The organism is Micromonospora sp. NPDC047644 (assembly GCF_040704315.1).
Lineage (GTDB): Bacteria > Actinomycetota > Actinomycetes > Mycobacteriales > Micromonosporaceae > Micromonospora.
This window is the reverse complement of sequence record NZ_JBEYSY010000023.1, coordinates 1-57,005: the sequence shown is the minus strand read 5'-3', so window position 1 is coordinate 57,005 and position 57,005 is coordinate 1. Positions and strand designations below refer to the sequence as shown.

The window sequence follows — 57,005 nt, the reverse complement described above, 5'->3', positions numbered from 1 at the left end:
TTTTTTTTTTTTTTTTTTTTTTTTTTTTTTTTTTTTTTTTTTTTTTTTTTTTTTTCTTTTTTTTTTTTTTTTTTTTTTTTTTTTTTTGTGGTGGGGGGGGGGGGGGGCCCCCCCCCCCCCCCCCCCCGACCGCTCACCTCAGACCTCTTCGACCGAGCTCGGCTCGCGCCGGGACAGGTCGATGCCCAGCTCCTCAGCGGCCCGGAACACCTCGTCGTCGGTCTCGCGCATTTCCAGGGCCACACCGTCGCTGGAGAGCACCTCAACGTTGAGGCACAGCGACTGCAGCTCCTTGAGCAGCACCTTGAACGACTCCGGGATGCCCGGCTCCGGGATGTTCTCGCCCTTGACGATGGCCTCGTAGACCTTCACCCGGCCGAGCACGTCGTCGGACTTGATCGTGAGCAGCTCCTGCAGGGCGTAGGCAGCGCCGTACGCCTGCATCGCCCAGCACTCCATCTCACCGAAACGCTGACCACCGAACTGCGCCTTACCACCCAGCGGCTGCTGCGTGATCATCGAGTACGGGCCGGTCGAGCGAGCGTGGATCTTGTCGTCGACCAGGTGGTTGAGCTTCAGGATGTAGACGTAGCCGACCGCGATCGGGTCCGGCAGAGGCTCACCGGAACGACCGTCGAAGAGCTGCGCCTTGCCGGTACGACCGATCAGCTGCTTGCCGTCCCGGTTGGGCAGGGTCGACTCGAGCAGACCGGAGATCTCCTCTTCGCGGGCACCGTCGAAGACCGGGGTGGCCACGTTGGTGTCGCCCTCGGACTCGTGCGCGTCGATCGAGCGGAGCTGGCGCTTCCACTCGGCGTCGTCGCCCTCGACCTTCCAACCGGTCTTGGCGACCCAACCGAGGTGGGTCTCCAGCACCTGGCCGATGTTCATCCGGCTCGGCACACCGAGCGGGTTGAGCACGATGTCGACCGGGGTGCCGTCCTCGAGGAACGGCATGTCCTCGACCGGCAGGATCTTCGAGATGACGCCCTTGTTGCCGTGCCGGCCGGCGAGCTTGTCGCCGTCCTGGATCTTGCGCTTCTGGGCGACGTAGACCCGGACCAGCTCGTTGACACCCGGCGGCAACTCGTCGCCGTCCTCGCGGGAGAACGTGCGCACACCGATGACCGTGCCGGTCTCGCCGTGCGGCACCTTCAGCGAGGTGTCCCGAACCTCACGCGCCTTCTCACCGAAGATCGCGCGGAGCAGGCGCTCCTCCGGGGTCAGCTCGGTCTCACCCTTGGGCGTGACCTTGCCGACCAGGATGTCACCGGGGACGACCTCGGCGCCGATCCGGATGATGCCGCGCTCGTCGAGGTCGGCGAGCATTTCCTCGCTGACGTTCGGGATGTCGCGGGTGATCTCCTCCGGACCGAGCTTGGTGTCCCGGGCGTCGACCTCGTGCTCCTCGATGTGGATCGAGGTGAGCACGTCCTGCTGCACGAGGCGCTGCGACAGGATGATCGCGTCCTCGTAGTTGTGACCCTCCCAGCACATGAACGCCACCAGCAGGTTGCGTCCTAGTGCCATCTCGCCCTCGTCGGTGCACGGACCGTCGGCGATGACCTGACCGGCCTCGACGCGGTCGCCCTCGAAGACGACCGGCTTCTGGTTGACGCAGGAGCCGGCGTTGGAGCGGCGGAACTTGTGCAGCAGGTACGTCCGGCGGTGGCCGTCATCCTGGTGGATGGTGACGTAGTCGGCGCAGAGGTCCTCGATCACACCGCCGACCTCGGCGACCACCACGTCGCCAGCGTCGACGGCGGCCCGGTACTCCATGCCCGTGCCGACCAGCGGCGCCTCGGCCTTGACCAGCGGCACCGCCTGGCGCTGCATGTTCGCGCCCATCAGTGCCCGGTTGGCGTCGTCGTGCTCGAGGAACGGGATCATGGCGGTCGCGACCGAGGTCATCTGCCGGGGCGAGACGTCCATGTAGTCGACGGCGCCGGGGACGACGTCCTCGGTCTCGCCGCCCTTACGACGGCAGAGCACCCGGTCCTCGGCGAACGTGCCGTCAGCCTTCAGGCGCGCGTTGGCCTGGGCCTTGACGAACCGGTCCTCCTCGTCCGCGGTCAGGTAGTCGATCTGGTCGGTGACCCGACCCTCGACGACCTTCCGGTACGGCGTCTCGATGAAGCCGAACGGGTTGACCCGGGCGAAGGTGGACAGCGCGCCGATCAGGCCGATGTTCGGGCCTTCCGGCGTCTCGATCGGGCACATCCGGCCGTAGTGGGACGGGTGCACGTCGCGGACCTCGAAGCCGGCCCGCTCCCGGGACAGACCACCCGGGCCGAGCGCGCTCAGCCGACGCCGGTGGGTCAGGCCCGCCAGCGGGTTGGTCTGGTCCATGAACTGGGACAGCTGGGACGTCCCGAAGAACTCCTTGATCGCCGCCACCACCGGGCGGATGTTGATCAGGGTCTGCGGGGTGATCGCCTCGACGTCCTGCGTGGTCATCCGCTCGCGGACGACCCGCTCCATCCGGGACAGGCCGACCCGAACCTGGTTCTGGATCAGCTCACCCACGGTACGGAGGCGACGGTTGCCGAAGTGGTCGATGTCGTCGGCCTCGTAGCCCTCCTCACCGGCGTGCAGCCGGCAGAGGTATTCCACGGTGGCGACGATGTCGTCCTCGGTCAGCGTGCCGGTGGTGATCGGCACGTCGACTTCCAGCTTCTTGTTGAACTTGTAGCGCCCGACCTTGGCGACGTCGTACCTCTTCGGGTTGAAGAAGAGGTTGTCGAGCAGGGTCTGGGCGTTCTCGCGCGTCGGCGGCTCGCCAGGGCGCAGCTTGCGGTAGATGTCGAGCAGAGCCTCGTCGGCGCCGGCGATGTGGTCCTTCTCGAGCGTGGTCATCATCAGCTCGGACCAGCCGAACTTCTCACGAATGCGCTCGGCCGACCATCCGATGGCCTTGAGCAGGACGGTGACGGCCTGCCGACGCTTACGGTCGATACGTACACCGACCGTGTCGCGCTTATCGATGTCGAACTCCAGCCAGGCACCCCGACTCGGGATGACCTTGACGCTGGAGAGGTCGCGGTCGGAGGTCTTGTCCGGCTGCTTGTCGAAGTACACGCCCGGAGACCGGACGAGCTGGCTGACCACGACGCGCTCGGTGCCGTTGATGACGAAGGTGCCCTTGGGCGTCATCATCGGGAAGTCACCCATGAACACCGTCTGGCTCTTGATCTCGCCAGTGGTGTTGTTGGTGAACTCCGCGGTCACGAAGAGCGGAGCGCAGTAGGTCAGGTCCTTCTCCTTGCACTCCTCGATCGAGGCCTTGACCTCGTCGAAGCGCGGCGCTGAGAAGGAGAGCGACATGGTGCCGGAGAAGTCCTCAATGGGACTGATCTCTTCAAGGATCTCCGCGAGACCCGATCGTGCGTGCGGGTCGTCCGCCGACCGGCCCTGCCAAGCCTCGTTGCCGACGAGCCAGTCGAAGGACTCGTTCTGAATGGCAAGGAGGTTGGGGACCTCGAGGTGTTCGGTGATCCTGCCGAATGAAACTCGGCGGGGAGCGAATGCGCTCGACGTACGACTGGTCTTCGCAGGGCGGGAAGCTGCCAAGATGCGTCCTTCCGAGGACCGGTGCTGCAGAACGGCTGGTACGCGTGCACTCCAATGACCCCACCAGAAATATCCGTAAACGGACATTTCCGAGCAGGGGTCAAGTCGGAAGGCAGCGCAAACTAGCAGTGTAGCCGAGAGGCTAACCGCTGTCCAGCCCACCCCGCAGGTTGTTTGCGGAGCGCACCTCGGCCCCCGTCAACCGGGGTCTGCCGGGCCGCTCAGAACGCAACTCCCCACTGGGCCGCTCGGGTCGCAGCGACCGATGGTGCCGCCGCTGTCATACCCACGTCGTGGCCGTCGCAAGCGCGGTGTCTTGCTGGTGTCAGCGTGCCTGGCGGCCCCGGGCCGCGTCAAGGGCCGGTATCCGGGATGCCCCCTGTTTCCCACTGGAGGACGACCCGCCACGCTCGTTCGGGTCAAGCGTACCCATGGTCCGAGCCCAGCTCAGGACCGGTCGCCGCCAGATCCACCAAAACGGCGGGCGGTGATCCGTGTCGGATCACCGCCCGCCGCGACGCGATGGTGTCCCAGCTCACGAGCCGGGTACGCGTTGGTGGAACGTCAGGTCACTTGAGGGTGACCTTGGCGCCCTCACCCTCGAGCTTGGCCTTCGCCTTGTCGGCGGTCTCCTTGTTGACCTTCTCCAGGATGGCCTTCGGCGCGGACTCGACCGCGTCCTTGGCCTCCTTGAGGCCCAGGCCGGTCAGCTCACGCACGACCTTGATGACCTGGATCTTCTTGCCGCCGTCAGCCTCGAGGATGACGTCGAACTCGTCCTGCTCCGGCTCGGCCTCGGCAGCAGCGCCGCCGCCACCGCCACCCGGGCCCGCGATCGCGACCGGGGCGGCAGCGGTGACCTCGAAGGTCGTCTCGAACTGCTTCACGAACTCAGAGAGCTCGATCAGCGTCATCTCCTTGAACGCGTCGAGCAGCTCGTCGGTGCTGAGCTTCGCCATGTCTGGCGTCCTTTCCTGGTTCTGTTAAGTAAAGAACTGGTGCGCCGTGGGGGCCTCAGGCCGCCTCGGCGCCCTCCTTCTCGCGCTTGTCCTGCAGTGCAGCCGCCAGACGGGCGGTCTTCGACAGCGGGGCCTGGAACAGGGCCGCGGCCTTGCTCAGGTTGCCCTTCATCGCGCCGGCCAGCTTGGCCAGCAGCACCTCGCGGGACTCCAGGTCGGCAAGCTTCGTGACCTCGGCCGCGGTGATGGCCTTGCCCTCGAAGACACCGCCCTTGATGACGAGCTTCGGGTTGGCCTTCGCGAAGTCGCGAAGCCCCTTCGCCGCCTCGACGACGTCGCCCGAAACGAAAGTCAGCGCGGTAGGACCGGTGAACAGCTCGTCGAGGCCGGTGATGCCCGCGTCCGTCGCAGCACGCTTGGCCAGCGTGTTCTTCGCGACCGTGTAGCTGGTGTCGGCGCCGAGCGAGCGCCGAAGCTGGGTGAGCTGGGAAACCGTCAGACCGCGGTACTCGGTCAGCACGGTGGCGCCCGAGCTGCGGAAGCTCTCGGTCAGCTCAGCGACGGCCGTGGCCTTGTCGGCCCGGATCGGCTTGTCCGCCATGTCCCTCCTCTCTCGTTACTCGAGGCTGGTCCCCGTCTCGGCCGAAGCCGGAACGGGGGCGGAGGCAGCGCGACAACGAAAAAGCCCCGGCGCAGGGCGCACGGGGCGAGGGCCGGCGGATCGTCACGGTCGGCGGACCATGCTCACTGCCGAATTACGCTTGCCGCCCTACGCGGGTCGCCCGTTGTCGCGGGACCTTCGACCGTGCCGAAGCACGATGACCAGCGGTCTCTGGGTGGTTCCTCATCCATGAGAACACGGATGACGGTGTGAAGAGTACGCGCCCAGCTCACCAGCGCCAAATCGCCCCTGGTGAGCTGGGTCACCGACGGGTCAGCCCTGGGCCCGCCGACGCCACAGGTAACCGCCGACGACCGCGGCGCTCCACGCCAGCGCCCAGCCGCTCAGCCCCAGCAGGGTCAGTGCGGCGGCGTCGCCGGCCGTGGTGCGAGCGGCCGCCATGATCGGCGGTGCCAGCCAGGGGGCCACCGAGCCGGTCAGGCCGAACACCACAGCGCCGACCCCGCCGAGGGCCAGCACCGCGACGCCGTACCCGGCGCCGCCCACCGACGCCCGGCTGGCCAGCGCCCCGAGAGCAACCGCAGCGGGTACGACCAGCGCGTGCGCCCACAACCCCAGCGCCAGCCCGACCGGAATCGACCGGTCCCCCGGGTCGACCGGGCCGGACACCCCGCCGACCAGCCACGGAAAGAGCAGCGCGACGGCCACCGTCACCAGCGCCGCCACCGCCGCGGCGAGCAGTCCGGCCAACCGCTCCCGGGCCACCCCGACCGTCACCTGCGCCAGCCGACGCTGCACGTCCGGCTCGACGTCCAGAAGGATCTTGGTCTGCCAGGCGAGCACCGGAAAGAGCACCACCGCGGAGACCCCGTACGCCTCCGCCGGCTGAGCCCGGCCACCGCCGTAGAGGGTGCCGAGCGTGATCAGGCCGGCGAGCAACGGCGCCAACGCCCGGCCGGTCCGCAGAAAACCAGCCAACCGCATCCGGACCAGGGCGATCACCGGGTCTCCCCCACTGCCGACTCGACGGTGGCGTCGGTGGCCTCCGGCCGCCCCGCTGCCGGCTCCCCGGCCATCCCGGGCGACGGCTCGGCGGGTCGGGCGGCACCGGCCGACCGGGGCGGCTCGACCGGCAGGGCCTGGGACGCCGCGGTCGAGGCGTCGGAGCGTACCCGCAGCACCTGATGGCCCTCGGCGCGCAACCGGGCGACGGTCCCGGCGACCCGCGCGGCCGGCACCGCGACCTCGACCACCGCGATCGTCTCGTCCGTCGACGACGTCTCCTCGGAGAGCGAGCCGTCGGCCACCAACCAGCGGCGCGCGGCCGGAAGCCGGACCGTCTCGCCGCGATGGTCGCTGACCAGGACGGACCCGTCGGCGGCCAGCACCTCGGCGATCAGCTCGGGCACCAGCTCACGGGTGGCGGCGTCCAGCCCCTCCCACGGCTCGTCGAGCACCAGCAGGCCCGGTGGGCGCAGCAGCGCCTGAGCGAGACCGACCTTCTGCGCGGTGCCCTTGGACAGCTCCGGCAACCGGACCGAGCGGAAGGCGGACAGCCCGAGCCGGTCCGTCCAGGAGCTCACCGCCTCGTCGGCCGCGGCCCGGTCCAGCCCCGCCACCCGGGCCATGCCGGTCAGATAGCGGGTCACCGTGAACGGTTGGTCTGCGGGGAAACGCTCCGGCACCCAGCCCACCCGCGCCGGCCGGTCGGTGACCCGGCCCCGACCCGGGCGGAGGACCCCTGCGGCCACCTGGAGCAGTGTCGACTTGCCCACCCCGTTGCGACCCAACACGATCGCCACCTCGCCGGGACCGATCCGCACGTCGATGCCGTGCAGCACCCACGGCCCCCGCCGGTGGTACCGCAACCAGACGTTCTCCAGCCGCATGGCGTCGAGCCTGCCACACCTCGAACGCGCCGGGGCGCCGCCACGGTCGTGGCGGCGCCCCGGCGGAGCGAACTGTCGACTCAGGCGTCGGCCTGGTCCTCCCGAAGGTTCTTCACCAGGTTCGGGTCGACCGGAACGCCCGGGCCCATCGTGGTGGTCAGGATGACCTTGCGGAGGTACTTGCCCTTGGCCGCGGACGGCTTGGCACGCAGCACCTCGTCGAGCACCGCGGCGTAGTTGTCCACCAGCTGGCCCTCGGTGAAGGAGGCCTTGCCGATGATCAGGTGCAGGTTGGAGTGCTTGTCCACCCGGAAGGTGATCTTGCCGCCCTTGATGTCCTGCACCGCCTTGGTGACGTCCATGGTCACCGTGCCGGTCTTCGGGTTCGGCATGAGACCGCGCGGGCCCAGGATCCGCGCGATCCGGCCGATCTTGGCCATCTGGTCCGGCGTGGCGATCGCCGCGTCGAAGTCGAGCCAACCACCCTGGATGCGGGCGACCAGCTCATCGGTGCCCACCTCGTCCGCACCCGCGGCGGCGGCCTCTTCGGCCTTCGCGCCGCTGGCGAACACGATCACGCGGGCGGTCTTACCGGTGCCGTGCGGCAGGTTGACCGTGCCGCGGACCATCTGGTCCGCCTTGCGGGGGTCGACGCCGAGGCGCATGGCGACCTCGACCGTGGCGTCGAACTTGACGTTGGTGGTCTCCTTGGCCAGTTTCACGGCCTCGGTGGGGGTGTAGAGCTTCGACCGGTCGATGACGTCGGCGGCCTTGCGGTAGCTCTTGCTGCGCTGCATTGCTGATTACTCCTGTGGTCTCTGGCGGGCCGCTCGGCGCGAGCCCTCCCACGGTCGGAACGAAGGTCGGGACCGACGTCAGTCGTTGACGGTGATGCCCATCGACCGGGCGGTGCCGGCGATGATCTTCTCGGCCTGGGCGATGTCGTTGGCGTTCAGGTCGGCCATCTTCTTCTCGGCGATCTCACGCAGCTGGGCGCGGCTGACCGAGCCGACCTTCTCGGACTGCGGAACACCCGAACCCTTCTGCACCCCAGCGGCCTTGATCAGCAGCCGGGCGGCGGGCGGGGTCTTCAGCACGAACGTGAAGGACCGGTCCTCGTACACGCTGATCTCGGCGGGGACGATGTCGCCCCGCTGAGACTCGGTCTGCGCGTTGTAGGACTTGCAGAACTCCATGATGTTCACGCCGTGCTGGCCCAGCGCGGGGCCGACCGGCGGCGCCGGCGTGGCCTGGCCCGCCGGCAACTGAAGCGTGAACGTCTTGACGAGCTTCTTCTTCGGAGGCATGTCACTTCCTGGGGCTTGGAGCTGGGAAAATGCGGCTGTCGCCGCCCTCGGGCGCGCACGGTCAGCGCGGTGCGACAGCGGCGACATTCAAGAGTAGCGCAGGCCGCAGCCCACTCGTCCGCCGAGGTCGAGCGAGAGCGCGTACGCCGACGTCGGCGGCGGGCCGGGCCCGCCGCCGACGACCAATCAGATCTTGGCGACCTGGTTGAAGTTGAGCTCCACCGGAGTCTCACGACCGAAGATCGACACCAGCACCTTGAGCTTCTGCTGGTCGGCGTTGATCTCGCTGATCGTGGCCGGCAGCGACGCGAACGCGCCGTCGGTGACGGTGACGGAATCGCCCACCTCGAAGTCGAGGACCTTGATCTCGGGCTTCGCCTTCTTCTGCTCGGTCTCGACGGCCGGCGCCAGCCACTTCAGCACCTCGTCGAGCGAGAGCGGAGCGGGCCGGTCGGCCCGGTCGGTCGCGCCGACGAAGCCGGTCACACCCGGGGTGTTCCGGACACACGAGTAGGACTCGGCGGTCAGCTCCATCCGGACCAGGATGTAACCCGGGAAGACCTTGGCCTGGATCTGCGAACGCTTACCGTTCTTGACCTCGACCTCTTCCCGGGTCGGCACCTCGACCTGGTAGATGAAGTCCTCCATGTCGAGGCTCGTGATCCGGGTCTCGAGGTTGGTCTTGACCTTGTTCTCGTAGCCGGCGTACGAGTGCACCACGTACCAGTCACCCGGTGCGTAGCGAAGCTTCTGCCTCAGCTCCGCGACGGGGTCGTAGTCCTCGTCCGGTGCGGGCTCGGTCGTAGGGAACTCCGGCTCGCTGGCGGCCTCGACCGACTCGTCACCAGCCGCCGTCGCGACCGTGGACTGATCGTCCACCGGTCCGGCGGTCTCGTCGTACTCAGGCACGCTCGCTCACTTCCGTCACTATGGCTGGAGGCAGCCGGTCAGTCCGAGTTGCCAAAGACAAACAACACGACCTTGGCGAAGCCGAAGTCCAGCACACCCACGATCGTCAGCATCACCGCGACGAACGCCACCACCACGGCGGTGTAGGTCAGCAACTCCTTGCGGGTCGGCCAGATGACCTTACGCAGTTCAGCTACGACCTCGCGGAAGAACCGGGCGATGCGGCCGAAGACGCCCACCCGACCCTTTTCCGAACGCGTGGTCGGCACGCTGTCCGCCGACTCCGCCCGGGCACGGGACCGCGTGGCGGTGCCTCCCCGGGAAACCGGCTCGTCCGCGCCGGAGGCGTCGTCGTCGGCCACGTCGTCGACGATCTCGTCGTCCAGACGATCGTCGCCGTCGTCGTCGCGCCGCTTGTTGTCGGCCACTTCGCCCTCCGTCGCGGAATCTGGGGTCGCACGCCGAGTGGCGTACGCGGCGCTGGTCACGCCGGCCGGACCCAACCGTCCCGCGACGGGCCGCGGCCGGTGGATCACCGGAGGGCCCCGATTGCCTCGGAGCCACCCCGCCGATGCCACCACCACGGGCCGGACGCCGCCAGGTGGCGGCGCGGCCCACGGGAACGGTCAGGCCTGAGGCGCAGGGGTGACAGGACTTGAACCTGCAGCCTGCGGTTTTGGAGACCGCTGCTCTGCCAATTGAGCTACACCCCTATGTGGCAACACTCGCCCCACGCGGCCACAGACGACCGAGCAGGGGTCACTTGCCCCACGGCGGACCAGTGTACGGGTAGCCGCCCGACTTTCCCAACCGGTCTCTCCGCCACGCGTGGCGGGCTCGGTTCAACCTGCCGTCCGGATGGTTGCCCGCGCCTGGGACAGCACCTTCTCACCCAGGCAGGTGGCGGTGACCTCGAGCCGGGTGAGACCGTCCTCGGTCACCTCACGGACCCGCGCCGTCACCTCGATCTCGGTCCCCTGGTCATCGTCGGGGACCACCACCGGCCTGGTGAAACGCACGCCGTACTCGACCACCGCGTCCGGCGACCCGGCCCACTCGGTGACCGCACGCCCGACCAGGGCCATGGTGAACATGCCGTGGGCGATCACCCCGGGCAGGCCCACCTTGGTGGCGACCCGCTCGCTCCAGTGGATCGGGTTGAAGTCGCCCGAGGCGCCGGCGTAGCGGACCAGGTCCGCGCGGGTCACCCGAAACGTCTGTGCTGGCAGCTCCATGTCACGCCTCCCCGCGAATGACATACCTGGCCCACACCGCGACCACGGGTTCCCCGCCGACGGTGCTCACGTCGGTGCGCGTGGTCAGGAACCCGTGCCCACCCCTGGTGCTGACGTCCTCGATGGTGTTGGTGCAGACCAGCTCGTCGCCGGCGACCACCGGCCGGGTGTACGCGAACCGCTGGTCACCGTGCACCAGGCGGCTGTAGTCGACACCCAGGGCCGGGTCCTCGATGATCTGGCTGCTCGCGGCCATCGTCACGATCACCGGAAAGGTCGGCGGGGCCACCACGTCAGGGTGGCCCAACGCCCGCGCGGCCTCCGGGTCGTGGTGGGCCGGGTCGGTGGCGCCGATGGCGCTGGCGAACTCGCGGATCTTTTCTCGGCCCACCTGGTAGGGGGCGGTCGGCGGATACGTCCGGCCGACGAAGGAAGGGTCCAGAGGCATGCCGCGAACCTACACGGAAAGCCCAATCGCCGACCTGATCGGTAGGCGGCGGCGGAGCCGCACCAAACCGGTCAGATCGGCGATCGGAAAGCTTCGACAACGGCCGGCCGCGGGGCCGGCCAGCAGTCAGCGGGTCTCGCGGTGGACCGTGTGCCGACCGTCACGCGGGCAGAACTTCTTCAGCTCGATGCGGTCGGGGTCGTTGCGCCGGTTCTTGCGCGTGATGTAGTTGCGCTCCTTGCACTCCACACACGCCAAAGTGATCTTCGGCCGGACATCGGTAGCCTTCGCCACGGCGGAGTGCCTTCCTCGCTAACGGAAACAACTACGACGCGCCAGCCTAGACGCTGACAGCGCGGACATGCAAAGTGGGCGCCAGAAGCGCCCATTCTTACGACCACCGGCAACGAGCCCGGAAGACGAGAGTAGCGGTGGCCGGACTTGAACCGGCGACACAGCGATTATGAGCCGCTTGCTCTACCATCTGAGCTACACCGCTGCGATGGGTCCAGCTGAACCCTCGAGCCCCCTTACGGAATCGAACCGTAGACCTTCTCCTTACCATGGAGACGCTCTGCCGACTGAGCTAAGGGGGCCTGCGCGATCTCCCCGTGGGGCGCGCAGGAGTAAGAGTACACGGCCCGGCTCGACAGGTGAAATCGGATCCCCGGTGATCGTCCGCGCCCTGCTCAGGGCACGACACGCAGGCGCGGAAGCTCCCCGTTCGAGGTCGTCTCCGGCTCGACCTGGGCGCCGAACCAGGCAGCCAACCGCTCGTACGGCAGCGGCCGGCTGAACAGGAAGCCCTGCCCGATCTCGCAGCCGATGTCCTGGAGAAGCTCCAGGGTCAACTCGCTCTCCACCCCCTCGGCCACCACCGTCAGGCCGAACTGCTGGGAGAGGGTGACCACCGCGTTGACGATCGCCAGGTCCCCCGGGTCGGTCGCCATGCCCTGCACAAAGGAGCGGTCCACCTTCACCTCGTGCACCGGCAGCCGGCGCAGGTGCGCCAGAGACGAGTCACCGGTGCCGAAGTCGTCCACCGACAGCCGTACGCCCAGATCCCGCAGCCGTTGCAGAGTGGGGATGGGCCGGTCCGTGCCGTCCAGCACCCCCGACTCGGTGATCTCCAGGGTGAGGCGCTGCGCCGGCACCTTGTACTCGGTCAACAGCTCCTGGACCCGGTCCGGGAAGTGCCGGTCGATGAGCGTACGGGCCGACAGGTTGACCGCGATGGGCAACGGCTGGTCGGCCAGCGCCCAGTCCCGGCTGCGCCGAAGGCCCTCCCGGAGCACCACCTCGGTGAGCCGACTCAACTGGCCGGTGTGCTCGGCCACCGCCACGAAGTCCTCGGGCGCGACAGTGCCGTGCGCCGGGTGCTCCCAGCGGGCCAGACACTCCACACCCACCAGGCGCCGGTCCCGCAGAGTCACCTTGGGCTGGAAGTAGACCTCCAGCTCGTCCTGGTCCAGTGCTCGACGCAGATCGCCGGCCAGACCCAACCGGCGCAGTGAACGGGACTCCAGCGCGGGATTGAACAGCTGCACGCTGCCCGGCACCGACTTGGCCGCGGTGGCGGCGAGGTCGACCCGAAGCAGCAGGGTCGCCGCGTCGCTGCCATGATCCGGGTGTACGGCCACCCCGACGGCAGTGTCCACGTCGAGGGTGAGCGCGTCGAAGACCATCTCGTCGCGGATCTGGTCGCGCAGTTGGGCCGCCAACTCGACCGCCGCGTCGGCGCTCTCCAACCGCAGCGTCACCAGGAACTCGTCCCCACCGGCGCGGCCAACCAGAGCCGACGACGGCGCGCTGGCCCGCAACCGATCGGCAACCTCGGTGAGGACCTTGTCCCCGGCCGCGTGCCCCAGGGACTCGTTCACCTGGCGCAGCCCGTCGACGTCGAAGAGCAGCAGCGCCACCACCTCGTCCGGCGCGCCGATCTTGACCGATTCGTCAAGGGCTCCGGTGATGCGCCGCCGGTTCGGCAGCCGGGTCAACGTGTCGTGGTGCGCGTCGTGGCGGAGCCGGTCGACCAGCCGCGAATTCTCCAGAGCCACGGCCGCGTGCGCCGCCACGGTCTCGAAGATGGGGATGTCACCCGGGGTGAAGTGGCCGACGTCGCTGAGCCGGTTGGCGACCTCCAGGGTGCCGATGACCGCCTGGCCGGACCGCAGCGGCACCACGATGACGTCCTTGATCTTGCCCTCACTCAGGGCTTGCCGCTCGTTCGACTCCTCGTCGAAGGCCCGCCCCACCGCGATGGTCCGCCCCTCGTCCGCGGCGCGCTGACGAAGAGAAGCCGGCGTCCGTACGACGTCCAACAGACCCGGATCATCGACCCGGGCAGTGAGCAGCACCTCGGGATGACGACCCAGCGCCGGCAGCCACAGAGTCGCGTACTCGGCCTGCATCAGGGCCCGCACCCGACCCAGGAGAGCATCGACGAGCGCGCCGTCCTGGCCCCGCTCCCCGATCGCGCGGGTCAGGTCGTACATGGCGGCCAGTGTCCGGTGTTGCCGGAAGAACTCCGCGTAGGAGCGGTAGACCAGAACAAGTGCCGCACCGAGGGCGGCCAGCAGCACCAACGACCACCAGGTGGTGGTGACGGCGATCAGGATGATCAGACCGAGCGAGACGTTGATCGCCGCGGTGAGCAGAGCCGGACGTGCGGTGCGGAGAGAGTCCCGTCCCGCCTGCCAACCCTGTAGGAGGGTGTGCACGCCGACGATGCCCGCGAGGCTGACGAGGATCACCGCGGTCACGGCCGCGAAGAGATTCAGCCAGGTGCCGGGGTCGTCCACCTCGTTCGAGGGCGGTAACGCCTGAAGGAGGAGGACGGCGAGAGAGGTGCCGGCGGCCGCCTTGGCCACGTTGAACCAGAACTTGACGGGCGCGAACCGGTGCCGTGTCTGCGTGAGCATGGACGCCACCGTGTAGATCACGACGACGGTCAGCGGTGGCAGCAGAAACAGCGCCAGAACCAGCGGAATCTCGGTCAATGTCATGCCGAACGACTGCCGCCGGACGACGAAGTTGAGCACCGGCATACCCACGCCGGCCATGGCGACCAACAGCAGGAGCGCGAGAAGCCAGTCACCGAAGGGCTGGGATGACACCAGCCCGGTGACCATGGAACAGATCGCTGCGAAGAACACCAGCGGCGCGGTGATGAACCAGGCGCGATCCGCCGAACGGCGTCGCGATCGATCACGCGGAGCCATACCGCTCCCTACGGCGCCTGCGGTTTACCGCCCTTGGATGGGGATGAGCTGAGCCAGTCAGCGACCACTGCCGACGGTAGCGCCTTCCGGAACGACGGTCCAGATGAGATCGATGGCCTGAGCCCCGCCTGTGTTGCTGTCAAAGAGGCCGGCGGGGAAGGCCACGATGGCGGCGGCGGCGAGAACAAGGAGGAGAGACCCACCGAGTCGGCCTAGCCTTCGACCAGACATGATCGCTCCTGTCGGGAGATGTACAGCGTTGATGGAGGTTCCACGATCGTGCCACAGCGCGGGCAGCCAGAGAAGTGGCGGTAGCCCGACTGGCCCCACCGTCTGTTACTTCCCGCCGTTCGGCCTACCGCCCCCAACGCACCGGGCCAGACCAGAAGCCTGTAGGGCGCTTAACCGCTTCACGCAGCGTCGAATACGACCTTCAACACAATTCGGGTCCAGCCGGAGGGACTCGCCACATCCGGTTCGACAGTCACCGTCAGCAACGCCTCCACAGCCCCCGGCACCCGTGCGCCTCCGATCCGGCCATCGACCACCATACCGCCTCCTCGCCATCCCGCTAGTACCTCGTCGGGTTCATTTCAGTTGGGTGGAGAGCAGGACAAGCACCGGCCGCAGTCAGTATCTGCGCAGCTAGGATCGCGTATCGTATCGATGGATCCTTATAGGAAGTGCCGCGTGGTGCCAAGTTCGCCACCAACGAGGCCACCGGTGGGTGTCACCGCGATGCCCGGAACACGGCACGCACCTCGGCACCGACGAGCTCCGGCTCCTCGCTGGCCGGGCCGGAGGTGACCGACGCTGAACCAACCGCGCCATCGACCAGCCGTTTGGCCCGTCCACGTTGCGGCCTCCCGTCTTCGGAGGCCACGGATCCGGCCACCCTGGCGGACATGCGGCCGTACATCAGCGCGACGAGCGCGGACCTCATCGGCGAGGCTTGGCCTTTCGTCGGCGGCACCACAGTCAGGAGCAGCATGCGGAAGAGGGACAGTCGACGACTGCGCTCATGTCGTTAGCGTCGCCGCCCAACATCTGCCCACTGCTGGCGGTTGCTCCGCGTCTCGTCATCGGACCATGTCTAGCTCACCCGTCTCTGGGTCCACCGCCATACCGAGCTTGCGGTAGCCCTGGAGCTCGGCGTCACCCTGAGGAACGAAGTCGACGACGAGGTAGGGCTTCTTACCAGTGAGTCCTCGCAGCTCTTCCTCGTACGGCTCGCCGACATGCCAGTCCTCGATCCGGAACCCACCCCTGGGTTTCCCTGCTCGCATCCGTCTGACGAACTCAGCCGTAGCCAACTCCCGAGCCTCATCCCGATCCATAGTCCCCACTGTCGGGCAACTCAACCGAGGGCGCCACTGATCTTGTCGTTCATGGTGTCGTCGCCGCCGTGCTGTGCGCTGTGCTGAGTTGCCGAAAGGTCTGGAGATCGCCGCGCGGCCCGGTCCTTGGCGGCGAACAGATCGGAGCGCCAGCGGGCGCGTTCGCTGATCGATCGCATGTGCCGGTTCGGACTTGGCTAGATCAACGACAGCGGCCCCTGATCAGCATCTCTGCTGGCCAGGGGCCGTATCTGCACCTGGTGGCGGGTAGAGGATTCGAACCTCTGAAGCTTTCGCGACGGATTTACAGTCCGCTCCCATTGGCCGCTCGGGCAACCCGCCAGGGCACCCCACCGCGTCGTAACGCGGCGGCGGAAGCAAGGATAGCGGCTCGCCCCGGCACCTTCGCAACCGGGTACGGTCAGGGGGTCGTGCCGCTGGTCGGCGGCCGACGGCAGGCCCAGACCGCCGGACAGCAGGAGCAGAAGCATGGCAGCGAACCCGTCGTTCGACATCGTGAGCAAGGTTGACCGTCAGGAGGTCGACAACGCCCTTCGGCAGGCGGAGAAGGAGCTTGCGACGCGGTTCGACTTCCGCGGCACCGGCGCTGAGATCTCCTGGTCCGGCGAGGAGGCGATCGGCCTTCAGGCGGAGACCGAGGAGCGCGTCCGCGCCGCGCTGGATGTGTTCAAGGAGAAGCTCGTCAAGCGGAACATTTCGCTGAAGTCGCTGGATGCTGGGGAGCCGCGCCCGTCGGGCAAGAACTTCAAGATCGACTGCAAGGTGATCCAGGGCATCGAGACGGACAAGGCCAAGGCCATCAGCAAGAAGATCCGCGACGAGGGCCCCAAGGGTGTGCAGGCGCAGATCCAGGGTGACCAACTGCGCGTGACCGGCAAGAAGCGGGACGACCTTCAGGCCGTCATCTCGCTGCTCAAGGGCGAGGACTTCGGCGTCGCTCTCCAGTTCAACAACTACCGCTGAGGATCGGACACCGCGAGCCGCCACCGCTCCCGGACGGAGCGCGTCCGGGAGAGATCGACTCGGGTTCCTGAAAGCCGGGGTGTCCGGGCGACTGGAACACCGCGACTTCCAGGAATCCGAGTGGATCAAAAGCAAGGGTCACCCGAGGCGGCCAGCGAGCGAAAAGGCCGAGGCGTAAGGCCGTCCACGCGGTCAGGCGGGGACGGGGTGTTCGGCGCGTACCGCGGTGGTCTCCGCGCGGGCGATGGGCCCGGCGGGCAGTGCGGCGACCGCGGCCCCGACGGCGACCGCCGCCCCGGCGAACAGGAACGCCCAACGGACGCCGCCGGCGTGGTCGACGATCACGCCGGCCACCGAGCCGCCGGCGGCGCTCGACGCCACCGCGACGGTGACCACCCAGGTGTACGCCTCGTTCAACATCCCGGTCGGGGCGATCCGGCCGACCAGGGTGTTCTCCAGGGTCAGCGCGGGCGCGATGGTGGCCCCGCCGGCGATCAGCGCGACACCCAGGGCGAGCGGGTTGGGCATCACCGCGAAGACGGCGAAGGTGGCGGCCAGCGCGGCGAGCAGCAGGGCGAACTGTCGGGTCATGTTCGGTGCTGGCTTGCGGACGCCGAACCAGAGCCCGCCGATGGCGCTGCCGATCCCCCAGACGGCGAGCAGGACGCCGGCGAGGCTCTCCGGGTCGCCGGTGGCGTGGTCGCTCGCGAACGCCGGCACGATCACCCCGGCGGCCCCGAACGCGATGCCCAGGCCGGCGACGCAGATCAGCAGGGCCGGGAAGCCGGCGACCCGTAGCGGGCCGAGGCCGCGCGCGTGGTGTTCCTGCGGGTGCGGACGCCAGCCGCGCATGACCCGCCCGAGGGCCACGGCGGTCGTGCCGACCAGGGTGACCACTGCCGCACCGATCAGCGCGGCCGCCGCGTCGGCGACGAGGACGAAGCCGGCGACGAGCAGTGGGCCGAGGACGAAGACGATTTCGAACAGTGTGGTCTCGGCGGCCAGCGCGGTGTTGCGGAGGTGGTATCGGCCGGAGTTGGGGCCGGTCAGGTCGTTCCAGGCGCCTCGGATGGCGGCGCTCAGCGGTGGGTAGGTGGCGCCGGCCACGCCTGCGGCGAGGTAGATGACGGGGAGCGCGTCGTCGCCGGAGCGGCTGGCCAGCAGCAGCCCGATGAGTGCCAGCGGGTGGGCCACGGCGGTGAGCAGCAGGACGGGGCTGGGGCCGACCCGGTCGGCGATGCGGCCGGCCACCGGGCTGAGCGCGGCGCCGGCGAGGGCGTAGATGCCGCCGGCGATGGCGGCCAGCGAGTAGCGCCCGGTCACCTGCTCGACGACCAGGAGCAGCGCCAGCGGGGTCATGCCGATTCCGAGCCGCCCGATGATGCCGGTGATCAGCAGCATGGGCGCGCCGGGGATCCGCCAGACACCCAGGTACTGACGCAGCGCGGTCACCGTGAACCTCCCGAGGATGTAACGAGCGTGAGCCGTTATGACCCTAACGCCATCACTCGGCCGGTAGACAACGGAAATGCAGCACTCCGCCCGTAACCGGCGTGGCCGGGTACGGGCGGAGGCGGTGTTTCAGCGGGTCAGCGCTGGAACTGCACCGGCCCCGAGTTGCGGGCCATCTGCTCCAGTCGGGCGACGCGGTCCTCCATCTTGGGGTGGGTGGAGAAGAGCGCCGCCATGCCGCCACCCCGGAACGGGTTGGCGATCATGAGGTGGGCGGTGCTGGTGAGCTGCCCCTGGGCCGGCAACGGCCGACGTCGGGCCACCGCGTCGATCTTGCGAAGCGCGCTGGCCAGGGCCAGCGGATCGCGGCTCAGCTCGGCACCCGAGGCGTCCGCCTGGAACTCGCGGCTCCGGCTGATCGCCAACTGGATCACCGTGGCCGCGATCGGGCCCAGGATCAGGGTGAGCAGCAGCACAGCCGGGTTGGGCCGATCCTCGTCGTCCCCGCCGCCCAGCGGGATGAAGAAGGCGAGGTTCGCCAGCAGGGTGATGATGCTGGCCAGGCCGGCCGCCACGCTGGAGATCAGGATGTCCCGGTTGTAGACGTGGGACAGCTCGTGCCCGATCACGCCGCGCAACTCACGGTAGTCGAGGATCTCGGTGATGCCCTGGGTCACGCAGACGGCCGCGTGCTGCGGGTTCCGACCGGTGGCGAACGCGTTGGGCTGCGCGGTGGGGCTGACGTAGAGCCGCGGCATCGGCTGCCGGGCGTCGGTGGCCAACTCCCGGACCATCCGGTACAGCTCGGGGAACTGCGCCTCGGTGACCGGTTGCGCCCCCATCGAGCGCAGTGCGAGTTTGTCGGAGTAGAAGTAGGTGACGCCGTTCATGACCAGAGACACGACGACGGCGATGACCAGGCCACCGCTGCCGCCGAACCAGTAGCCCACCGCCAGGATCAGGGCGCTGAGCAGGCCAAGCAGCGCTGCGGTCTTCAGACGGTTGTGGTGCACGATGTCTCCTTCGGTGCACGGATCGCCGGGATCCGCTGACCGGTTCAACAACCCGGTACCCGCCAACCATCCGTTACAACGCTGAGAGTTCACTGAGACCGAAGTCGCAGGTCAGGTCAACGTCCGGCCAGGTCGAGCACCAGTTGCGGGGCGACACCCAGCACCACGGCGGCCACCGTCGCCACCGCCAGCACCACCCCCACCACACCCATCACGGGTACGGCCGCGGCACCGCCGACGTTCGGGGCGGCGAGGGGCGTCGGCGCCCAGAGCGCGGCGGTCACCCGCAGGTAGTAGGCGAGCCCGATCACGGCGTTCAGCGCCACCACCAGCGCCAGCCAGGCGGCACCACCGTCCAGCAGCGCCCGGACCACCGTCACCTTCGCGAACAGGCCAGCCAGCCCCGGCGGCAGACCGGCCAGACCCACCAGCGCGAGACCCAACGCCGCGGCTCGCCACGGGTGCCGCCGGGCTGCCCCGCGCAGGTCGTCCAGCGTGCCGCCGTCCGCACCCGCCGGCCGCAGCGCGGTCACTGCGGCGAACGCGGCCAGCTCCAACACCACGAAGAAGACGGCGTACGCGAGGGCGGCCGCGTACGCGGCGGACCGTGCCTCGTCCGTGCGTCCGGCGGCCAGCGCCAACGCCCCCAACGGGGCGAGGATGTACCCGGCCTGCGCGACGGACGACCAGGCGAGCAGCCGGACGGTCCGCCGCTGACGCAGGGCGACCAGGTTGCCGACGGTCATGGTGAGCACGGCCAGCAGGGCGAGCACCGGACCGGTCTGGTCCGCCGGCAGCGCCCGTTGCACCACGGCGAGCAGGGCGACCAGGCCGCCCAGCTTCGACGCTGTGGACAGGTACGCGGCCACCGGCAGCGGCGCGCCGTCGTAGGTGGCCGGGGCCCAGGCGTGGAACGGCACCGCCGCCACCTTGAAGGCCAGGCCGACCAGCAGCACCGCCACCGCGGCCGTGGTCAACGGCAGGTCCCGCAACTGCGGCTGTTCGGCGATCAACGCGCCGAGCCGGTCCAGGTGCAGCCCACCGGTCACCGCGTACAGCAGCGCCGCGCCGAGCAGGGTCAGCGTGGTCGCCACCACGCTGACCACGAAGAAGGTCACCGCCGCCTCGGCGCTCGCCAGGCTGCCCCGGCGCAGGCCGACCAGCACGTACAGCGGCAGGGTCAGCGTCTCCAGCGCGACGATCAGCGTGATCAGGTCGCCGGCCGCGCCGAGCACCACGCCGCCGGTCATCGAGCAGGCCAACAGGAAGGCGTACTCCCCGACCGGTGACCGCCCGGCCCGTAGCGCGGGCACCGACAGCCCGAGCACGCCCGCGGTGAGCAGCGCGACCACCACGGCGATCAGGGCCGCCCGACCGCCGAAGATCCAGGAGCAGTCGGCGCCCACGCAGAACGTCCGCCGCTCGGCACCCGCCCCGACCAGCGCGGAGCCGACGGCGGTGCCGAGCGCGCCGAGCGCGGCCACGGCGATGGTGGCCCGTGGCCGGGCCACGAGCAGATCGGTGATGAGCACGAGCACGGCCGTGCCGGCGGCCAGGTAGGCCGGCAGCAGCGCGACGCTGTCCACACTCTGCACGACGTTCATGGTTTGACCACCCCGATCAGGGCGTCGACGGGAGCCTCGGCGACGCCGAGGACCAGCGTCGGTGCCAGGCCGATGGCCAACGCGAGCAGCACCAGCGGCACCCAGGCGGTCAGCTCCGCCCCGGCCAGGGCGGGGCCGACAGACGCGACGGCGGGGCTCGGCCGGTTGTGGGTGACCTGGCGCAGCAACCGCAGGAAGTACGCGGCGGTGAGCGCCCCACCGACCGCCGCCAGCACCCCGAGGGTGGTCCAGAGCGGGCCGCCCACCTGCACGGCGGCGATCACCGCGAACGCCTCACCCCAGAAACCGGCCAGGCCGGGCAGGCCCAGCGACGCGATCGCCGCGAACGCGAGCAGACCCGCCAACCGGGGCGAGGTCTCCCGCAGCCCGGACAGCTCACTGAGGGTGCCGGTGCCGGTACGGTCCTTCACCGCCCCGGCCAGGAAGAACAACAGGCCGGTGATCACCCCGTGCGCGACGTTGCCGATCAACGCCGCCTGGATGCCGACGGTGGTCAGCGTGGCGACGCCCAGCAGCACGAAGCCCATGTGCCCCACGCTGGAGTACGCGATGAGCCGTTTCACGTCCGACTGGGCCAGGCAGACGAGCGAGCCGATCAGGATGGCGGCGACGGCGAGCACGCCGAGCACCGGCGCCGCCCAACGGGCGCCCTCCGGCGCCACCCCCACCGCGACCCTGATCAGGCCGTACGTGCCCATCTTGAGCAGCACACCGGCCAACACGACGCTGCCCACGGTGGGTGCCTGGGTGTGCGCGTCGGGCAGCCAGGAGTGCAACGGCCACAGCGGGCTCTTCACCGCGAACGCCAACGCGAGCAGTGTGAACGCGGCCAACTGGGTGCCCCGGGACATCCCCGCGCCGCCGGTCAGCGTCACCAGGTCGGCGGTGCCGGCGGCGGCGACCACGACGTACACGCCGACCAGCAGCAGCACCGAGCCGAACAGCGTGTAGAGGGCGAACTTCCGGGCCGCCCGACGCCGGTCCGCGCCGCCCCAGCCGGCGATGATCGCGTACATCGGCAGCAGGACGACCTCGAAGAACAGGAAGAACAACACCAGGTCCAGGGCGAGGAAGGTGCCCAGGATTCCCACCTCGACCACCAGCAGCAGCGCGACGAGCGCCCGGCCGCTGCCGCCGTCCGGGACCCGCCACATCGTGTACGCGCAGCAGAGCAACGTGAGCAGCGCGGTCAACACCACCAGCGGCCAGGAGATGCCGTCGACGCCGAGGTGGAAGCGCAACTCCAGACCGGGCACCCAGGGCAGGTCCAGTTGGTGCCACGGGCGCACCGCCGGCTCGTCCGCCGACCAGGCGACCCAGCCCCGCCCGCCGAACACCAGCGGCACCGCCGCCAGCAGGGTCAACGCCGCCGCGACAGTACCGACCAGCCGGGCCGCCCGGTCCCGGGGCGTCGCCGCCACCGCGACCGTGCCCAGCGCCGGCAGCGCCAGCACCGCGACCAGCAACCCCTGCCCCACCATCATCGGTTAACTCCAACCAGAGCGGCGGCCAGGCCGATCAGCAGAGCACCGGCCAGTACGCCGGCGGCGGCCCGGGGCAGTGCCGCGCGGTGCAGCGCGGCAAGCCCCGCGCCCAGACCGGACGCGGCCCGCCCACTGCCCTCGACCGCGCCGTCCACCACCACCTCGTCACCCGTGCGCGCGGCGCGGGCCAGCGCGCGGACGGGACGTACCACGAGAGTGTGCTGGACGTCGTCGAGCCGGAACGCGCGGGCGAAGACCGGCCGCAACGGACCCAGCGCGGCGGCCGGGTCGGCGGCCGGGTCGCGCCGCCAGCCCAGCGTCACCAGCGCGGCGCCGAACAGCAGGAACGCCAGCGGCAGCAGCACCCCCGGCCCCAGGTGGACCAGGCCGTCCTCGGAGCCCGCCACCGGAACGGTGGGGAACCGCAGGCGGTCGGCGAACGCCCCGACGAACCCGGCCAGACCGAGCAGCGCGGCCGGTACGGCCAGCAGCAGCACCGGCCAGCGCAGCACGGCCGGCGGGTCGTGCGGCTGGACCAGGGGCAGGCGCGGGGCGCCGAAGAAGGCGCGCAGCAGCAGCCGACCCGCGTACCAGGCGGTGACCGCCACGCCGACCAGCCCGGCGATCCAGACGATCCAGCCCACCCAGGACGGGGCCGGCCCGGTGCCCTCCAGCGCGGCCGACTCGGCGACCGTCAGTACGCCGTCCTTGCTCCAGAAACCGGCCAACGGCGGCACCCCGGCCAACGCGCCCAGGCCCACCACGGTGCACCAGAACATCACCGGCATGCTGCGCCGCAGCCCGCCCATCTCCGACATCAGCGTGGTGCCGACGGCGTGGATCACGGCACCGGCGGCGAGGAACAGCAGCGCCTTGAAGGCGGCATGGGTGAGCAGGTGGAACAGCGCGGCCGACGGCGAACCGACCGCCAGCGCGCCGGTCAGGTAACCCAGTTGGGAGACCGTCGACCAGGCCAGCACGCGTTTGATGTCGTCCTGGGCGGTGGCGGCGAGCGCGCCGAGCAGCAGCGTGATCGCGCCGAGCACCCCCAGCACTGTCAACGTCACCGGCGCGGCCGTGAACAGCGGGTAGAGCCGGGCCACCGCGTAAACCCCGGCGGCGACCATCGTCGCGGCGTGGATCAGCGCGGAGATCGGGGTCGGGCCGGCCATCGCGTCCGGCAACCAGGTGTGCAGCGGGAACTGCGCGCTCTTGCCGGCCACACCGGCGAGCAGCAGCAGGCCGGCAGCGGTCAACGTCGCGCCGGAATGCTCGTGGGCGAGCACGTCGGCGATCCGGAAGCTGCCCGTCGACACACCCAGCAGCGCGATGCCGAGCAGGAACCCGACGTCACCGACCCGGGTCACCAGGAACGCCTTCATGGCGGCGGCGGGGGCGGCGGCCAGTCGGCGGTCATGGGCGATCAGGAGGTACGAGCAGAGGCCCATCACCTCCCAGCCGACCAACAGCATGATCAGGTCGCCGGCGACCACCACCAGCAGCATGGCACCGGTGAAGAGGCTGATCTGGGCGGCGTAGGGCGGGTAGCGGTGGTCCACGTCGACGTCGTCGTGTGGACCGCGCCGCAGGTAGCCGATCGAGTAGACCTGCACGGCCAGGGCGACAGCGGTGACCGCCACGGCCACCAGCGCGGCGGCGCCGTCCAGCCGTACGCCGAGGGTCACCGCCAGCCCGCCGAAGTCGACCCAGGTGGTCGACGTCTCCGTCGGCCCGCCGATGGTGAACAGCAGAGCGACGGCCAACGCCAGCGCGCCGGCCGCACCGATGACGCCGAGCGTCACGGCGGCCGACCGGGCCCGGTCGCCGCCGGTCGCGCTGTCGCGCCGAGGGGCCGGTGGCAGCAGCAGACCGAGCAGCCCGGCCACCAGGGGTACGGCGGGCAGCAGCGCCCCGAGCAGCCCGGTCACCGGCCGGCCTCCGAGTCCGCGACGACCGGCTCACGCCCAGCGGAGGGATCCGCCGACTCGGTGAGCGGCACGTCATCCACCGCGACGGTCGCCCGCAACCGGTAGAGCTGAAGGACGATCGCCAGCCCCACCCCGATCTCGGCGGCGGCGAGGACGATGACGAACAACGCGAAGACCTGCCCCGAGTGCGGAAGCACGGCGCGGGCGGTGGTGTCCGCGGTGACCAGGATCAGATTGACGGCGTTGAGCATCAACTCGACCGACATCAGCACCAGCACCGCGTTGCGGCGGCGCAGTACGCCGTACACGCCGAGGCCGAACAGCAGCGCGGCGGTGACGTACGGGATGACCGGCCTCACCGGCGCCCCCCGGGCTCGCTGTCGACCAGGTCGCCTGCGTCGCGTCGCGGGGCGGCACGGCCGATGTCCGGCCGGGACAGCACGATCGCGCCCACCAGCGCGGAGAGCAGCAGGACCGACAGCACCTCGAACGGCAGTACCCAGGACTGGAAGATCTGCTCGCCCAGCCGCTCGGCGGTGCCGGCGTCAGGCAACGTGACCGTGCTCCAGCGGTACGCGTCGACCAGCAGCGCGGCCAGCCCCAGCCCGGCGCCGCCGCCGATCAGCGCGGCCGGCCAGCCCGGCCGGTCCAGGTCGTCGGAAGCGCCGATCGGGGCCCGGGTCAGCATCACCGCGAACAGCAGCAGGACCACCACCGCGCCCACGTAGATCAGCACCTGCACCCAGGCCACCAGCTCGGCGCTGAGCACCAGGAAGTCACCGGCCAACGCGCCCAGGCACACCACCAGGTACAGCCCGGCCCGGACCAGGTGTTTCGTGGTCACCACCAGCACGCCGGCACCGACCGCCACCGCGCCGAGGGCGAGCAGCAGCACGTCCGCGCCGGTCACCGGAGCGCCCTTGCGGCTGGGGCGCTCACGACGCCGGGTCCTGGTCGGCGTCGGAGCGTACCGCCGGAGGAGCGGGACGTGCGGCGGCCGCCTTGCGCGCGGCGGAGGTCTCCTCCTTGGCCGGCTCGCCGTTCGGGTCGTGCGCGGGCGGCGGCGGAACGGTGGCCATCCACTGACCGAGGTGGTCCTTGTCGTGCAGCAGGTCCTTGATGTCGTACTCGGCGTACTCGAACTCCGGTGACCAGTAGAGCGCGTCGAACGGGCAGACCTCGATGCAGATGCCGCAGTACATGCAGAGCGAGAAGTCGATGTCGAACTTGTCGAGCACGTTGCGCTGGCGGGGGCGGGCGGCGCCGGGCACCACCACCTCCTCCTTGTGCGAGTCGATGTAGATGCACCAGTCCGGACACTCCCGGGCGCAGAGCATGCAGACCGTGCAGTTCTCCTCCGACAACGCGATCACGCCACGCGAACGGGGCGGCAGCTCGGGGGCCACATCGGGGTACTGCTGGGTGGTCGACCGGCTGGTCATCGTCTTGAGGGTGACCGCCAGCCCCTTCACCAGGCCCGCGCCGGGGAGGCCGCGCCCGCTGGTGTCGCCGTGCTCGCTGGGGTCGCTCATGTGGACCATCCTGCCCTGTGGCCACTGCGCGCGCGACCACCACCCACAGGTAGACGACCTCAGGGCCTACCTGTCACCCACCGATTAGCCCGCTCACGCCCCAGGTCCGCCGTCGACGGCCGGTGGGAGCATCTCGACACCCAGTTGTTGCAGCAACTGGAACAACTCGGTGCAGCTCCACACCTCGACGATCCGGCCCGCGGGGTCGAAGCGCAGGAACGTCGCCCCCGAATAGCTGACCACCTGCCCGGTCGCCGGCACCGGCCCGAACTGCCCGGCGTGAGTGCCCGCCGCCCGCCAGTGCACCGCCACCCGCTCGCCGGCCGCGACCACGTCGACGATCTTGTAGCGGAGGTCCGGGAAGGCCGCCCGACGCTCGCGGTGCCAGGCCAATGTCGCCTCCGGCCCGGTGCCGCCCAGCCCCGGGCACTCCTCGGCGACCAACTCGTACGCCGACTCCTCCTGGCGGGCATTCCACACATCGGCGATGAACCGCCGGGCCGCCGCCTCCACATCCGTCATGCCGGCGAGGGTATCCGGGCTCACCGCGTCGATTGGTCGGAGATCGGTAAGGATGGGGAGCAGGGCAGCAACACGACCGGGAGGCTGACGTGGGCGAGGAAACAGGCGGCAAGTACGTCGAGCCGGGTGGCGAGTTCACCCGCGACCAGCGGTACATCGCCACCCGGATCACCGAGGACGGGCGCGACGGATACCCCGTCGAGCCGGGCCGGTACCGGCTGGCGGTCAGCCGGGCCTGCCCGTGGGCCAACCGATTGATCATCGTGCGGCGGTTGCTCGGTCTGGAGGACGCCCTCTCGATGGCGGTGGCCGGCCCGACCCACGACGCCCGGAGCTGGACCTTCGACCTCGACCCCGACGGCCGGGACCCGGTGCTCGGCATCGAGCGCATCCAGGAGGCGTACTTCAAGCGCTTCCCCGGCTACGAACGCGGCATCACCGTCCCGGCCATCGTCGACGTGCCGACCGGGCAGGTGGTGACCAACGACTACGCGCAGATGAGCCTGGACCTGTCCACGCAGTGGAGGGCGTACCACCGCGAGGGCGCCCCGCAGCTCTACCCCGAGCACCTGCGGGAGCAGATCGACGAAGTCAACGACGTGGTGTTCCGGGACGTCAACAACGGCGTCTACCGGTGCGGGTTCGCCGGCAGCCAGGAGGCGTACGACAAGGCGTACCACCGGCTCTTCGACCGGCTGGACTGGCTCACCGAGCGGTTGACCGACCAGCGTTACCTGGTCGGCGACACCATCACCGAGGCCGACGTGCGGCTGTTCACCACGCTGGTCCGCTTCGATCCGGTCTACCACGGCCACTTCAAGTGCAACCGGCAGAAACTCAGCGAGATGCCGGTGCTGTGGGCGTACGCCCGGGACCTGTTCCAGACTCCCGGTCTCGGCGACACCATCGACTTCGACCACATCAAGCGGCACTACTACGAGGTGCACCGCGACATCAACCCGACCGGGATCGTGCCGCTCGGCCCGGACCTGTCCAACTGGCTCACCCCGCACGGTCGGGAAGCGCTGGGCGGCCGCCCCTTCGGCGACGGCACCCCGCCCCCACCCCCGATCGAGCCCGTAGACCCCACCCACACCCCACTCCCCTAACCACCAACCCCGCCCCGCCCCGCGCCCGCGCGCCCCGCCCGCGCGGCCCTCGCCCGCGCCCCGCGCTCGTTCCGCCCCCGCGCTCGTCCAGCCCCACCCCGCCCCGCGCTCGCCTGCCCGCCCGCTACCCGCCTACCCCGCGCGCTTGCCGCGCCGCGCCTGCCCGCGCGCACGCCCCACCCGCCCCGCCCCGCGTCACCCCACCCCGCGTCACCCCACCCCACCCCACCCCGCCCCGCCTCGCCCTGCCTCGCCCTGCCCTGCCCTGCGGGCCTGCCCCGCCCTGCCCTGCCCCGCCCTGCCCTGCGGGCCTGCCCCGCCTCGCCCCGCCCCGCTTGCCTCGCCGATCTTGCAGTTTCGGTTGTCGATTCGAGAACTACGCCCGTTATGTCGGCGCAGTAAGTGCAAGATCGCGGTTCGGTGACCTATCGACCCCGTCGATCATGGATTGTTGGTGCCCGGATTACTGCTTTCCGCGCACTTTGTCACCCACCACAACTCCATGATCGACGCAGCAGGGGCGGCGGGACGGCGGGACGGGGGCGGGCGGGCGGAGCAGGGCAAGGCAGGCCCGCACGGCAGAGCAGGGCGCGAGCAGGGCAGGGCCGGGCCGCGCAGACCCGCGCGACGGGGCGCGAGCAGGGCAGGGCGCGGGCAGGGCCGGGCAGGGCGCGAGCCGGGCAGTGCCGGGCGCGGGCGGGGTGAGGCCGGGCGGGGCGGGGTTACAGGGCTATGCGGACGGCTGCGGTCAGGACCAGTTGCGCCAGCGCGGCCGGGACCAGGACCAGCCAGCAGAGGCGTTGGAGTTGGTCCTCGCGTAGCCGGGGGTAGGAGACCCGAAGCCAGATGATCACGAAGGAGACCGCGAAGATCTTGAGCAGCGTCCAGAGCCAGCCCAACTGCTCGTCGGCGAACGGGCCCTGCCACCCACCCAGGAACAGCACAGTGGTCAGCGCGGCGATCACCACGATGCCGACGTACTCGGCGAGCAGGAAGAACGCGAACCGCAGACCGGTGTACTCGGTCATGTACCCGAAGACCAGCTCGGAGTCGGCCACCGGCATGTCGAACGGTGGTCGACGGATCTCGGCCAGCCCGGCGACGAAAAAGATGATCATCGCGGGCGCCTGCCAGAGCAGCCACCACGGCTGCCACGCCTCGACGATGCCCGACAGGCTGAGCGTGCCGGCTGCCATCGCCACCGACGCGGCGGCCAGCACCAGCGGAAGCTCGTAACCGAGCAGCTGGGCCGCCCCCCGCAAGCCGCCCAGCAGGCTGTACTTGTTGGCCGACGCCCACGCCGACATCAGCACCGCCACCACCCCGACGCCGACCACGGCCAGCACGAAGAAGAGGCCGATGTCCAACGGTTGCCCGACCAGGTCGTTCGGACCGAGCGGAATGACGAGCAACACCAGCAGGTAGGGCACCAGGGCCACCGCCGGCGCCAGCCGGAACACCGCCCGGTCCGCCTCGCGCGGGGTGATGTCCTCCTTCTGCACGAACTTGACCCCGTCGGCCACCAGCTGAGCCCAGCCGTGGAAGCCGCCCGCGTACATCGGCCCGAGCCGACCCTGCATGTGCGCCATCACCTTGTGCTCGGCCTGGCCGACAAGCAACGGCAGAGTGAGGAAGGCGACCACCACGCCGCCGATCCGGAGCACCAGCTCCACCCAGAGCGGCATCAGGCCGTACCCCCGTCGTGGTCGCTCCGGCCGTCGCGGCCCGGCGGGTCCGCGACCGGCTCGCCACCCGAGGTGGCCGAATCCCGGCCGGGCCTGCCCGATGAGGCCACGCCGGACGCGTTGTGGCCGACCCCGTCAACGCCGGGCACAGGCTCGGCAGCCGGTCCGTCGGGCACGGGCCGGTCAGGCGCGGCCACGCCGGGCACGGCAGTCGGGCCGGCGCCGGGTTGGTCAGCTGCGGCGGCATCGGGCGCGGCAGTCGGGCCGTCGCCAGGTTCGTCGGGTGCGGCCGCGTCGGGCGCAGGCTGGTCGGCCGGGCCGGCGCTGGGCACGGCCCTGGAGGCCGGGCCGGCGCTGGGCACGGCCGCGGCAGTCGGGCCGGCGCCGGGTTGGTCGGGTGTGGCCGGGCCTGCGTCGGGCGCGGGTTGGTCGGCGGGGGTCGGGCCGTCGGTGGCGCCGACCGGGCGGGGAGTACGCGCCGGACGGGCCCCCGGGGCGGGCCGCGCCGGACGCTCACGGGCCGGTCTGGCCGGGGTGCCGCCACGCGGGCCCTCCCCCACTCCGCCGGCGCCGGCCGGGGTGGGCGTGGGACCCCACTCGCCCGGAGCGGGTACGCCCGGCGGGCGGATCGGTCGACGTCCGGCGCCGGCCTCGGACTCGCCCGGCTCCTTCGCACCCGGCCAGGGCTTCGCCACCCTCGACGCCAGCACGAACTCCTTACGCAGCGGGTGACCCTCGAACTCCGGCGGCAGCAGCAGCGGCAGCAGCTCCCCATGCCCGGCGAAGTCGATGCCGAACATCTCGTGCGTCTCCCGCTCGTGCCAGGCGGCACCGGGGTAGACGTCGACCACCGAGGCGACAGTGGGCGCTTCGCGCGGCAACCGGGTACGCAGCAGCAGGCCGTGTCGCAGTCGCGACGACCAGAGGTGCGCCACCACGTCGAAGCCCTCGGCCAACTCGTCGACGGCGGAAAGCCAGTCGAAGAAGTCGCAGGCCAGCTCGGCGTCGTCGCGGGCGGCCGAAACCGCGGTGAGCCAACTGGTGGGTGGCACGTCGACGGTGGCCCGGGCGAACCGTTGCCCGCCGGAGACCGACGGGGTCGCCTCAGCCGGCGCGAGCAGCGCGACCAGTCGAGCGCCGACCTCTTCGGGAGTCATGCCGCTGATCCTAGTGCCGGCCGAGGCCGCACCTGGCCGCCGCCGATGCCCGACGATCTGCCGGCTTTGGGCCCGCCGTACGCGCCAGCGGGGAAAGATGAGGATGTGCGCGCTGTGACGGTGGAACCTGGGGTCGCCAACTCGCTGAGCCTCGTCGAGGATCAGCCGGAGCCGGCTGCCGAGGAGGGCTCTGTTCTGGTCGAGGCGCTGGCGGTGGGGATCTGCGGCACCGACCACGAAATCATCTCCGGGGAGTACGGCGAGGCGCCGCCGGGTGCGGAACGCCTGATCATCGGCCACGAGTCACTGGGCCGGGTGATCGAGGACTCGAGCGGCACGCTGCAACCCGGCGACCTGGTGGCCGGCATCGTCAGACACCCCGATCCGGTCCCCTGCCCCAACTGCGAAGTCGGCGAGTGGGACATGTGCCGCAACGACCAGTACACCGAACACGGCATCAAGGCGCTTCCCGGGTTCGCCCGGGACCGCTGGCGGATCGAACCCCAGTTCGCGGTCAAGCTCGACCCGACACTTGCCCAGGTCGGCGTGCTGCTGGAGCCGACGAGTGTGGTGGCGAAGGCCTGGGACCACATCGAGCGGATCGGGCACCGGGCCGAGTGGCAGCCGCAGTCCGTCCTGGTGACCGGGGCCGGCCCGATCGGGTTGCTGGCCGCGTTGCTCGGCACCCAGCGCGGGCTCACCGTGCACGTGCTGGACCGCAACACCGAGGGGCCGAAGCCGGAGCTGGTCGCCGGGCTGGGCGCCACATACCACACGGTGTCGGTCAACGACCTGCCCTTCGAGCCGGACGTGGTGATCGAGTGCACCGGCGCTCCCACCGTGGTCCTCGACGTCATGTGCAAGGCGGCCCCCACCGGGATCGTCTGCCTGGCCGGGGTGTCCAGCGGTGGCCGGAGCATCGACTTCGACGCCGGGGCGCTGAACCGGGAGCTGGTGCTGGAGAACAACGTGGTGTTCGGGTCGGTGAACGCCAACCGGCGACACTGGACCATGGCCGCGCAGGCGCTGGCCCGCGCCGACCAGGTCTGGCTCGAGTCGCTGATCACGCGGCGGGTGCCGGTGAATCGGTACGCCGACGCGTACACCCCCGGGCCGGACGACATCAAGGTGGTGCTGGAGTTCGCGTCCTGAGCGACGCCGCGCCGGATCAGATGCCCGGCAGTCGACCGTTGCGGAACAGGTCGACGAAGAGCTGGTGGTCCTGGCGGGCGCGCACCCCGTACGCGTGCGCGAAGTCGACCAGGTGGGCGACGAAGCCCCGCTCGTCGGCGTCCACCGCCGCGACGATCGCCTCCTCGGTGGAGTAGTCCACCAGGTCGTGACTGGATTCGTCGTCGGCGACCGAGTGCATCCGGGCCACCGCCCGACCGAGGTCGAGGAGAACACCGGTCAGTTCCTCCGGCTCGTTCACGTCCGACCAGTCCAGGTCGGCGGCGTACGGGGAGACTTCGGCGACGAGCTGACCGGCCCCGTTCAGCTCGGTGAAGCCCAGCCACGGGTCGGCGTGCGCCTGCAACGCCCGCTGCGACTCGGCGGTCCGGTGCCCCTGGTGCTGGAAGTAGCCGCGGACCGACTCGTCGGTGACGTACCGCGCCACGGCCGGCACCTGCGCCTGCTTCATGTAGATGACGACGTCGTTCTCCAGCGCCTGGGTGTGCCCCTCCAGCAGCAGGTTGTACGACGGCAGCCCGGCCGAGCCGATGCCCACTCCCTTGCGCAGCACCACATCCTTGATCCGCGCCGCCACCGGGCGCAGCTGCGTCCCGGCGGTTGGCAGGGTGCCCAGGTATTCCTGGAAGGCGGCGCTGACCAGGTCGCGGGTGGCGTCGTCGATCTCGAAGACCCCGTCGCCGATGGAGAACCGTCGCTCGTAGTTGTCGATGGTGGTCTGCGCGGCCAGCAGGTCCACGCGGGTGTTGAGCCGGGCCCGTTGGAGCACCCGGCGCAGCACCCCGTCGGCGTTGTCCAGGGTGATCGAGCCGATCGCGTCGTCGCCGCCGGCGGCGATGGCCCGCAGCTCGGTCAGGTACGACCGGGCGAAGCCGGCCACCAACTCCCCGATCGCCGTGTCGGAGAGCGCCTTGCCGTAGCCGAGCAGCGCCACGCTGGCCGCGAGCCGTCGCAGGTCCCAGGTGAACGGTCCGACGTACGCCTCGTCGAAGTCGTTGACGTTGAACACGAGCTGCCCGGAGGCGTTCATGTAGGTGCCGAAGTTCTCCGCGTGCAGGTCACCGTGGATCCACACCCGGCTGGTCTGCTCGTCAAAGAACCGGTCGTCGGCGAAGTCGCCGAGCTGGTCGGCGTAGAACAGCGCGGCGCTGCCCCGATAGAACGCGAACGGCGACGCCGCCATCTTGCGGAACTTGCGGCGGAAGGCGGCCGGGTCGATCGCCATCGACGCCCCGAACTCCTCGGTGAGCACGTCGACGATGTGGGCGGAGCGCTGGTCCCCTGAGCTGCTCATAGTCCGGAGGCTAGTGCGGCGGGTCCACAACGGGGTGGCGAACGAGGTATCCATCGATCATGCTGTGCGGGTCACGGCGCGGGGGCCCGGACACCATGGTTACGTCGATCGATCGCGGCATCGCCACGAGCGGCGGCAGGTCCCTCGCCGGGCGTCGACCATGGAGGACCAGATAAAGATGTTCCGCAAAACGGGGACCCTGCTCACCGCCGCACTACTCGGCCTGACGGCGACGATCGGCGCGGCCGGACCGGCCTCGGCCGCACCGTCTGCCTCCGCCGACGCCCCCACGTTCTCGCTGAGCCGGCTCGTGCTCGAGCCGACCGAGCGCGGCTACCGGGGCAGCCTTCGGGTGACCATCACCAACAACAGTGACAGCACGCAGGGCTTCTACTTCCGGATCCGCGAGGCCGTGGCCGGCTCCTTCTCCGGGGGCGTGGAGTCGCGCTGCGAGTCGGACGGCGTGGAGGAGGGGCTGTTGGTCCGCACCTGCGCCCTGCCGCGTGGCAACGATCTGGCCCCGGGCGAGTCTCGCCGGGCGACTGTGGAGTTCCAGGTGCTGACCACCCCTCGCAGCTACCCGATGATCGCGGCGGGAGGTCTGGTCACCGCCTACTCGTACGAAACCGGATCGCTGGGCACCGTGCCGTTCAGCGCGCAGTTCCGCTCCCTCGACGGCAAGCTGGCCCGCCCGCAGACGTACGTGCAGGACGCCCAGGCGAACGCGTCCGTCGAGCTGGCCGGTCCGGTGACCGACGGCCCGGAGAACACCCGGCGGGTGCCGCTCCGGGTCCGGTACTCAGGTGACGCTCGGCAGCTCGGCAGCTCGCTGACGGCCACGGGGTTGCCCGCCGGGTCGATGATCCTCTTTACCGAGCCCTTCGACGGCCCGGTGTACGGCCCGCAGGCATTCGTGCCGGGCGGGCTGCTGATGCAGGGTGAAGAGCGCGACGTGGCGCTGTTCATCAGCCGGCCGACCGACCCGGCGGACGAGGCGACGACGATCACCGTGGAGCTGGCCACCCTCTACTGGAACGAGACGGTGCCGGACGTCGACCCGAGCGACAACACCGTCACGTTCAACCTGGCCGTGGCGGCCGGCTGACCTGATGGTGCGGCGGTCGGCCGCCGCCCGGACCAGTTCCGGGTGGCGGCCGGTCGTCCTCAGTTCGCGGCGGGTGGGCGGACCGGCGGGGCGGTGAGCGAGTCGACCGAGCGTGGCGCGGCGGCCTCGCGGGGCGGGGCGTCCAGCGGCGCGGCCAGCACGTCCCGTTGCGGCACACCCCCGATGCCGGACTGCTCGGCGGCGATCTTCTCCTGCAGGCGCAGGATGCCGTGCAGCAGCGCCTCCGGCCGGGGCGGGCAGCCGGGCACGTACACGTCGACCGGGATGAGCTGGTCGACGCCCTTGGTCACCGAGTACGAATCCCAGTAGGGGCCGCCGCAGTTGGAACAGGCGCCGAACGAGATGACGTACTTCGGCTCCGGCATCTGGTCGTAGAGCCGCTTGATCGCCGGGGCCATCTTGTCGGTCACCGTGCCGGAGACAACCATCAGGTCGGCCTGGCGGGGGCCGTGGGCGAAAGGGATCACGCCGAGTCGGATGAAGTCGTGCCGACCCATGCTGGTGGCGATGAACTCGATGGCACAGCAGGCCAGACCGAAGTTGAACACCCAGAGCGAGTAGCGGCGCCCCCAGTTCAGCACGAACCGGATCGGCTCGCCGAGCACTGCCGGCAGCTGCACGACCGCCCCCTCTCCTCACCGACAGTGAATCACAGCCGGCGTCCGCGCGGTCCGGCGGTGATCGGCCCGAGCGGTCCGCCAATTGTCCCCGAGCCGACAAGGATCGGCGGCGGTTGACGCGCAACCTGCCGGTGCGCTCGTTTGTGTGACCGGTGCTGGCGAACACGACGCCGGCAGTCGCCACGGGGAGGACGAGTGCTTGTGACACGAGATGTGCCGGTGGGTGGGCGCCCACCGGACCCGCCGGGAGCCACGACCTCCGCGCCGGCAGAGCTGGTCTTCGACGACTTCTACCACGCCCACTACCGCGGCCTCGTGGTGCAGTTGACCGCGTACACCGGTGACCGCGGGCAGGCGCAGGACCTTGTCCAGGAGGCGTTCTGTCGGGCGTACGCCCGCTGGGACCGGCTCGCCGGTTACCAGGACCCCCTGGCCTGGGTCCGTCGGGTCGCGTGGAATCTCGGACACAACCGCTGGCGGCGGCTGCGGACCGCCCAGCAGTGGCTGCTGCGGCAGCGGGAGACACACGTCGCGGAGCCGAGCCCCGACCGGGTCGCCGTCGACTCCGCGTTGGCGAAGTTGCCGCCGAAACAGCGGCGGGCCGTCGTCCTGCACTACCTCGCTGACCTGACGGTCGCGGAGATCGCCGCTCAGGAACAGGTCGCCGAAGGGACGGTCAAGTCCTGGCTGCACCGGGGCCGAACCGCGCTCGCCACTCATCTACGCGACACCAATGAGGAGGTGCGGGATGTCTGAGCAGGAGATTCTTGACCTGGCCGAAGAGTTCGCCCGTTACCGCCGTACCGCGCTGGCGGAGGTCGAGGCACCGGGGCCCGCCGCCGTTCGACGGACCGTACGAGGCCGCAGTCGACGCCGGCTGGCCGCCTCCGCCACGACGGCGCTCGCCCTGTTCGGCGGGTCGGCCGTCGGATACGCGGCCTTGAGCGGCCCGGACCACCGGCCCGGTCCGGTCGACCCGACGCCGAGCATCTCGGCGTCACCGACGCCGACGCCTACGCCGACGAGCCCGACCCCCAGCCCTGCCGGGACCAGCGCCAGCCCGACCGTCGGGGCGGCGGACGGCCGGTTCAGCCGGGCCCAACTGCTGGCGGCACCGGTGACCCTGCCGGCGTGGCGGGCCGGACGAGGCTGCCCGACGTCGCAGACGCGGCTCACCGCCGACGCCCGGGAGGGCGCGAACTGGCTCTTGGCGCTCGACCACGGCGACATCGACGGTGACGGCGCGGTGGAGACCGTGGCTCTCGTGCAGTGCGTGCTCGGCACCCGTGGGCCGATGCAGGTGGTCGCCTTCGACCGCGACGAGGCAGGAAAGGCGACGACCGTCGGCCGTGTGGTCGCGACCACGATCGACAAGCCGGAGTGGCTGTTCGCGCTGGATGTCGTGGGCGACGGCACGGTGCGCGTTCAGGTCGGTGACATCGCTCCCGGGGGTGGCTGGAACGCCAGGTGGTCACAACGGCAGTGGCGGGGCTACCGCTGGAAGGGTGACGCCTTCAGCCAGGTGTCCGGGCCGACGAGCTTCGGTCCGAACCCGAACCTGGCGGACGTCGCCGTCACCACCGGCGACCTCGTGCTGAGAACCGCCGACGACGGCTCCCGGACGGGTACGGCCACGGTGCGGATCCGCAACCGGGGCACGGGCCCGGTCGCCCACGTGGTGCTGCGGTTGGGCGTGCCCGCCGCGGTGCGCGCGGACGTCGACGGGTGGGGCCCGTGCGCGGGCGTCCTCGACGGCGTCGAACCGATCACCTGCCGCCTGGGTGAGCTGGCCGCCGGGGCGGAGATGCGGCTGGACCTGGACTTCCGGGTGCTCGAAGGGATCACGTTGAGCACTGACAAGGCGGACGTGGACGTCCAGCCGATGGACAGCGAACGTGACGTCCTGCCGGACGTCAACAGAGCCGACAACCTGGTTCAGATGAGGTTGACCTACGGCTGACGGTCGCCGGCCGCGTCGTACGCCACGGGGGCGTACGACGCGGCCGGCTGCGACCGATCCCGTTGCCGCACGGTCAGCTCGGCGTCCACCTGGGGCGTTGCAGCAGACTGACGAATTCCATGAGCAACCGCTCGCGCATCGCTGATGGCGCGGCGTCGAGCAGGGTGTTCACCAGCGCCATCCGCTCCGGCAGCGGTCCCGCGTCCGACCCCTCTCCGCCACCCAGGCCCAGCCCGGCGGCCAGGCCGACGACCAGGTCCGGGGTCAGCGCCTCGGGGGTCAGCGCGCCGACCAGGGCCGCCAGTTCGGCGGGGAGCCGCACCGGGCCGGCGGCCCTGGCCGCGGCCACCGCGGCGGTCAGGTCCGGCCCGAACTCGGCCACCCGGGGCGCGACAGCGGCGGTCACCGTGAGGTGCACGCTGGCGGGCAGGCCGTCGTACGAGAGCTGGGGTTGGGTGTGCCAGCCCCGCGCGGTCAGCTCGTCGACCAGGACGAACAGGTCGGGGCCATCGTCGGTCGCGGTGAAGCAGACCACTGTCGACTCCGGCTCGGCCATCAACCGCAGCCCGTCGACGGCACGCACCGCGTCGGCCAGTCCGGCCACCGCGTCCCGGGTGATGGCGCTCAGCCGCAGGTAACCCTCGTCGCCGAGGTGCCGCACGGTGGCGTACGCGGCGGCGATCGGCCCGCCCGAGCGGGTGGACGCGATCACCGGGTTGATCATGGTGTAGCCGGGCCAGTCGGCGTACGCGAAGTACTGCGGGGCGCGCAGTGCGGCGTCGCGGTGCAGCAGCACCGACACCCCCTTCGGCGCGTACGCGTACTTGTGCAGGTCGACCGAGATGGAGGTGACCCCGGGCACCGCGAAGTCGAACGGCGGCACCGGCTCGCCGAGCCGACGCAGGTACGGCAGGGTCCAGCCGCCGAAGCAGGCGTCCACGTGGCAGCGCACCCCGGCATCGGCCGCGGCGGCCGCGATCCGCGTGACCGGGTCCACCACCCCGTGCGCGTACGACGGCGCGGAGCAGGCGACCAGCACCGTCTCCGGGCGGATCGCGGCGGCCATGGCGGCCGGGTCGGCCCGCAGCGTCTCCGGGGAGACGGGCACGACGTCCAGCGCCACCCGCAGGTAGTGCGCCGCCTTGGCGAATGCCGCGTGTGCGCTCGACGGCACCACGATCCGAGGTTCGGTGATCTCCGGGTGGGCGTCCCGGGCGGTCTTGACGGCGAGGATCAGTGACTCGGTGCCGCCGCTGGTGACGCTGCCGACGACGTCCGGGGCGGTCGTCCCGGGGCCGGCGCCCAGCACCCGGCCGGCGGCGCCGACGAGCGCGTTCTCCATGGCCAGCAGGGACGGGAACGCGGTCGGGTCCAATCCGTTGACGTGCGCGCTCTCCCGGTGGGCTGCGGCGGCCAGCTCGTCCAGCCCCGGGACCGCCGGGTCGTAGACGTACGCGAACAGCCGTCCCCCGTGGGTGGGCGCGTCACCCGCCCGCAGCGTGCGCACCTCTTCCAGAACCTGTTCCGCCGGAACCCCGGTGGCGCGAAGCGCTCCGGCCTCGACCCTGCTCTCGTCGATCATGGGGTTACGGTGCCCTTCTCGTGGCGGTCAACGCTCTCGTCCCCCAGCACAACTCCATGATCGCCCAGGTCGCTGTGGGCGCTGAGGGTGTACTGGCGCAGCAGGAGGATCGGCGGGGCGATCAGCAGGGCCGGGATCAGCGTGAAGCCGAGGAGGACGCCCAGCCTCGCCGTGTCGGACTGGGCCGCCGCCGAGCCGGTGTCGGAGGACACGTAGCCGGACAGCTGGAGCACCAGTCCGTAGATGCCGGGGCCGAGCGCCAGGCCGAAGGTCTCCCCGGCGGTCCACAGCCCGGTGAAGACGCCCGCCTGCCGTCGCCCGGTGCGCGCCGTCTCGTACGCGATGCAGTCCGGCAACATCGCCAGCGCGAAGACCTGCTGTCCGGCGTACCCCACGCCGATCAGCGCGACCACGAGATAGACGGCGACCGCCGGCAGCACCGGGGCGGCGACCAGTGCGAACGCGCCGACGGCGAGGATCAGCGAGGCGACGACGAGCGCGGTGCGCTTGCCCAGCCGGGCACCGATCCGGCTCCAGACCGGCATCACCAGCAGCGCCGGCCCGACGAAGCAGACGAAGAGCAGGGTCGGCCCGCTCTCCTCGTCGCGCAGGATCTGCCCGGCGAAGTAGTTGACCCCGGCCAGGATCGTCGCCACCCCGGCGGACTGCACGACGAAGCAGATCAGCAACGCCCGGAACGGACGGTTTGCACCGGCCACCGCGAGCTGGGCTCGCAGCGTCGGCTCGCTCTCGCCCACGGTGCCGGTCGGCGCGGACCGGGTGCCCAGGAACGCGCCGAGGGCACCGAGGGCGATCAGCACCGCCACGAACAGGCCCATCCAGCGATGCCCGGCCACGCCGTCACCACCGGCACCGACCACCAGCGGCGCGACCGCGCCGGAGACCAGGATGGCCAGCGCCAGCACCGCGATCCGCCAGGTCATCAAGCGGGTGCGCTCGGCGTAGTCGTCGGTCAGCTCCGCCGGCATCGCCACGTACGGCACCTGGAAGAAGGCGAACGCGGTGGCGGTGGCGAGGAAGGCGAACGCCACGTACGCCGCGGCGCCCGAGCCGTTACCGAAGGGCGCGGCGAAGATCGATGCGAACAGGACGGCGAGCGCGAGGCCGGCGACGAGCAGGTACGGCCGGCGGGCGCCCCATCGCGACCGGGTGCGGTCGGAGATCCGCCCGGCGACCGGGTTGACCAGCACGTCCCAGGCCTTGGGCAGCAGCACCAGCAGCGCGGCCAGCCCGGCGGCCACGCCCAGCGTGTCGGTCAGGTACGGCAGCAGCAGCAGACCGGGCACGGTGCCGAACGCTCCGGTCGCCAGGGAGCCGAGCGCGTAACCGGCGTGCACCCGTCGAGGCAGCGAGCCGGGCCCCGGCGGCGTTGTCATGGGGCCGAACATTACTCATGTTAGGGCGACGGTCACATCCCCTCATCGGGCGACCAGCCCGCCGCCGCGATGTCCACGCCCTCGCCGCGCAGCGGCACCCCCTCGGCCCGCAGTCGGGACCGCGCCTCCCGCTCGTGCCCCGGCGGCAGTCGACCACCCGCGGTCACCACCCGATGCCAGGGCACCGAGCCCCCGTGCCGGGCCATGATGCTGCCGACCAACCGCGCCGACGTGCGGCCCGAGCGCTCGGACAGCGCGTCGGCCACCCCGCCGTACGACATGACCCGGCCCTCCGGGATCCGCTCGACCAGGTCGAGAACCGCCTCGACGTACTCGTCTGGAGTCACAATCCGCCACCATATGGGAACGCCGCCGGGCGGTGCGGCGGTGACCACGCAGAATGGTCGGGTGCGCGACGCAGTCACGACGGCCCGACGGGTCGTCGTCAAGATCGGATCCTCCTCGTTGACCACCGCCACCGGCGGGCTGGCCGACGAGCGCGTCGACACGCTGGTCGACACCCTCGGTCGACTCACCGCCGAGGGGCGCGAGGTGGTGCTGGTCTCCTCCGGCGCCATCGCCGCCGGGCTCGCCCCGCTCGGGCTGTCCCGACGCCCGCGCGACCTGGCCACCCAGCAGGCCGCCGCCAGCGTCGGGCAGGGGCTACTGATCGGCCGGTACGCGGCCAGCTTCGCCCGGCACGGCCGCACCGTCGGGCAGGTGCTGCTCACCGTCGACGACGTGACCCGGCGAGCCCACTACCGCAACGCGTACCGGACACTGCGCAAGCTGCTCGACCTGCGGGCGGTGCCGATCGTCAACGAGAACGACACGGTCGCCACCCAGGAGATCCGGTTCGGCGACAACGACCGGCTGGCCGCCCTGGTGGCCGCGCTGGTGCACGCCGACCTGCTGGTGCTCCTCTCCGACGTGGACGCGCTCTGGACCGGTGACCCCACCAACCCGCGCTCGACCCGGATCGCCGAGGTGCGCGACGACACGGACCTCGCCGGCATCACCATCGGCGGCACCGGCCGGTCCGGCGTCGGCACCGGTGGCATGGTGACCAAGGTCGAGGCCGCGCGGATCGCCACCGGCTTCGGCATCCCGGTGGTGCTCACCGCCGCCGACCTGGCCACGCCGGCGCTGGCCGGCGAGCCGATCGGCACGCTCTTCCACCCGCAGCGGCGACGCCCGACGGCCCGGCTGTTCTGGCTGGCCCACGCCACCTCACCCCGGGGCCGGCTGCACCTCGACCCGGGTGCCGTCGCCGCCGTCGTCGGGCGGCGCAAGTCGCTGCTCCCGGCCGGCATCACCGCCGTGGACGGCACGTTCACCGCCGGCGACCCGGTGGACCTGGTGGACACCGCCGGCGCGTCGGTCGCCCGAGGGCTGGTCAACTACGACGCGGTGGAGCTACCCGGGCTGCTCGGCCGCTCCACGTCCGAACTCGCCGCGGCGCTCGGCCCGGCGTACGAACGAGAGGTCGTCCACCGCGACGACCTGGTGCTGCTGTAAGCCAACTGCCCAGCTGAGGAGTAGTCGATGAGCGTCGTCGAGCAGGCGAAGCGGGCGCGGGACGCCGCCGCCGACCTGGCCACCGCCACCCGTACCGTCAAGGACGCCGCGCTGGTGGCGATGGCCGACGCGCTCGTGGCGCGTACCCCGGAGATTCTGAGCGCGAACGAGACGGACCTGGCGGCGGGCCGCGAGGCCGGGCTGAGCGCGGCCGTGCTGGACCGGCTCGCGCTCGACGCGGGGCGGGTGGCCGGGATCGCCGACGCGCTGCGTGAGATGGCCGCGTTGCCCGACCCGGTCGGCGAGGTGGTCCGCGGGTCCACCCTGCCCAACGGCCTGGAGCTGCGCCAGATCCGGGTGCCGTTCGGGGTGGTCGGCATCATCTACGAGGCGCGGCCCAACGTGACGGTGGACGCCGCCGGGATCTGCCTCAAGTCCGGCAACGCGGCGCTGCTGCGAGGGTCGTCGTCGGCCGCGCACTCGAACGCCGCGCTGGTCGCGGTGCTGCGCGACGCGGTCGCCGGGGCCGGTCTGCCCGCCGACGCGGTGCAGTTGCTCGACGCCAGCTCCCGCGACTCGGTCAAGGAGCTGATGCGCGCCCGGGGTCTCGTCGACGTGCTCATTCCGCGCGGTGGCGCGTCGCTGATCCGCACCGTGGTCGAGGAGTCGACGGTGCCGGTGATCGAGACCGGGGTGGGCAACTGCCACGTCTACGTCGACGCCGCCGCCGACCTGGCGAAGGCCGTCGCGGTGACGCTGAACGCCAAGACGCAACGCCTGTCCACCTGCAACACCGCCGAGTCGCTGCTGGTGCACGCGGACATCGCCGACGCGTTCCTGCCGCCGGTGCTGGCCGCGTTCGCCGAGGCGGGGGTGACGGTGCACGGCTCACCCGAGGTGGCCGCCCACTCCGCCGCAGTGGTCCCGGCGACCGAGGAGGACTACGCCACCGAGTACCTGTCCGCCGACATCTCGGTGGCGGTGGTGGACTCGCTGGACGCCGCGGTGGCGCACATCCGCCGCTTCGGCACCGGCCACACCGAGGCGATCGTCACCGACTCGGCGAGCGCGGCCCGTGACTTCGTCGCGCGGGTGGACGCGGCGGCGGTGATGGTGAACGCTTCGACCCGGTTCACCGACGGCGGCGAGTTCGGCTTCGGCGCGGAGATCGGCATCTCCACCCAGAAGCTGCACGCCCGCGGCCCGATGGGCCTGCCCGAACTGACCAGCACCAAATACGTCGTCACCGGCAACGGACACCTGCGCTAACCCCCGCCCCGCCCGTCGCTCCTGCCCGTCGCTCCCGCCCGCCGCCCGCCGCCCGCCGCCCGCCGCCTGCCGCCCCCGCGATCTTGCACTTTCTGTCCCGGCGTAAGGGGCATTTATCCGCAAATCCGCGACAGAAACTGCAAGATCGGCGAGGTCGGGGGCGAGCGGCGGCGGCGGCGGCGACGGCGGGCGAGGGTGGGTCAGGTGGGGGGTGCGGGGCGGGCTGCTCGGATCGCGGCCAGCGTGGCGTGCACGTCGAACTGGTGGCCGTCGTCGCTCTCCCAGCCGCCGTCGCTGCGCTGGGTCTCGGTCAGCCGGCGCAGCGCCCGCACCATGATCCAGTCCTGTGGGTCGACGCCGGCGCGGCGCAACGTGGCCGCCAGCCACGCCACGTCCCCGGGGGACATCTTCGGCATCCGCTCGGCCAGCACCACCTGGATCCGGGCGGACTCCTGGAACATCTCCTGCCGGTGCAGCACCGCCGCGCTCAGCCAACCCGCCGCCAGGTACGACGGCCAGCCACCGTCCGGGCGCAGCCGCGCGGCGAGCGAGTGGGCCGCGGCCTGCACCACCCCGGCGTACGCACCACCGACCCGATGGTCGAGCGGACCCGACGCCCGGGCGTCCAGCCCGGCGACGGTGAGCCAGAAGCCGGCGTTGGCCGACACGAGGAATCCGGCCTCCGGATCGCCGGGACGGGCCCACTCCGGCGCGGAGTCGGCCAGCGACGCGTCCTCTTCCCAACCGCCGTCGGCCTGCTGTCGGGACGCCAGCCAGTCCAGCGCTCGGCGGGCGGCGGGACGGCCGAGCGCCCCCAGGTCGTCCAGCTCGACGAGCCGGAAGCAGGTGGCGTCGATCGAGGCGACCTCGCTGCCCCAGGTGGCCGGCCAACCGCCGTCCGGTGACTGGCCGACCTCGGCCGTCTCCAGCAACTCGGCGGGCACGGCGGTGCCGTTGCGGAGCCAGGAGAGGCGGGCACGTTCCACCGCATCCCCGTGCGCCACGACGAACCCGATCGCGGCTTCCAAGTCGACCACGGCGGAGACGCTACCTGCGCAGACGCGATGCCGCCTCAGAGAATCGGCCAGCCCGGAATGGCTGCGTCGCTCCGGCCGGACGGCCGCTCGGCGTCATCTGCGTCGATTTGCCTAAGGCGGTCGCGGGGCCGCCCCGGCGCGGCGGCGTGGCCGCGCCAGGGCCGCCCCGGCTCGATCGGTCAGTACGCGGGCAGCGACGGGTCGATCTGCTTGATCCAGGAGAGCACGCCGCCCTGCACGTGCACGGCGTCCTTGAAGCCGGCCGCCTTGAGCGCGGCGAGCGCCTCCGCCGAGCGCACGCCCGACTTGCAGTGCAGCACGATCTGCCGGTCCTGTGGCAGCTTCGCGAGGGCCTCACCGGAGATGATGTCGCCCTTGGGGATCAGGGTCGCGCCGGGGATCTGGACGATCTCGTACTCGGCCGGCTCGCGTACGTCGACGAGGAAGATGTCCTTGCCGGCGTCCTGCCACTCCTTCAGCTCAAGAGCGGTGATGGTCGAGTCGAGCGTCGCCTCCTGGGCCTCCTCGGAGACCGCGCCGCAGAAGTCCTCGTAGTCTTCCAGCAGGTCGGTGACCGTCGGGTTGTCGCCGCAGAGCGCGCAGTTCGGGTCCTTGCGGACCTTGATCTTGCGGTATTCCATCTCCAGGGCGTCGTAGACCATCAGGCGGCCGACCAGTGGCTCACCGATACCGGTGAGCAGCTTGATCGCCTCGTTCACCTGGATCGAACCGATCGACGCGCAGAGCACCCCGAGCACGCCGCCCTCGGCGCAGGAGGGAACCATGCCGGGCGGCGGCGGCTCCGGGTAGAGGCAGCGGTAGCAGGGGCCGTGCTCGGCCCAGAACACCGACGCCTGGCCGTCGAAGCGGTAGATCGACCCCCAGACGTACGGCTTACCCAGCAGCACCGCCGCGTCGTTGACCATGTAGCGGGTGGCGAAGTTGTCGGTGCCGTCGACGATCAGGTCGTACTGGGCGAAGATCTCGCGGACGTTCTCCCGGTCCAGCGCGGTGTTGTGGATCTCCACGTTCACCAGGGGGTTGATCTCGCGGATCGACGCGGCGGCGGACTCGGCCTTGGACCGGCCGATGTCGGACACGCCGTGGATGATCTGGCGCTGGAGGTTCGACTCGTCGACGGTGTCGAAGTCGATGATGCCGAGCGTGCCGACTCCGGCCGCGGCGAGGTACATCAGTGCGGGCGACCCGAGGCCACCGGCGCCGACACAGAGCACCCGGGCGTTCTTCAGCCGCTTCTGGCCGGTCACCCCGACGTCCGGAATGATCAGGTGGCGTGAGTAGCGGCGGATCTCGTCTACGGTCAGCTCGGCGGCGGGCTCGACGAGCGGGGGCAACGACACGGTGGACTCCCCGGGATCGGCGGTGTGAACCGCGCCATTGTTGCTCGCGGGAGCCCCCCTCGGCCATGAGGGACGACACGTGGTCCGGTATGCGGGAGCGGGAATAACCGACGACCCGGCGGATCAGGGGACGATGTCCCCCGCGTAGCGACGACCGTCGAGGTACGGCCAGGCGTTGGCGACGCAGCCTTGCAGCCCGTACGTCTGCTGCTGCATCACCGGGGCCGGCTCCCCCGGGCCCGGACACGCCTCGTGCTCCTCGCCGAACTCGTGGCCCACCTCGTGGTTGATGACGTAGGTCCGGTAGGTGTCCAGCGGAGCGCCGTAGTCGGGGACCGCCTCCATCCAGCGGGCCAGGTTGATGATGACCTGACCGGGCAGGCGACAGGAGGTGTAGCGCTCGGTGGTCAACCCACCCTCGGCGCACATGCGCTCGGACGTGACCGGGGTGGCCAGGTAGATGGTGAAGTCGGCGGTCTCGGCGTCAGCCACCCGTTGCACCCGCAGCTCGTCGGACGCGATCCAACTGCGCGGGTCGGCCAGCACCTCGTCCACTCGGGAGGCGAACACGTCGGCGTCCTGGCCGGCGTCGCGTTCCACGACGACCCGGTATCGGTGCAGCGGCCCGTCCGTGCCGTGCACCGGGGTCTCGCCGTCGGCTGCCGTGAAGCGTCCCGCTCCGACCGACGGATAGCCGGTGGGCGCCGGGTGCGCGGCCACCCCACCTCCGTGGCCCATTCCGCCCTGGGTGGTGGCCGGAGGCTCGACCGACGGTTCGCCGCCCCGGCTCACAGTCACCCCGATGGCGGCCGCGAGCACGAGCAGACCGAGCAGCATGCTGCGACGACGACGCCGGTGCATCCGGACGAGAGCGGGACGCGCGCCCCGCACCGCCGACCGGGGCTCGGCCGGCCGGGGCGGGCCGTAAGGGGACGACGGCGTCATAAAATCAAGCCTGCCAGATTATTCGGGCATTTCTCCGTTTTCGCCGCTATTGCCGCAAGACGCCTGATGGAGGGGTCACTGGTCGGCGTGTCGTTCTCAGAGGGCGGGGCCGGTGTATCGACGCCCGTTCAGGTACGGCCACGGATTGGCCCGGCAGCCGTTGAGGAAGAGCGTCTGCTGCATCATCACCGGTGCCGGCCGGCCCTTGCCGGGGCAGCGCTCGTGCCGATGCCCGAGCTGGTGACCCACCTCGTGATTGACCACGTACGTCCGGTAGACCGTCAACGGCACGCCGGCCGAGACGAAGTGCGGCACCGACAACCGCCACCGATCCAGGTTGATGATCACCTGGCCGGGCGCCCGACAGGACGTGTACGGACGGCCGTCGATCCGGATGTCGACCCCACCCTTCGCGCACATCCGACCCGCGGTCCGGGCGGTGGCCAGGTAGACGGTGAAGTCCCGAGGCGCAGCCCCCGGCACCTGCTGCAGCCGCAACCTGCCGTTGTCGACCCAACTGCCCGGCCCGGCCAGCGCCACCTCCACCGCCTCGGCGAACCCGGCGACGTCCTCGGCACTGCCCGACTCCACAGCGACCCGGTAACGCCGCAGCTCACCCGCCCGACCCAGCACCGGGCCGGAACGGGCGTCATAGCCGAACCCTCCCGTGCCCGCGCTCGGAACCGCGCCGGGCACCCGCAACACCGGCGTCGGACTCGGCGTGACCGCGCCGGAGGGCGAAGGTGCGGGCGGCAGCGGCCCGGCCACCAGCGGCGGCGGCGGTGCGCCGATCTCCTCGGCGGCCAACCGCTCAGCACCGGGATGCCCACCCGGCCCCTCGGCGATCACGGTCACCGCCGCGGCGACGGCCACCACCACCGCCACCAGCTGGGCGAACAGCGCGAGACGTCGCCGACGGCGAGCAGGATGGCGGGCTGAGCTGAGCATCCAGGTCAGCCTGCCAGATCAGACCGCCCCGCGGCGTCCCCCGTTTCGGTGAGCAGGCCGACCACCGCGCGAGCAACCAGCCGGGGAACCTCCAACTGCGCCACATGGCCGACGCCCTCAAGCATCATCAATCGGCTGTCCGGAATGAGTCGGGCGGTCTGCGGCCCGACCCGCACGTCGACCAGACGGTCCTGCAGACCACCCACCACAAGGGTCGGCGCGCGTACCGCCTCGGCGAGGCGCCACAGCGACCCCGGCCCCCGCAGGTACGCCCGCAGGAAGCTGGAGACCAGGCCACGGAACGTCCGGACATACGCGGCGGCGTAGTGCTCGGCCTCGTACCGCACCCGGATCTCCTCCAGCGCCTCCGCCCGGCGCTGATCGCAGATCCGGCTCAGGTCGGCGACGCACGCCTCCAGCACCTGCTGGGCCATCACCTCGGGAGCGAGCTGGGTGAGATGCCGGGCGACCAGCCGCTCACCTCGGGGAATGGCGAGCACCGGCAGCATCCGCCCCTGCAACGAGCGCCGGAAATCCAGGAACGGCAGCGCCGGGGAGATCAGGGTGAGGGTGCGGACCAGATCCGGCCGGAGCGCGGCGACCTGAACCGCGACCGCACCACCCAGCGAATTGCCGAACAGGTGCACCGGCCCTCGACCGGAATGCTCGATCCAGCGGACGACCAGATTCGCGAAGGCCGGAATCGTGTAGCTCGGGCCCGGCTCGCTACGGCCGAAGCCGGGCAGGTCGATGGCCTGACCGTCCAGCCGGTCGGCGAGCAGACCGGCCAGGTCGGTCCAGTTCTGCGACGACCCGCCCAACCCGTGCACGTACAGCGCCGGCTCCGCCCCGGCGGCGGTGGCCGGGGTGTCCCGGACGTAGGTGACCCGGCCGTCGAGGCGGACCTCCCGGCCCGGCCACGGCGGCGGAACGCGGTCGTCGGGGAGCAGGTGGTCCGGCCAGAGGGTGGCGCGTCTCATCGCTCCAGTCTGCCTCGAACCACTCAGGACAGCAGAGCCTCCAGCCGACGGTTGACCGCCGCCAGCGTCGCCCGGACCACCGCCTGACGCGGATCACCCGCGACCAGGGCCGACCCGGCGAGCTGCTCGACCCAGCCCTCACAGACCAGCAACGCCACAACGGTGGCCACCTCGCAGTTGCCGAAGGGCACCACCGCGGCGTGTTCGACGAAACAGCGCCCACGCTCGGCGTTCTCGGCACCGCGCAGCAGCTCGTCCACGGCAGCCGCCGCCGCCACCGCGCAGAGCCGCAACACGTAGCCGTCCACCGCCGGCCCGGTGGCGTACCCGGAGGCGCTTTCACCCCCGGCCAGCAGCCGGACCTCCACGTTCGCGTCCAGGCCGAAGGTGCTGACCTGCACGTGGTCGATCACCACCCGGGGCCCCGGCGTGCCGCCGGTCTCCAGCGGTCGCGACGGCGCCGACTCCGTCGTGGTCACCTGACCACCGGAGTACGACGTGCCCAGTGTCGCCGGGCTACCGGTCGCGGCGCCGGCCGGCGCTGGCGAGACCGACCCTGGTTCCTCCACCGTGGCACGCCCCCGGTGCGGAGCGTTCGACCGGCGGCGCCGCGCCGGGTCCGTGCCGGTCCGTGGCTCCGGCCCGGCCGGCGGGGACTCGACCCGACCGCTTGACGGGCGGGCGACCGTCGGCGACTCGGCCGACCGGACCTCGCCGGGATCGCGCAAAGCCGCGTTTCGCGTTTCCGGGGTACGCCGCTCGGCGGGCTCGGCCGCGCGACGGCGAACCGGTGGTGGTGGCGTGCTGGGCAGGCCGGGCACGTTCTGCGGGGCCGCGGCCAACCCCATCCGCTCCTGGAGCAGGCGGGCCACCTGCCGGCTCACCTCGGCCGGGTCGGCACCGTCGGCCAGGTCCAGTCGCAGACTGTGCGCCCCCGCCGGTGTGCGGCGCAGGGCCGCGTCGCGGACACCGGCCACCTCCCGGACGGCGTCCAGGATCGCGTTGACATCGAACCCCTCGGGGCGCTCGCGCAGTGGGGCTGGCTCGTCGTCCCGGCGCAGGTGAGTAGCGATGCGGGCGAGTTCCGGGGTTTCGGCGGGTGGCTCCACGGCTGGCGGCTCCGGCACGACAGGCACGTCCGGTTCCGCGGGGACGCGCTGCGGCAGCACCACAGCGCTCGCAGCCGACTGCGGGCCGTCGTCAGCCGGGGACCTCGGGTCGGGGGCCGATCGGCGCGCCGCGTAGGCGGAGGCGGACGTCGCTGCGGACTGATCGCGGGGGCCGGAACCCTTGGTGGCGGTGGGCGGGACCGCTGCCGTGGAGGACGGGGTGGCGTCAGTCGATGGCGAGCCGTTCACCGATGTGGGCGGCTCGACGGGTGACGGACCGGGCTCGGGCGTCGCCGGCCGGAGCCGGAACGGCCCGGTCGGTCGGGCGTCGGGCCGGGACCGGCCCGGCGTCTCGCCCCCATCGCCCCCACCGGCGCTGGCCGACCGGCTGGCCGGCCAGGACGGGCGCTCGACCGGGGTGGCCGGGAGCCGGCCCTCGGACCAGTCCGGCCGCTCGGCCCGGGAACTGCTCGCCGTCGGCGAACCGCCGGTCCAGGACGAGCGCTTCGCGACCGTCGACGGGCCCGCCGGAGCCGGTGGCGCGTCGGTCAGCGTGGGAGGTGGCCCGGCCGGAGCCGGAGGCGGTCCGGCGGGTGCCGGAGGTGCCGCCTCGGTCGGTGCGGGCGGTTCCGCCAATGCCGGGCTGGAGGCCCAGGAGGGTCGCGTCGGTGGGGAGCTGGCCGGTGCCGGATCGGCTCCGCCGGCCCAGGAGGGTCGCGTCGCCGCCGCGCCGGTGGCGGGCGGTTCGGAACCGCCGGCCCAGGACGGTCGTACCGGCGGCACACTGGTCGCCGCCTCGGACCCGCCCGCCCAGGACGGCCGCGCCGGCGGCAAGCTGGTCGGCGTCGGATCGGCTCCCCCGGCCCAGGAGGGCCGCGCGGGCGACGCGCTGGTGGGGTCGGAATCGGCCCCGCCGGCCCAGGACGGGCGGTCGGCCCGGGGCCCGCCGGTCGCCCCGGACCCGGCCCAGGACGGCCGGTCGGCGGGCGGACCACTGGTCGGCGTCGCGCCACCCGCCCACGACGGACGGTCGGCGGGCGGACCACTGGTCGGCGTCGCGCCACCCGCCCACGACGGACGGTCGGCGGGTGGTGCGCTGGTCGGTTCGGCGGGGCGTTCCGGGGTGGACGCTGATTCGACGCGGCCGAGTTCGTACGGACGGGGCACGTCGGCGCGCACCGGCTCGTACGGACGGGGCACGTCGGCGCGCACCGGCTCGTACGGCTGGTGGGGTTCGCCGACCCAGTCCGGCGTCGATGCGTCCCGTGCTGCCGGCTCGTCCCGTGCTGCCGGGCCAGCCGGCTCGTCGTCCTGGCGGGACCAGGGCGGGGCCCACCCGCCACCCCAGCTCGGGCGGTTCCAGCTCGGCCCCGACCAGTCGGGCTCGATGGCCGACGACTCGCCGGCCCGGTGCGTCTCGGCCGGACGGTGCGCGTCCCCGGCGCGATGCGCCTCGCTGGCGCGGGGCGTGTCTGCCGGCGGGGAACCCTCGGAAGCGCGACCGGGCTCGCCGTCGTCGGCGGAGGCGGCCGGGCCCGGGTTGCGTCCCGTGGTCGCGGCGGGCTCGGGTGCGAGCGGATCCCGCCAGTCGCGGGGGGCGGCCGGGCTCTCGTCGGCGGTCAGCCGCTCGCCGATCGGCGCGTGGAAGCCGGGTGGAACCTCGAAACCCGACGCCGCGGTGCCGACGGGTGGCACCTGGACGGCCGGCGGGGCCGAGGTGGGCAGGCCGGGCTCGGCCCAGCGGGCGCGGTGCGCCGCAGCCGGGTCGGCGCCGGCGTGTGGGGCGGGGCCCGGGTCGGGCTCGGCGGCACCCTGCTCCGTCGGCGGTGCGGGACGTTGGGCGGGCACCACGAGCCGGTCGCCGGCCGCCCCGGGGCGACCCTCGGCGGGCAGCCCGGGCGGCGCGCTCACCGGTGTGGGGCGCCCCGCGGGCGGTTCGAGCCCGGGGTGGTGCGCGCCGTTGACGTCGTCCGGCTGACGCGCGCCGTTGACGTGGTGGCCGTTGGCGCGGGCCGGCGACTCCGGGTCGCCCGACCGCCCGACCAGCGGGGATGGCAGATCACCGTGCCGTGGCGAGGAGGTTCGCCAGCCCGACGCGGGGTCGGGCTGCCAGCGCGGCGCCTCATCCCGGGCGTCCTCGTGGTCGGCGGCTCGGGGCCACCCACCCGCCTGAGGCGCCCACCCACTGACGGAACGGCTCGGGTCGTCGTGCTGACCCGCTCCGTCACCGTGCTCTCCCGGGGTGGCGGCTCCGGGTTGCCCTGTTTCACTCACCGCGCGCTCCTTGGTCGCCCCCGCTGAGGCTACCGTGTGCCGAGAGTGGCGATAAGTTACAGCGGCGGGCCATTTCCACGACCGAGGTCACGGGCCTCGCCCGGTCTGGGGGGAAAATGCCGGCTCGTACGGAGAACTCGGAGGATCCCATGACCGCTGCGGGGAACGGTGCACAGACCGCTGGCCGGCCCACCCGCCTGCCTCGCTCCGCGCGTCGTAAGCAGCTTCTCGCTGCGGCGCAGGAGGTGTTCGTCGCGCAGGGCTACCACGCCGCCGCGATGGACGACATCGCCGAGCGGGCCGGGGTCTCGAAGCCGGTGCTCTACCAACACTTTCCCGGAAAGATGGATCTCTACCTGGCGTTGCTCGACACGCACTGTGACGCCATCGTCGCTCAGGTGCAGGATGCGATGCGCGGCACCAGCGACAACAAGGAGCGGGTCAGCGCGTCGGTACGGGCGTACTTCGACTTCGTCGACCACGAGAGCGAGGCGTTCCGGCTCGTCTTCGAGTCGGATCTGCGCAACGACCCGGCCGTACGGCAGCGGGTGGAGCGGGTCGAGCAGGGCTGCATCGCGGCGATCACCGACACCATCATCTCCGACACCGGGGTGAGCCGGGCGCACGCCGAGCTGCTCGCCTCCGGGCTGGTCGGCGCGGCGGAGACGGCCGCACAGTTCTGGCTGGCCGGCGGCCGGCAGGTGCCGAAGGCCGAAGCCGAGGCGTTGGTGGCCGCACTGTCGTGGCGGGGCATCGCGAGCTTCCCGCTGCAAGGTGAGTCAGCCTGACCGCCGGGCCCGTGATCGGATAGCCTTCGCAGGGCGGTTCTCTCGCCCCAGTTGAGGAGGCACAGTGGAGGTCAAGATCGGCGTGCAGTACGCGCCACGCGAGCTGGTAGTGGACAGCGCGCAGTCGCCGGCCGAGATCGAGCAGATCGTGACCGACGCCTTCGCCGGCAACGGCGGCACGCTCTCCCTGACCGACGAGAAGGGCCGGCGGGTCATCGTTCCGGTCGAGAAGGTCGCCTACGTCGAGATCGCCGAGGCGTCGCCCCGGGCGGTCGGGTTCACCGTCCGCTGACCGGTCCGGCCATCGCGGCAGGTCGGCACTCGGCCCACCTGCCGCAGGCCGGCCCGGCCCGGCCGGGTGGTCAGTTGTTCAGCCCGGCGGCGGCCATGCGCGCGGTGTGCGCGGTGGTGAGCCTGCCGAAGAGCCCCGGCACGTCGACCCGGCCGTCGTGCGCGATCAGCGCGGTGAGGGTGGCCCGCTCGGCGGCGACGCGTCCGGCCTGGGACAACGCCTCACCGACCAGCCGCCGGGCCCACATGGAGAGCCGACCGGCCACCCGGGGGTCGTCGGCGACGGCCACCCGGATCTCCGCCGCGGCGAACTCCGCGTACCGGGAGTCGTGCAGGACCTCCAGCACCAGCGCCCGGTCCGGTTCCTCCAGCGCGTCGGCGATCTCGCGAACGAAGTCGTCGGTGATCGCGTCGCCCACGTACGCCTTCGTGACCACCTCCGCCCAGTCCCGCGGCTCCGTCGAGTCGTGGTACGCCTGCAACGGCTCGACATAGGGCGCCATCGCGTCCTCGGGCGGTACGCCCAACGCGGTGAGCCGGTCGGCGAGGCACCGGTAGTTGGCGATCTCGACCGCGGCCATCTCGTTCAGCGCGGCCCGGCGGCGCAGGTCGGGAGCGAGCCGCGCATCGCCCGCCATCCGCTCGAAGGCCAGCAGCTCACCGAAGGCGACCAGACCGAGCAGGTCGGCGTACGCGGAACCGGAGGCGGACACGAGCGGCAGGCTACCGCGTGGCCGTCCTCCGCGTCGCCCCCGCCGATCATGGACTTGTGGTGCCGGATTAGTGAAGATCTGAGCCTTTTGCTCACCACCACAACTCCATGATCGCCCCCGGGCGGCGGGCGGGGCGTGAGCGCAGGCAGGCGAACTGGCGGCGCGGGTAGGCGACAGGCGGGCCATGGGCGCGGACAGGCGTGGGCAGCAGGCGGCGTGGGCGGGCGCGGGGATGGGGGGCGGGGCTGGTGTGGCGTGGGTCACAATTACTTGCCCCGCGTGGCGAGTGGCCGACTGGGAATCGGGACGGGGGTATGCCTGTTCAGGTAACATGGAGCAGTTGCCGTGGGCGCCGATCTGATCGAAGCTCAGCCCGCGGCGCGCGTGCGGCCCGGTCCGGCTCGGCAATCTGCCGCCGACCGTGTGGCCCGCGTCATACCGAACGCGCCCTGAGGACATGACGGGCGCACCCACGAGAGGGCACCCCCACATCCAGATGAGCGACCTGACTCAAGATTTGCTGGACGGCCAGGAACTGGCCCCCACCGCCCCGGTTCGACCGGAGGCCCCCACGTTCGCCGCACTCGGCGCCCGCGCCGAGACCGTCGAGGCCCTGGCCTCGGCCGGCATCACCCGCGCCTTCGCCATCCAGGAGTACGCGATCCCGATCGCGCTGCGCGGCGTCGACCTGATCGGCCAGGCGCCCACCGGCACCGGCAAGACCCTCGGCTTCGGCGTACCGCTGCTCGACCGGGTCTTCGCCCCGGGCGAGGGCGGCGACGGTGTTCCCCAGGCGCTGGTCGTCGTCCCCACCCGCGAGCTGGGCATCCAGGTCGCCAAGGACCTGGCCGCCGCCGGCCGCACGCGCGGCGTCCGGGTGCTCCCGATCTACGGCGGCGTCGCGTACGAGCCGCAGATCGACGCGCTGCGCAAGGGCGTCGAGATCCTGGTCGGCACGCCCGGCCGACTGATGGACCTGCAGAAGCAGAAGCACCTCCGGCTCGACCGGGTGCACGCGCTCGTCCTCGACGAGGCCGACCGGATGCTCGATCTGGGCTTCCTCGACGACGTCGAGAAGATCCTGGCGATGCTTCCGGAAGACCGGCAGACGATGCTCTTCTCGGCCACCATGCCGGACCCGATCGTCACCCTGTCGCGGCGCTTCCTGCGCCAGCCGATGACGATCCACGCCGGGCACACCGCCGAGACCGGCCCGTCGCCGCAGACCCAGCAGTTGGTCTACCGCACCCACTCGATGAACAAGGTCGAGGTGGTGGCGCGCATCCTCCAGGCGGAGGGCCGTGGGCTGACCATGATCTTCACGCGTACCAAGCGGGCGGCCGACCGGGTCGCCGAGGATCTCGACTTCCGTGGGTTCGCGGTCGCCGCCGTGCATGGTGACCTCGGCCAGGGCGCCCGTGAGCGGGCGCTGCGGGCCTTCCGGGCCGGCAAGATCGACATCCTGGTCGCCACCGACGTGGCGGCCCGTGGGCTGGACGTCACCGGCGTCACCCACGTCATCAACTACGACTGCCCGGAAGACCAGGACACCTACACCCACCGGATCGGTCGTACCGGCCGGGCCGGCGCGACGGGTGTCGCGGTGACCTTCGTCGACTGGGACGACATGCCGCGCTGGCGGATCATCGACAAGACCCTCGGTCTGGAGATGCCGGAGCCGCCGGAGACGTACCACACGTCGCCGCACCTCTACACCGACCTGCACATCTCCACCGAGGTCAGCGGCACGCTGCCCACGGCAGAGCGCACCCGGGCCGGGCTGTCCGCCGAGATCGAAGAGGATCTGGGTGGGACGACCCGCTCCCGTCGGGGCGACAACGGTGGTCGGGGGTCCCGGCGCGGCGAGAGCCGTGGCGAGGGTCGCGGCGAGCGCCGTGGTCGGGGCGATGGCCGCCGCGACCGCTCCGACGCCGGCTCGCCGGCCGCCGCCGAAGCACCTGCGGCCGACGCCGCCGACGAAGGCACCCGTACCCCCCGCCGCCGACGCCGCCGTCGGGCTGGCGAGGTGGTCGCGGCCGAGACGACCGCGGTGATCTCCGCCGACGCCGGCCCGTCCGAGCCGGCCACCGCGTCCGACGGCGAGGCGTCCAAGCCGCGCCGCCGACGCCGCCGCCGTGGTGGCGGTTCCGGTGCGGGTACGCCGGCAGAGGCGACAGCGGACTGACCACCAGCCACACCTGACATCCCCCGCACCGCCTCGCGCGGTACGGGGGATGTTCCCTTCTCCCACCCCACCTGCCGAAGATGGAACGATGCCGCAACCACTGGACGCCGCCCTGACCGAGGTTCGGGCGCTGCTGCTCGACCCCGCGCTGACCCGGGCGGTCGCCGCCGGACGTCGACGGGGTCGCCGCCCCACAGTTGAGCGGGCCGAACTGCGGCCGGTACGGCTCAAGGCCGGGCCCCGGATGCAGATCACCACGTCCGACGGCGCTCGCCCCTACACCCGCAACCTCGCCTCCGGTCCGGAGGCCGCCGCGGCGATCGACGAACTGCTGGCCGAGCCGTTCGGCAACTGGCACGTCGAGACGGCCGACGCGACCCTGCAACTGCGGGTGACCAAGTCGGGTGAGGCGCAGGTGCACCGGGCCGCGACGTCCCGTCCGGCGGCGACGCCCACCGGGAACGACCGGGCGAAGGAATACCTGCTCGACCCCGGTGACCCGATCTTCGCCGAGATCGGCGGGTCGGCGGCCAAGCGCCGCCAGGTGGACGCGTTCCTGCGGGCCCTGGCCGCGACCCTGCCCGACGACCTGACCGGTCCGCTACGGGTGGTCGACCTGGGCTGCGGCAACGCCTACCTGACGTTCGCCGCGTACCGCTACCTGACCGGTCGGGGGCTCGACGTCCACCTGGTCGGCGTGGACGTCCGCGAGGACCAGCGGCGGCGCAACACCGAGTTGGCGCAACGGTTGGGTTGGGCGGACCAGGTCAGCTTCGTGGCCGGGACGATCGCCGACGCCGTCGTCGACCCCGCCCCCGACCTGGTGCTGGCGCTGCACGCCTGCGACACCGCCACGGACGAGGCGCTGGCCCGCGCTGTGCGCTGGGAGGCCCGCTGGGTGCTGGCCGCGCCGTGCTGCCACCACGATCTGGCGAAGCAGCTCCGCGCCCATCCCGCTCCGGCCCCGTACGAGATGCTGACCCGGCAGGGCATCCTGCGCGAGCGCTTCGCCGACGTGCTCACCGACGCGCTGCGCGCCGGGTTGCTGCGGGTGCACGGCTACCGGACCGAGGTGGTGGAGTTCGTGGACTCGCAGCACACCCCACGTAACCTGCTGATCCGCGCCCGTCGCACCGGTGCCGGGGCGACCGGGCCCCAGCGCGCGGAGTACCGCGCGCTGGTGGACCAGTGGCAGGTCACGCCCCGGCTGGAGACCCTGCTGGCCGCCGGAGAGGCACCCCGGGGCGACTAGGCACCTAGCGTCGGCGGTCCCGGCCACCGTTGCGCTCGCTGGCGGCACGGTCGAGGACCGACACCCGGTCGGCGGCGGGCCGCTGGCCGGCCCAGTCACCGTCGCCCGGGGTGGTCGGGAATGGCACGACCTTGCCCTCGGTCCCGGCGTTGCCGGCCGCCGCGAAGGCGTTCCACGATATGTCGACCAGCAGCTTCTTCACCTCGGCGTGCCGGATGGCGGCGTTGTGTTGCAACGCCATCCGGGCACCGAGCAGCACAGCGACCAGGGTGGTGGTGATGGCGCCGGTGGCAGCCAGCACCTGGAGACCGGTCGCGGAGTCGGTGCGGAGCACCAGGACCAGCAACCAGATCCAGAACGCGGCGGCGAAGACGCCGGCCTTGGCGACGAAGAAGAGGCTCACCGCACCGGGCTGGTACGGCTGGGGGCGGCTCGATTCGGCCATGGTGCTCCTCGGCGATGGTCCGGTCGCAGGCGGGAGGGGACGGACGCGATGTCGGGACGGGCACCGAGCTTAATCGAAGAACGATGAAGATCGCTCGATGCAATTTTCGTTCTGCACACACGCTTCCAGAGAAAAGTCTCGCCCACGGGACAGTTTGTGCGGTCAGTCAATTGTTTCCGGCTCCTCGCGTACTACCCTCGGAAGGCGCATCGTCCCGGTGCTCCGGCAGGGGGGAAGACACGCAGGGATGGGATCAGCCGACGTATCACCGCAGATGGCCTTCGCCCGCTTCGTCCGGCGCGCCATCGATGACGCTCGGGACGAACGAGGCTGGACCGTGACTGACCTTGCCTCACACACGGGCGTCGGCCGCTCCACCGTCTTCCGCTGGCTGGCCGGCGACTGGCAGGACTATCCCGAATTGGCCAAGGTGCGCGGCTTCTGCAGCGCGCTGGATCTGCCGGTCGCTGCCGCGTTCCGCGCGCTCGGGCTGCCCGACGCCGGTCCCGCGCCCCGCCGACGCCACGACGACGGCCCGGTCGAGGCCGACGTCCGGGCCATCCTGGACCGACTGGCCGACCCCACGGTCCCCGCCGAGGAGAAGCACCACATCCGCGACCTGCTCCGCTACCTGGCCCGCCGCCCCAACCGCCGAGCCAGCTAACCCCCCCCCCCCCCCTGGTCCGGCAATACCAGCGTCTGTTCGAGCTGGACGGTGTCGAGCTCGAGTTC

The 57,005-nt window shown here is 71.5% G+C and carries 51 protein-coding genes, 4 tRNA genes and 2 pseudogenes; 13 read left to right on the top strand and 44 right to left on the bottom strand.

Going from position 1 to position 57,005, the window contains the following annotated elements; all coding sequences use genetic code 11:
• Positions 1-138: 138 nt before the first annotated feature.
• From AB0877_RS29565 to AB0877_RS29470, 20 genes are all read right to left on the bottom strand, one after another.
• On the bottom strand, positions 139-3,570 hold the full coding sequence (locus AB0877_RS29565; protein WP_145778892.1) for a DNA-directed RNA polymerase subunit beta: 3,432 nt from the start codon (positions 3,568-3,570) through the stop codon (positions 139-141).
• A gap of 569 nt (positions 3,571-4,139) precedes the next feature.
• Entirely contained in the window at positions 4,140-4,529 is a 390-nt protein-coding gene (gene rplL, locus AB0877_RS29560; RefSeq protein ID WP_357208428.1) for a 50S ribosomal protein L7/L12, read from the bottom strand.
• A gap of 55 nt (positions 4,530-4,584) precedes the next feature.
• The gene (rplJ, locus tag AB0877_RS29555; protein WP_112584808.1) at positions 4,585-5,130 is read right to left on the bottom strand and encodes a 50S ribosomal protein L10; all 546 of its coding nucleotides are present in this window, start codon (positions 5,128-5,130) and stop codon (positions 4,585-4,587) included.
• A gap of 333 nt (positions 5,131-5,463) precedes the next feature.
• Positions 5,464-6,153, bottom strand: a complete 690-nt coding sequence (locus AB0877_RS29550; protein WP_366612820.1) for a hypothetical protein — start codon at positions 6,151-6,153, stop codon at positions 5,464-5,466.
• Positions 6,150-7,040, bottom strand: coding sequence for an ATP-binding cassette domain-containing protein (locus AB0877_RS29545; RefSeq protein WP_366612819.1), 891 nt, complete (start codon positions 7,038-7,040; stop codon positions 6,150-6,152). Before AB0877_RS29545 ends, AB0877_RS29550 begins: the two co-directional genes overlap by 4 nt.
• A gap of 80 nt (positions 7,041-7,120) precedes the next feature.
• The gene (gene rplA / locus AB0877_RS29540; RefSeq protein WP_130404749.1) at positions 7,121-7,837 is read right to left on the bottom strand and encodes a 50S ribosomal protein L1; all 717 of its coding nucleotides are present in this window, start codon (positions 7,835-7,837) and stop codon (positions 7,121-7,123) included.
• Between the two features lie 78 nt (positions 7,838-7,915).
• Complete coding sequence (gene rplK / locus AB0877_RS29535) at positions 7,916-8,347, bottom strand: 50S ribosomal protein L11 (RefSeq protein WP_124820953.1); 432 nt, start codon at positions 8,345-8,347, stop codon at positions 7,916-7,918.
• 186 nt (positions 8,348-8,533) lie between these two features.
• Entirely contained in the window at positions 8,534-9,256 is a 723-nt protein-coding gene (gene nusG, locus AB0877_RS29530) for a transcription termination/antitermination protein NusG (RefSeq protein ID WP_366612818.1), read from the bottom strand.
• Positions 9,257-9,294: 38 nt separating this feature from the next.
• Positions 9,295-9,684, bottom strand: coding sequence for a preprotein translocase subunit SecE (gene secE / locus AB0877_RS29525; protein WP_366612823.1), 390 nt, complete (start codon positions 9,682-9,684; stop codon positions 9,295-9,297).
• Positions 9,685-9,896: 212 nt separating this feature from the next.
• Positions 9,897-9,969, bottom strand: a tRNA-Trp gene (locus tag AB0877_RS29520).
• Between the two features lie 129 nt (positions 9,970-10,098).
• On the bottom strand, positions 10,099-10,491 hold the full coding sequence (locus AB0877_RS29515; protein WP_366612817.1) for a MaoC family dehydratase: 393 nt from the start codon (positions 10,489-10,491) through the stop codon (positions 10,099-10,101).
• A 1-nt stretch (position 10,492) separates the two neighbouring features.
• Positions 10,493-10,939: a MaoC family dehydratase N-terminal domain-containing protein gene (locus tag AB0877_RS29510; RefSeq protein WP_091402433.1), complete on the bottom strand. Its 447-nt coding sequence runs from the start codon at positions 10,937-10,939 to the stop codon at positions 10,493-10,495.
• A gap of 126 nt (positions 10,940-11,065) precedes the next feature.
• Complete coding sequence (gene rpmG, locus AB0877_RS29505) at positions 11,066-11,233, bottom strand: 50S ribosomal protein L33 (RefSeq protein WP_007073056.1); 168 nt, start codon at positions 11,231-11,233, stop codon at positions 11,066-11,068.
• Positions 11,234-11,365: 132 nt separating this feature from the next.
• A tRNA-Met gene (locus AB0877_RS29500) sits at positions 11,366-11,438 on the bottom strand.
• A gap of 24 nt (positions 11,439-11,462) precedes the next feature.
• Positions 11,463-11,535 (bottom strand) — tRNA-Thr (locus AB0877_RS29495).
• Between the two features lie 93 nt (positions 11,536-11,628).
• Entirely contained in the window at positions 11,629-14,160 is a 2,532-nt protein-coding gene (locus AB0877_RS29490) for a bifunctional diguanylate cyclase/phosphodiesterase (protein WP_366612816.1), read from the bottom strand.
• Positions 14,161-14,890: 730 nt separating this feature from the next.
• On the bottom strand, positions 14,891-15,151 hold the full coding sequence (locus AB0877_RS29485; RefSeq protein WP_366612815.1) for a hypothetical protein: 261 nt from the start codon (positions 15,149-15,151) through the stop codon (positions 14,891-14,893).
• 88 nt (positions 15,152-15,239) lie between these two features.
• Positions 15,240-15,497, bottom strand: a complete 258-nt coding sequence (locus AB0877_RS29480; protein ID WP_366612814.1) for a hypothetical protein — start codon at positions 15,495-15,497, stop codon at positions 15,240-15,242.
• A gap of 20 nt (positions 15,498-15,517) precedes the next feature.
• The gene (locus AB0877_RS29475) at positions 15,518-15,676 is read right to left on the bottom strand and encodes a hypothetical protein (protein WP_366612813.1); all 159 of its coding nucleotides are present in this window, start codon (positions 15,674-15,676) and stop codon (positions 15,518-15,520) included.
• A gap of 79 nt (positions 15,677-15,755) precedes the next feature.
• A tRNA-Tyr gene (locus AB0877_RS29470) sits at positions 15,756-15,839 on the bottom strand.
• Positions 15,840-15,986: 147 nt separating this feature from the next.
• Between AB0877_RS29470 and AB0877_RS29465 the strand changes: the two genes are divergently transcribed.
• Positions 15,987-16,481, top strand: coding sequence for a YajQ family cyclic di-GMP-binding protein (locus AB0877_RS29465; RefSeq protein WP_366612812.1), 495 nt, complete (start codon positions 15,987-15,989; stop codon positions 16,479-16,481).
• 192 nt (positions 16,482-16,673) lie between these two features.
• Here AB0877_RS29465 and AB0877_RS29460 read toward each other — a convergent pair whose 3' ends face one another.
• The 9 genes from AB0877_RS29460 to AB0877_RS29420 all read right to left on the bottom strand — a co-directional run bounded on the left by AB0877_RS29460 (position 16,674) and on the right by AB0877_RS29420 (position 26,037).
• Positions 16,674-17,933: an MFS transporter gene (locus AB0877_RS29460; protein ID WP_366612811.1), complete on the bottom strand. Its 1,260-nt coding sequence runs from the start codon at positions 17,931-17,933 to the stop codon at positions 16,674-16,676.
• A 137-nt stretch (positions 17,934-18,070) separates the two neighbouring features.
• Positions 18,071-18,946 (bottom strand): zinc metalloprotease HtpX, encoded by an 876-nt coding sequence (gene htpX / locus AB0877_RS29455; RefSeq protein ID WP_124858758.1) that lies wholly within the window; start codon positions 18,944-18,946, stop codon positions 18,071-18,073.
• A gap of 116 nt (positions 18,947-19,062) precedes the next feature.
• The gene (locus AB0877_RS29450) at positions 19,063-20,550 is read right to left on the bottom strand and encodes an NADH-quinone oxidoreductase subunit N (RefSeq protein ID WP_366612810.1); all 1,488 of its coding nucleotides are present in this window, start codon (positions 20,548-20,550) and stop codon (positions 19,063-19,065) included.
• A complete protein-coding gene (locus AB0877_RS29445) occupies positions 20,547-22,055 on the bottom strand; it encodes an NADH-quinone oxidoreductase subunit M (RefSeq protein ID WP_366612809.1) in 1,509 nt (502 codons plus the stop codon). The genes AB0877_RS29450 and AB0877_RS29445 overlap by 4 nt, the downstream gene beginning before the upstream one ends.
• Positions 22,052-23,983, bottom strand: coding sequence for an NADH-quinone oxidoreductase subunit L (locus tag AB0877_RS29440; RefSeq protein ID WP_366612808.1), 1,932 nt, complete (start codon positions 23,981-23,983; stop codon positions 22,052-22,054). The genes AB0877_RS29445 and AB0877_RS29440 overlap by 4 nt, the downstream gene beginning before the upstream one ends.
• Entirely contained in the window at positions 23,980-24,342 is a 363-nt protein-coding gene (nuoK, locus tag AB0877_RS29435) for an NADH-quinone oxidoreductase subunit NuoK (protein WP_366612807.1), read from the bottom strand. The genes AB0877_RS29440 and nuoK overlap by 4 nt, the downstream gene beginning before the upstream one ends.
• Positions 24,339-24,893: an NADH-quinone oxidoreductase subunit J gene (locus tag AB0877_RS29430; protein WP_366612806.1), complete on the bottom strand. Its 555-nt coding sequence runs from the start codon at positions 24,891-24,893 to the stop codon at positions 24,339-24,341. Before AB0877_RS29430 ends, nuoK begins: the two co-directional genes overlap by 4 nt.
• 25 nt (positions 24,894-24,918) lie before the next feature.
• Positions 24,919-25,515 carry an NADH-quinone oxidoreductase subunit I gene (locus tag AB0877_RS29425; RefSeq protein ID WP_366612805.1) on the bottom strand — a complete coding sequence of 199 codons (597 nt, stop codon included), beginning with the start codon at positions 25,513-25,515 and terminating at the stop codon, positions 24,919-24,921.
• A 93-nt stretch (positions 25,516-25,608) separates the two neighbouring features.
• Complete coding sequence (locus AB0877_RS29420; protein WP_366612804.1) at positions 25,609-26,037, bottom strand: ester cyclase; 429 nt, start codon at positions 26,035-26,037, stop codon at positions 25,609-25,611.
• A gap of 89 nt (positions 26,038-26,126) precedes the next feature.
• Here AB0877_RS29420 and AB0877_RS29415 point away from each other — a divergent pair, with 89 nt between their 5' ends.
• Positions 26,127-27,146, top strand: a complete 1,020-nt coding sequence (locus AB0877_RS29415) for a glutathione S-transferase C-terminal domain-containing protein (protein ID WP_366612803.1) — start codon at positions 26,127-26,129, stop codon at positions 27,144-27,146.
• A 722-nt stretch (positions 27,147-27,868) separates the two neighbouring features.
• Here AB0877_RS29415 and AB0877_RS29410 read toward each other — a convergent pair.
• Positions 27,869-28,831: a complex I subunit 1 family protein gene (locus tag AB0877_RS29410; protein WP_366612802.1), complete on the bottom strand. Its 963-nt coding sequence runs from the start codon at positions 28,829-28,831 to the stop codon at positions 27,869-27,871.
• A 578-nt stretch (positions 28,832-29,409) separates the two neighbouring features.
• Positions 29,410-29,988, bottom strand: a pseudogene (locus AB0877_RS29405) (NADH-quinone oxidoreductase subunit C); the annotation flags it as partial.
• Positions 29,989-30,093: 105 nt separating this feature from the next.
• Here AB0877_RS29405 and AB0877_RS29400 point away from each other — a divergent pair.
• Positions 30,094-31,140, top strand: a complete 1,047-nt coding sequence (locus AB0877_RS29400) for a glucose 1-dehydrogenase (protein WP_366612801.1) — start codon at positions 30,094-30,096, stop codon at positions 31,138-31,140.
• 16 nt (positions 31,141-31,156) lie between these two features.
• Here AB0877_RS29400 and AB0877_RS29395 read toward each other — a convergent pair whose 3' ends face one another.
• A complete protein-coding gene (locus AB0877_RS29395) occupies positions 31,157-32,473 on the bottom strand; it encodes a DUF2252 domain-containing protein (protein WP_366612800.1) in 1,317 nt (438 codons plus the stop codon).
• 160 nt (positions 32,474-32,633) lie between these two features.
• On the opposite strand from AB0877_RS29395, the gene AB0877_RS29390 reads away from it, so the two are divergent.
• Positions 32,634-33,578 carry a hypothetical protein gene (locus AB0877_RS29390; protein WP_366612799.1) on the top strand — a complete coding sequence of 315 codons (945 nt, stop codon included), beginning with the start codon at positions 32,634-32,636 and terminating at the stop codon, positions 33,576-33,578.
• Between the two features lie 59 nt (positions 33,579-33,637).
• Here the strand turns inward: AB0877_RS29390 and AB0877_RS29385 are convergent, their stop codons facing one another.
• Positions 33,638-34,219 (bottom strand): NADH-quinone oxidoreductase subunit B, encoded by a 582-nt coding sequence (locus AB0877_RS29385; protein ID WP_196929437.1) that lies wholly within the window; start codon positions 34,217-34,219, stop codon positions 33,638-33,640.
• 195 nt (positions 34,220-34,414) lie between these two features.
• Here AB0877_RS29385 and AB0877_RS29380 point away from each other — a divergent pair, with 195 nt between their 5' ends.
• Together AB0877_RS29380 and AB0877_RS29375 are read left to right on the top strand one after the other, a co-directional pair.
• Complete coding sequence (locus AB0877_RS29380) at positions 34,415-34,975, top strand: SigE family RNA polymerase sigma factor (RefSeq protein WP_366612798.1); 561 nt, start codon at positions 34,415-34,417, stop codon at positions 34,973-34,975.
• Entirely contained in the window at positions 34,968-36,179 is a 1,212-nt protein-coding gene (locus tag AB0877_RS29375) for a hypothetical protein (protein WP_366612797.1), read from the top strand. Before AB0877_RS29380 ends, AB0877_RS29375 begins: the two co-directional genes overlap by 8 nt.
• A 73-nt stretch (positions 36,180-36,252) precedes the next feature.
• Here the strand turns inward: AB0877_RS29375 and AB0877_RS29370 are convergent, their stop codons facing one another.
• The 3 genes from AB0877_RS29370 to AB0877_RS29360 are packed head-to-tail and all read right to left on the bottom strand — an operon-like array spanning position 36,253 to position 39,505.
• A complete protein-coding gene (locus AB0877_RS29370) occupies positions 36,253-37,761 on the bottom strand; it encodes an aminotransferase class V-fold PLP-dependent enzyme (RefSeq protein WP_366612796.1) in 1,509 nt (502 codons plus the stop codon).
• Complete coding sequence (locus AB0877_RS29365) at positions 37,758-39,158, bottom strand: MFS transporter (RefSeq protein ID WP_366612795.1); 1,401 nt, start codon at positions 39,156-39,158, stop codon at positions 37,758-37,760. The genes AB0877_RS29370 and AB0877_RS29365 overlap by 4 nt, the downstream gene beginning before the upstream one ends.
• A 32-nt stretch (positions 39,159-39,190) precedes the next feature.
• Positions 39,191-39,505, bottom strand: a complete 315-nt coding sequence (locus AB0877_RS29360) for an MGMT family protein (RefSeq protein ID WP_366612794.1) — start codon at positions 39,503-39,505, stop codon at positions 39,191-39,193.
• A gap of 13 nt (positions 39,506-39,518) precedes the next feature.
• On the opposite strand from AB0877_RS29360, the gene proB reads away from it, so the two are divergent.
• Together proB and AB0877_RS29350 are read left to right on the top strand one after the other, a co-directional pair.
• On the top strand, positions 39,519-40,676 hold the full coding sequence (gene proB / locus AB0877_RS29355) for a glutamate 5-kinase (protein ID WP_366612793.1): 1,158 nt from the start codon (positions 39,519-39,521) through the stop codon (positions 40,674-40,676).
• Between the two features lie 27 nt (positions 40,677-40,703).
• Positions 40,704-41,945, top strand: coding sequence for a glutamate-5-semialdehyde dehydrogenase (locus tag AB0877_RS29350; protein ID WP_366612792.1), 1,242 nt, complete (start codon positions 40,704-40,706; stop codon positions 41,943-41,945).
• A 200-nt stretch (positions 41,946-42,145) separates the two neighbouring features.
• Here AB0877_RS29350 and AB0877_RS29345 read toward each other — a convergent pair whose 3' ends face one another.
• The 6 genes and pseudogenes from AB0877_RS29345 to AB0877_RS29320 form a co-directional block, all read right to left on the bottom strand.
• Positions 42,146-43,033, bottom strand: a complete 888-nt coding sequence (locus tag AB0877_RS29345) for a prenyltransferase/squalene oxidase repeat-containing protein (RefSeq protein ID WP_366612822.1) — start codon at positions 43,031-43,033, stop codon at positions 42,146-42,148.
• A 128-nt stretch (positions 43,034-43,161) separates the two neighbouring features.
• Positions 43,162-44,410 (bottom strand): annotated as a pseudogene (gene moeZ, locus AB0877_RS29340) (adenylyltransferase/sulfurtransferase MoeZ).
• 56 nt (positions 44,411-44,466) lie between these two features.
• Positions 44,467-45,288, bottom strand: coding sequence for a DUF3152 domain-containing protein (locus AB0877_RS29335; RefSeq protein ID WP_366612791.1), 822 nt, complete (start codon positions 45,286-45,288; stop codon positions 44,467-44,469).
• A 96-nt stretch (positions 45,289-45,384) separates the two neighbouring features.
• The gene (locus AB0877_RS29330; protein WP_366612790.1) at positions 45,385-46,236 is read right to left on the bottom strand and encodes a DUF3152 domain-containing protein; all 852 of its coding nucleotides are present in this window, start codon (positions 46,234-46,236) and stop codon (positions 45,385-45,387) included.
• A 5-nt stretch (positions 46,237-46,241) separates the two neighbouring features.
• Positions 46,242-47,216, bottom strand: coding sequence for an alpha/beta hydrolase (locus AB0877_RS29325; protein ID WP_357257449.1), 975 nt, complete (start codon positions 47,214-47,216; stop codon positions 46,242-46,244).
• A 23-nt stretch (positions 47,217-47,239) separates the two neighbouring features.
• Positions 47,240-49,714 (bottom strand): hypothetical protein, encoded by a 2,475-nt coding sequence (locus AB0877_RS29320; RefSeq protein WP_366612821.1) that lies wholly within the window; start codon positions 49,712-49,714, stop codon positions 47,240-47,242.
• Between the two features lie 1,034 nt (positions 49,715-50,748).
• Between AB0877_RS29320 and AB0877_RS29315 the strand changes: the two genes are divergently transcribed.
• Positions 50,749-51,387, top strand: a complete 639-nt coding sequence (locus AB0877_RS29315) for a TetR/AcrR family transcriptional regulator (RefSeq protein ID WP_030489514.1) — start codon at positions 50,749-50,751, stop codon at positions 51,385-51,387.
• Positions 51,388-51,451: 64 nt separating this feature from the next.
• Positions 51,452-51,679, top strand: a complete 228-nt coding sequence (locus tag AB0877_RS29310; protein ID WP_179781071.1) for a DUF3107 domain-containing protein — start codon at positions 51,452-51,454, stop codon at positions 51,677-51,679.
• Positions 51,680-51,749: 70 nt separating this feature from the next.
• Here AB0877_RS29310 and AB0877_RS29305 read toward each other — a convergent pair whose 3' ends face one another.
• Positions 51,750-52,391, bottom strand: a complete 642-nt coding sequence (locus AB0877_RS29305) for a ferritin-like fold-containing protein (protein WP_366612789.1) — start codon at positions 52,389-52,391, stop codon at positions 51,750-51,752.
• Positions 52,392-52,887: 496 nt separating this feature from the next.
• Here AB0877_RS29305 and AB0877_RS29300 point away from each other — a divergent pair, with 496 nt between their 5' ends.
• Together AB0877_RS29300 and AB0877_RS29295 are read left to right on the top strand one after the other, a co-directional pair.
• Complete coding sequence (locus AB0877_RS29300; RefSeq protein WP_366612788.1) at positions 52,888-54,576, top strand: DEAD/DEAH box helicase; 1,689 nt, start codon at positions 52,888-52,890, stop codon at positions 54,574-54,576.
• Between the two features lie 88 nt (positions 54,577-54,664).
• Complete coding sequence (locus AB0877_RS29295; RefSeq protein ID WP_366612787.1) at positions 54,665-55,828, top strand: SAM-dependent methyltransferase; 1,164 nt, start codon at positions 54,665-54,667, stop codon at positions 55,826-55,828.
• 4 nt (positions 55,829-55,832) lie between these two features.
• On the opposite strand, the gene AB0877_RS29290 is transcribed toward AB0877_RS29295, so the two are convergent.
• Positions 55,833-56,273, bottom strand: coding sequence for a hypothetical protein (locus AB0877_RS29290; protein ID WP_366612786.1), 441 nt, complete (start codon positions 56,271-56,273; stop codon positions 55,833-55,835).
• 247 nt (positions 56,274-56,520) lie between these two features.
• Here AB0877_RS29290 and AB0877_RS29285 point away from each other — a divergent pair, with 247 nt between their 5' ends.
• Entirely contained in the window at positions 56,521-56,937 is a 417-nt protein-coding gene (locus AB0877_RS29285) for a helix-turn-helix domain-containing protein (RefSeq protein WP_366612785.1), read from the top strand.
• Positions 56,938-57,005 lie beyond the last annotated feature (68 nt).

Coding starts and splice junctions, on each gene's coding strand:
- AB0877_RS29295 (WP_366612787.1), top strand. CDS start 54,665: ATGCCGCAACCACTGGACGCCGCCCTGACCGAGGTTCGGGCGCTGCTG.
- rplA (WP_130404749.1), bottom strand. CDS start 7,837: ATGCAGCGCAGCAAGAGCTACCGCAAGGCCGCCGACGTCATCGACCGG.
- AB0877_RS29475 (WP_366612813.1), bottom strand. CDS start 15,676: ATGCGATCGATCAGCGAACGCGCCCGCTGGCGCTCCGATCTGTTCGCC.
- proB (WP_366612793.1), top strand. CDS start 39,519: ATGGGAACGCCGCCGGGCGGTGCGGCGGTGACCACGCAGAATGGTCGG.
- AB0877_RS29485 (WP_366612815.1), bottom strand. CDS start 15,151: ATGCTGCTCCTGACTGTGGTGCCGCCGACGAAAGGCCAAGCCTCGCCG.
- AB0877_RS29395 (WP_366612800.1), bottom strand. CDS start 32,473: ATGAGCAGCTCAGGGGACCAGCGCTCCGCCCACATCGTCGACGTGCTC.
- AB0877_RS29390 (WP_366612799.1), top strand. CDS start 32,634: ATGGAGGACCAGATAAAGATGTTCCGCAAAACGGGGACCCTGCTCACC.
- AB0877_RS29335 (WP_366612791.1), bottom strand. CDS start 45,288: ATGACGCCGTCGTCCCCTTACGGCCCGCCCCGGCCGGCCGAGCCCCGG.
- AB0877_RS29350 (WP_366612792.1), top strand. CDS start 40,704: ATGAGCGTCGTCGAGCAGGCGAAGCGGGCGCGGGACGCCGCCGCCGAC.
- AB0877_RS29315 (WP_030489514.1), top strand. CDS start 50,749: ATGACCGCTGCGGGGAACGGTGCACAGACCGCTGGCCGGCCCACCCGC.
- AB0877_RS29410 (WP_366612802.1), bottom strand. CDS start 28,831: ATGCCGCTCTGGGTGGAGCTGGTGCTCCGGATCGGCGGCGTGGTGGTC.
- AB0877_RS29420 (WP_366612804.1), bottom strand. CDS start 26,037: ATGACGGATGTGGAGGCGGCGGCCCGGCGGTTCATCGCCGATGTGTGG.
- AB0877_RS29515 (WP_366612817.1), bottom strand. CDS start 10,491: ATGGAGCTGCCAGCACAGACGTTTCGGGTGACCCGCGCGGACCTGGTC.
- rplL (WP_357208428.1), bottom strand. CDS start 4,529: ATGGCGAAGCTCAGCACCGACGAGCTGCTCGACGCGTTCAAGGAGATG.
- AB0877_RS29290 (WP_366612786.1), bottom strand. CDS start 56,273: ATGGCCGAATCGAGCCGCCCCCAGCCGTACCAGCCCGGTGCGGTGAGC.
- AB0877_RS29375 (WP_366612797.1), top strand. CDS start 34,968: ATGTCTGAGCAGGAGATTCTTGACCTGGCCGAAGAGTTCGCCCGTTAC.
- rplJ (WP_112584808.1), bottom strand. CDS start 5,130: ATGGCGGACAAGCCGATCCGGGCCGACAAGGCCACGGCCGTCGCTGAG.
- AB0877_RS29325 (WP_357257449.1), bottom strand. CDS start 47,216: ATGAGACGCGCCACCCTCTGGCCGGACCACCTGCTCCCCGACGACCGC.
- AB0877_RS29490 (WP_366612816.1), bottom strand. CDS start 14,160: ATGGCTCCGCGTGATCGATCGCGACGCCGTTCGGCGGATCGCGCCTGG.
- AB0877_RS29365 (WP_366612795.1), bottom strand. CDS start 39,158: ATGACAACGCCGCCGGGGCCCGGCTCGCTGCCTCGACGGGTGCACGCC.
- rplK (WP_124820953.1), bottom strand. CDS start 8,347: ATGCCTCCGAAGAAGAAGCTCGTCAAGACGTTCACGCTTCAGTTGCCG.
- AB0877_RS29450 (WP_366612810.1), bottom strand. CDS start 20,550: ATGAACGTCGTGCAGAGTGTGGACAGCGTCGCGCTGCTGCCGGCCTAC.
- AB0877_RS29370 (WP_366612796.1), bottom strand. CDS start 37,761: ATGATCGACGAGAGCAGGGTCGAGGCCGGAGCGCTTCGCGCCACCGGG.
- AB0877_RS29510 (WP_091402433.1), bottom strand. CDS start 10,939: ATGCCTCTGGACCCTTCCTTCGTCGGCCGGACGTATCCGCCGACCGCC.
- AB0877_RS29425 (WP_366612805.1), bottom strand. CDS start 25,515: ATGAGCGACCCCAGCGAGCACGGCGACACCAGCGGGCGCGGCCTCCCC.
- AB0877_RS29330 (WP_366612790.1), bottom strand. CDS start 46,236: ATGCTCAGCTCAGCCCGCCATCCTGCTCGCCGTCGGCGACGTCTCGCG.
- AB0877_RS29480 (WP_366612814.1), bottom strand. CDS start 15,497: ATGGATCGGGATGAGGCTCGGGAGTTGGCTACGGCTGAGTTCGTCAGA.
- AB0877_RS29465 (WP_366612812.1), top strand. CDS start 15,987: ATGGCAGCGAACCCGTCGTTCGACATCGTGAGCAAGGTTGACCGTCAG.
- AB0877_RS29445 (WP_366612809.1), bottom strand. CDS start 22,055: ATGATGGTGGGGCAGGGGTTGCTGGTCGCGGTGCTGGCGCTGCCGGCG.
- AB0877_RS29300 (WP_366612788.1), top strand. CDS start 52,888: ATGAGCGACCTGACTCAAGATTTGCTGGACGGCCAGGAACTGGCCCCC.
- AB0877_RS29545 (WP_366612819.1), bottom strand. CDS start 7,040: ATGCGGCTGGAGAACGTCTGGTTGCGGTACCACCGGCGGGGGCCGTGG.
- AB0877_RS29285 (WP_366612785.1), top strand. CDS start 56,521: ATGGGATCAGCCGACGTATCACCGCAGATGGCCTTCGCCCGCTTCGTC.